At 73.9% G+C, this 56,161-nt stretch carries 49 protein-coding genes (1 of these 49 running past the window's edge); 22 read left to right on the forward strand and 27 right to left on the reverse strand.

Annotated features, from left to right (window positions below):
* Positions 1 to 240: 240 nt before the first annotated feature.
* Complete coding sequence (locus ACGFI1_RS03745; RefSeq protein WP_392782606.1) at positions 241 to 2,283, forward strand: prolyl oligopeptidase family serine peptidase; 2,043 nt, start codon at positions 241 to 243, stop codon at positions 2,281 to 2,283.
* A gap of 36 nt (positions 2,284 to 2,319) precedes the next feature.
* On the opposite strand, the gene rny is transcribed toward ACGFI1_RS03745, so the two are convergent.
* Together rny and ACGFI1_RS03755 are read right to left on the reverse strand one after the other, a co-directional pair.
* On the reverse strand, positions 2,320 to 3,879 hold the full coding sequence (gene rny / locus ACGFI1_RS03750; RefSeq protein ID WP_449201644.1) for a ribonuclease Y: 1,560 nt from the start codon (positions 3,877 to 3,879) through the stop codon (positions 2,320 to 2,322).
* Positions 3,880 to 4,194: 315 nt separating this feature from the next.
* On the reverse strand, positions 4,195 to 6,726 hold the full coding sequence (locus ACGFI1_RS03755) for an AMP-binding protein (protein WP_392782609.1): 2,532 nt from the start codon (positions 6,724 to 6,726) through the stop codon (positions 4,195 to 4,197).
* 106 nt (positions 6,727 to 6,832) lie between these two features.
* On the opposite strand from ACGFI1_RS03755, the gene ACGFI1_RS03760 reads away from it, so the two are divergent.
* Genes ACGFI1_RS03760 through ACGFI1_RS03770 form a run of 3 tightly spaced genes read left to right on the forward strand, consistent with a single transcriptional unit; the run spans position 6,833 to position 10,358 of the window.
* Entirely contained in the window at positions 6,833 to 7,807 is a 975-nt protein-coding gene (locus ACGFI1_RS03760) for an iron ABC transporter substrate-binding protein (RefSeq protein ID WP_392737415.1), read from the forward strand.
* Positions 7,808 to 7,812: 5 nt separating this feature from the next.
* Positions 7,813 to 9,324, forward strand: a complete 1,512-nt coding sequence (locus ACGFI1_RS03765; protein WP_392737413.1) for an ABC transporter permease — start codon at positions 7,813 to 7,815, stop codon at positions 9,322 to 9,324.
* Positions 9,321 to 10,358 carry an ABC transporter ATP-binding protein gene (locus ACGFI1_RS03770; protein WP_392782613.1) on the forward strand — a complete coding sequence of 346 codons (1,038 nt, stop codon included), beginning with the start codon at positions 9,321 to 9,323 and terminating at the stop codon, positions 10,356 to 10,358. The genes ACGFI1_RS03765 and ACGFI1_RS03770 overlap by 4 nt, the downstream gene beginning before the upstream one ends.
* A 9-nt stretch (positions 10,359 to 10,367) precedes the next feature.
* On the opposite strand, the gene recX is transcribed toward ACGFI1_RS03770, so the two are convergent.
* Together recX and recA are read right to left on the reverse strand one after the other, a co-directional pair.
* On the reverse strand, positions 10,368 to 10,907 hold the full coding sequence (recX, locus tag ACGFI1_RS03775; protein WP_392782616.1) for a recombination regulator RecX: 540 nt from the start codon (positions 10,905 to 10,907) through the stop codon (positions 10,368 to 10,370).
* A 154-nt stretch (positions 10,908 to 11,061) separates the two neighbouring features.
* Positions 11,062 to 12,174, reverse strand: a complete 1,113-nt coding sequence (gene recA / locus ACGFI1_RS03780) for a recombinase RecA (RefSeq protein ID WP_386867078.1) — start codon at positions 12,172 to 12,174, stop codon at positions 11,062 to 11,064.
* A 243-nt stretch (positions 12,175 to 12,417) separates the two neighbouring features.
* On the opposite strand from recA, the gene ACGFI1_RS03785 reads away from it, so the two are divergent.
* Positions 12,418 to 13,287: an ATP-grasp domain-containing protein gene (locus ACGFI1_RS03785; protein WP_392782620.1), complete on the forward strand. Its 870-nt coding sequence runs from the start codon at positions 12,418 to 12,420 to the stop codon at positions 13,285 to 13,287.
* 7 nt (positions 13,288 to 13,294) lie between these two features.
* Here ACGFI1_RS03785 and ACGFI1_RS03790 read toward each other — a convergent pair whose 3' ends face one another.
* Both ACGFI1_RS03790 and ACGFI1_RS03795 read right to left on the reverse strand, forming a co-directional pair.
* Positions 13,295 to 13,489, reverse strand: coding sequence for a DUF3046 domain-containing protein (locus tag ACGFI1_RS03790; protein ID WP_138638433.1), 195 nt, complete (start codon positions 13,487 to 13,489; stop codon positions 13,295 to 13,297).
* A 10-nt stretch (positions 13,490 to 13,499) separates the two neighbouring features.
* A complete protein-coding gene (locus ACGFI1_RS03795; protein WP_392782623.1) occupies positions 13,500 to 14,777 on the reverse strand; it encodes an alpha/beta hydrolase fold domain-containing protein in 1,278 nt (425 codons plus the stop codon).
* Positions 14,778 to 14,896: 119 nt separating this feature from the next.
* Here ACGFI1_RS03795 and ACGFI1_RS03800 point away from each other — a divergent pair, with 119 nt between their 5' ends.
* Complete coding sequence (locus ACGFI1_RS03800) at positions 14,897 to 19,564, forward strand: Lhr family helicase (RefSeq protein WP_392782626.1); 4,668 nt, start codon at positions 14,897 to 14,899, stop codon at positions 19,562 to 19,564.
* A 48-nt stretch (positions 19,565 to 19,612) separates the two neighbouring features.
* Here the strand turns inward: ACGFI1_RS03800 and secA2 are convergent, their stop codons facing one another.
* On the reverse strand, positions 19,613 to 21,934 hold the full coding sequence (gene secA2 / locus ACGFI1_RS03805; protein WP_392783226.1) for an accessory Sec system translocase SecA2: 2,322 nt from the start codon (positions 21,932 to 21,934) through the stop codon (positions 19,613 to 19,615).
* Between the two features lie 240 nt (positions 21,935 to 22,174).
* Between secA2 and ACGFI1_RS03810 the strand changes: the two genes are divergently transcribed.
* On the forward strand, positions 22,175 to 22,309 hold the full coding sequence (locus ACGFI1_RS03810; protein ID WP_268843210.1) for a hypothetical protein: 135 nt from the start codon (positions 22,175 to 22,177) through the stop codon (positions 22,307 to 22,309).
* An 84-nt stretch (positions 22,310 to 22,393) separates the two neighbouring features.
* On the opposite strand, the gene ACGFI1_RS03815 is transcribed toward ACGFI1_RS03810, so the two are convergent.
* Positions 22,394 to 23,620 carry an ROK family transcriptional regulator gene (locus tag ACGFI1_RS03815; RefSeq protein WP_138633365.1) on the reverse strand — a complete coding sequence of 409 codons (1,227 nt, stop codon included), beginning with the start codon at positions 23,618 to 23,620 and terminating at the stop codon, positions 22,394 to 22,396.
* Positions 23,621 to 23,873: 253 nt separating this feature from the next.
* Here ACGFI1_RS03815 and ACGFI1_RS03820 point away from each other — a divergent pair, with 253 nt between their 5' ends.
* The 7 genes from ACGFI1_RS03820 to ACGFI1_RS03850 all read left to right on the forward strand — a co-directional run bounded on the left by ACGFI1_RS03820 (position 23,874) and on the right by ACGFI1_RS03850 (position 30,872).
* Entirely contained in the window at positions 23,874 to 25,145 is a 1,272-nt protein-coding gene (locus tag ACGFI1_RS03820) for an extracellular solute-binding protein (RefSeq protein ID WP_392737396.1), read from the forward strand.
* 21 nt (positions 25,146 to 25,166) lie between these two features.
* Positions 25,167 to 26,138 carry a carbohydrate ABC transporter permease gene (locus ACGFI1_RS03825; protein WP_138633370.1) on the forward strand — a complete coding sequence of 324 codons (972 nt, stop codon included), beginning with the start codon at positions 25,167 to 25,169 and terminating at the stop codon, positions 26,136 to 26,138.
* On the forward strand, positions 26,135 to 26,977 hold the full coding sequence (locus ACGFI1_RS03830) for a carbohydrate ABC transporter permease (RefSeq protein ID WP_171068821.1): 843 nt from the start codon (positions 26,135 to 26,137) through the stop codon (positions 26,975 to 26,977). Before ACGFI1_RS03825 ends, ACGFI1_RS03830 begins: the two co-directional genes overlap by 4 nt.
* A complete protein-coding gene (locus ACGFI1_RS03835) occupies positions 26,974 to 28,440 on the forward strand; it encodes a glycoside hydrolase family 3 protein (protein WP_386867089.1) in 1,467 nt (488 codons plus the stop codon). The genes ACGFI1_RS03830 and ACGFI1_RS03835 overlap by 4 nt, the downstream gene beginning before the upstream one ends.
* Positions 28,441 to 28,560: 120 nt before the next feature.
* On the forward strand, positions 28,561 to 29,025 hold the full coding sequence (locus ACGFI1_RS03840) for an RrF2 family transcriptional regulator (RefSeq protein ID WP_138633373.1): 465 nt from the start codon (positions 28,561 to 28,563) through the stop codon (positions 29,023 to 29,025).
* Positions 29,026 to 29,028: 3 nt separating this feature from the next.
* A complete protein-coding gene (locus ACGFI1_RS03845) occupies positions 29,029 to 29,811 on the forward strand; it encodes a DNA-formamidopyrimidine glycosylase family protein (RefSeq protein ID WP_138633376.1) in 783 nt (260 codons plus the stop codon).
* A 170-nt stretch (positions 29,812 to 29,981) separates the two neighbouring features.
* Positions 29,982 to 30,872 carry a LysR family transcriptional regulator gene (locus ACGFI1_RS03850; RefSeq protein WP_392782631.1) on the forward strand — a complete coding sequence of 297 codons (891 nt, stop codon included), beginning with the start codon at positions 29,982 to 29,984 and terminating at the stop codon, positions 30,870 to 30,872.
* A gap of 120 nt (positions 30,873 to 30,992) precedes the next feature.
* Here ACGFI1_RS03850 and ACGFI1_RS03855 read toward each other — a convergent pair whose 3' ends face one another.
* The 4 genes from ACGFI1_RS03855 to ACGFI1_RS03870 form a co-directional block, all read right to left on the reverse strand.
* Positions 30,993 to 31,460 (reverse strand): Dps family protein, encoded by a 468-nt coding sequence (locus ACGFI1_RS03855; protein ID WP_138633382.1) that lies wholly within the window; start codon positions 31,458 to 31,460, stop codon positions 30,993 to 30,995.
* Between the two features lie 130 nt (positions 31,461 to 31,590).
* On the reverse strand, positions 31,591 to 31,944 hold the full coding sequence (locus tag ACGFI1_RS03860; protein WP_138633385.1) for a helix-turn-helix domain-containing protein: 354 nt from the start codon (positions 31,942 to 31,944) through the stop codon (positions 31,591 to 31,593).
* Between the two features lie 111 nt (positions 31,945 to 32,055).
* Positions 32,056 to 33,351, reverse strand: a complete 1,296-nt coding sequence (locus ACGFI1_RS03865) for a CinA family nicotinamide mononucleotide deamidase-related protein (protein WP_392782635.1) — start codon at positions 33,349 to 33,351, stop codon at positions 32,056 to 32,058.
* A gap of 487 nt (positions 33,352 to 33,838) precedes the next feature.
* On the reverse strand, positions 33,839 to 34,351 hold the full coding sequence (locus ACGFI1_RS03870; RefSeq protein WP_138633391.1) for a DUF1990 family protein: 513 nt from the start codon (positions 34,349 to 34,351) through the stop codon (positions 33,839 to 33,841).
* 88 nt (positions 34,352 to 34,439) lie between these two features.
* On the opposite strand from ACGFI1_RS03870, the gene ACGFI1_RS03875 reads away from it, so the two are divergent.
* Positions 34,440 to 35,225, forward strand: a complete 786-nt coding sequence (locus ACGFI1_RS03875) for an MOSC domain-containing protein (protein WP_392782637.1) — start codon at positions 34,440 to 34,442, stop codon at positions 35,223 to 35,225.
* A 3-nt stretch (positions 35,226 to 35,228) separates the two neighbouring features.
* Here the strand turns inward: ACGFI1_RS03875 and ACGFI1_RS03880 are convergent, their stop codons facing one another.
* The 8 genes from ACGFI1_RS03880 to ACGFI1_RS03915 all read right to left on the reverse strand — a co-directional run bounded on the left by ACGFI1_RS03880 (position 35,229) and on the right by ACGFI1_RS03915 (position 45,180).
* Positions 35,229 to 35,819 (reverse strand): CDP-alcohol phosphatidyltransferase family protein, encoded by a 591-nt coding sequence (locus tag ACGFI1_RS03880; RefSeq protein ID WP_138633397.1) that lies wholly within the window; start codon positions 35,817 to 35,819, stop codon positions 35,229 to 35,231.
* Positions 35,816 to 37,228 (reverse strand): 30S ribosomal protein S12 methylthiotransferase RimO, encoded by a 1,413-nt coding sequence (rimO, locus tag ACGFI1_RS03885; RefSeq protein ID WP_138633399.1) that lies wholly within the window; start codon positions 37,226 to 37,228, stop codon positions 35,816 to 35,818. Before rimO ends, ACGFI1_RS03880 begins: the two co-directional genes overlap by 4 nt.
* A gap of 78 nt (positions 37,229 to 37,306) precedes the next feature.
* Positions 37,307 to 38,059, reverse strand: coding sequence for a helix-turn-helix domain-containing protein (locus ACGFI1_RS03890; RefSeq protein WP_392737385.1), 753 nt, complete (start codon positions 38,057 to 38,059; stop codon positions 37,307 to 37,309).
* 139 nt (positions 38,060 to 38,198) lie between these two features.
* The gene (locus ACGFI1_RS03895) at positions 38,199 to 40,865 is read right to left on the reverse strand and encodes a DNA translocase FtsK (RefSeq protein WP_392782642.1); all 2,667 of its coding nucleotides are present in this window, start codon (positions 40,863 to 40,865) and stop codon (positions 38,199 to 38,201) included.
* 122 nt (positions 40,866 to 40,987) lie between these two features.
* Positions 40,988 to 42,673 carry a ribonuclease J gene (locus tag ACGFI1_RS03900; RefSeq protein ID WP_138633408.1) on the reverse strand — a complete coding sequence of 562 codons (1,686 nt, stop codon included), beginning with the start codon at positions 42,671 to 42,673 and terminating at the stop codon, positions 40,988 to 40,990.
* On the reverse strand, positions 42,670 to 43,608 hold the full coding sequence (gene dapA / locus ACGFI1_RS03905) for a 4-hydroxy-tetrahydrodipicolinate synthase (protein ID WP_138633410.1): 939 nt from the start codon (positions 43,606 to 43,608) through the stop codon (positions 42,670 to 42,672). Before dapA ends, ACGFI1_RS03900 begins: the two co-directional genes overlap by 4 nt.
* Before the next feature lie 155 nt (positions 43,609 to 43,763).
* On the reverse strand, positions 43,764 to 43,985 hold the full coding sequence (locus ACGFI1_RS03910; RefSeq protein WP_138633413.1) for a hypothetical protein: 222 nt from the start codon (positions 43,983 to 43,985) through the stop codon (positions 43,764 to 43,766).
* Positions 43,986 to 44,124: 139 nt separating this feature from the next.
* Positions 44,125 to 45,180 carry a hypothetical protein gene (locus ACGFI1_RS03915; RefSeq protein WP_392782647.1) on the reverse strand — a complete coding sequence of 352 codons (1,056 nt, stop codon included), beginning with the start codon at positions 45,178 to 45,180 and terminating at the stop codon, positions 44,125 to 44,127.
* Between the two features lie 217 nt (positions 45,181 to 45,397).
* On the opposite strand from ACGFI1_RS03915, the gene ACGFI1_RS03920 reads away from it, so the two are divergent.
* Positions 45,398 to 45,604 (forward strand): hypothetical protein, encoded by a 207-nt coding sequence (locus ACGFI1_RS03920; RefSeq protein ID WP_138633416.1) that lies wholly within the window; start codon positions 45,398 to 45,400, stop codon positions 45,602 to 45,604.
* Here ACGFI1_RS03920 and ACGFI1_RS03925 read toward each other — a convergent pair.
* Positions 45,594 to 46,514 carry a DMT family transporter gene (locus ACGFI1_RS03925; protein WP_386867113.1) on the reverse strand — a complete coding sequence of 307 codons (921 nt, stop codon included), beginning with the start codon at positions 46,512 to 46,514 and terminating at the stop codon, positions 45,594 to 45,596. The genes ACGFI1_RS03920 and ACGFI1_RS03925 overlap by 11 nt on opposite strands.
* On the opposite strand from ACGFI1_RS03925, the gene ACGFI1_RS03930 reads away from it, so the two are divergent.
* Entirely contained in the window at positions 46,513 to 47,904 is a 1,392-nt protein-coding gene (locus ACGFI1_RS03930; protein WP_392782650.1) for an aminotransferase-like domain-containing protein, read from the forward strand. The genes ACGFI1_RS03925 and ACGFI1_RS03930 overlap by 2 nt on opposite strands.
* A 48-nt stretch (positions 47,905 to 47,952) precedes the next feature.
* Here ACGFI1_RS03930 and ACGFI1_RS03935 read toward each other — a convergent pair whose 3' ends face one another.
* The gene (locus ACGFI1_RS03935) at positions 47,953 to 48,312 is read right to left on the reverse strand and encodes a VOC family protein (RefSeq protein WP_171068822.1); all 360 of its coding nucleotides are present in this window, start codon (positions 48,310 to 48,312) and stop codon (positions 47,953 to 47,955) included.
* Entirely contained in the window at positions 48,309 to 48,587 is a 279-nt protein-coding gene (locus ACGFI1_RS03940; protein WP_392782654.1) for a hypothetical protein, read from the reverse strand. The genes ACGFI1_RS03935 and ACGFI1_RS03940 overlap by 4 nt, the downstream gene beginning before the upstream one ends.
* Before the next feature lie 124 nt (positions 48,588 to 48,711).
* On the opposite strand from ACGFI1_RS03940, the gene ACGFI1_RS03945 reads away from it, so the two are divergent.
* The 4 genes from ACGFI1_RS03945 to ACGFI1_RS03960 all read left to right on the forward strand — a co-directional run bounded on the left by ACGFI1_RS03945 (position 48,712) and on the right by ACGFI1_RS03960 (position 52,482).
* Entirely contained in the window at positions 48,712 to 49,269 is a 558-nt protein-coding gene (locus ACGFI1_RS03945; protein ID WP_392737373.1) for a CGNR zinc finger domain-containing protein, read from the forward strand.
* A gap of 39 nt (positions 49,270 to 49,308) precedes the next feature.
* A complete protein-coding gene (locus tag ACGFI1_RS03950; RefSeq protein ID WP_364553806.1) occupies positions 49,309 to 49,848 on the forward strand; it encodes a GNAT family N-acetyltransferase in 540 nt (179 codons plus the stop codon).
* 80 nt (positions 49,849 to 49,928) lie between these two features.
* Positions 49,929 to 51,581: an MFS transporter gene (locus ACGFI1_RS03955; protein WP_392782659.1), complete on the forward strand. Its 1,653-nt coding sequence runs from the start codon at positions 49,929 to 49,931 to the stop codon at positions 51,579 to 51,581.
* Between the two features lie 34 nt (positions 51,582 to 51,615).
* A complete protein-coding gene (locus ACGFI1_RS03960; protein ID WP_392782662.1) occupies positions 51,616 to 52,482 on the forward strand; it encodes a 1,4-dihydroxy-2-naphthoate polyprenyltransferase in 867 nt (288 codons plus the stop codon).
* Here the strand turns inward: ACGFI1_RS03960 and ACGFI1_RS03965 are convergent.
* Both ACGFI1_RS03965 and ACGFI1_RS03970 read right to left on the reverse strand, forming a co-directional pair.
* On the reverse strand, positions 52,446 to 53,456 hold the full coding sequence (locus tag ACGFI1_RS03965) for a hypothetical protein (RefSeq protein WP_387067646.1): 1,011 nt from the start codon (positions 53,454 to 53,456) through the stop codon (positions 52,446 to 52,448). The genes ACGFI1_RS03960 and ACGFI1_RS03965 overlap by 37 nt on opposite strands.
* Positions 53,457 to 53,531: 75 nt before the next feature.
* On the reverse strand, positions 53,532 to 54,206 hold the full coding sequence (locus ACGFI1_RS03970) for a uracil-DNA glycosylase (RefSeq protein ID WP_138633439.1): 675 nt from the start codon (positions 54,204 to 54,206) through the stop codon (positions 53,532 to 53,534).
* 113 nt (positions 54,207 to 54,319) lie between these two features.
* Here ACGFI1_RS03970 and modA point away from each other — a divergent pair, with 113 nt between their 5' ends.
* On the forward strand, positions 54,320 to 55,099 hold the full coding sequence (gene modA / locus ACGFI1_RS03975) for a molybdate ABC transporter substrate-binding protein (RefSeq protein WP_392782669.1): 780 nt from the start codon (positions 54,320 to 54,322) through the stop codon (positions 55,097 to 55,099).
* A 16-nt stretch (positions 55,100 to 55,115) separates the two neighbouring features.
* Here modA and ACGFI1_RS03980 read toward each other — a convergent pair whose 3' ends face one another.
* Both ACGFI1_RS03980 and ACGFI1_RS03985 read right to left on the reverse strand, forming a co-directional pair.
* Entirely contained in the window at positions 55,116 to 55,955 is an 840-nt protein-coding gene (locus ACGFI1_RS03980; RefSeq protein WP_392782672.1) for an SCO6745 family protein, read from the reverse strand.
* A gap of 105 nt (positions 55,956 to 56,060) precedes the next feature.
* Positions 56,061 to 56,161 carry the final stretch of a transglutaminase-like domain-containing protein gene (locus ACGFI1_RS03985; protein WP_392782675.1) on the reverse strand. It continues 436 nt past the right edge of the window, so only the last 101 of its 537 coding nucleotides appear in the window; its start codon lies beyond the right edge, outside the window — the gene reads right to left on this strand; its stop codon occupies positions 56,061 to 56,063.

Raw genomic sequence — 56,161 nt, forward strand, 5'->3', positions numbered from 1 at the left:
GCCCCGGGCCGGGGCGGGGGCGGGGGGGGGGGCGCGGGCCGCCCCCCCCCGCCCCCCCCCCCCCCGCCGGCGCCCCCCCCCCCGCCGCCCCCCCCCCCCCCCCCCCCCCCCCCCCCCCCCCCCCGCGGTCGTTCCGGCGCACGTTACCGGTGAGTCCGCTGGTGGCGCGCTTGTATCTTTCCGAAGTCAAACAGGGCGTCATGGCCCCAACCGATCCCCGTATGCGGGACGATTCCTGTTATGACCGCTCGTGCGACCCTCCCCTACGGCTCCTGGCCCTCCCCCATCTCCGCGGCCGATGTCGCCCGCGCCCGGCTGCGCCTCAGTTTCCCCACCGTCGCGGGCGATGACGTCTGGTGGCAGGAGACCCGCCCCGAGGAGGACGGACGGACCACGGTCATCCATCTCAAGGGCGGCCACCGCACGGAGCTGCTGCAGGCCCCGTGGAACGCCCGTACCCGCGTCCACGAGTACGGGGGCCGGTCGTACCTGCCCGTCCGCACCGGGGAGGGCTGGTCGATCGTCTTCGCCAACTACGACGACCAGCGGCTCCACCGGCTCGACGAGGGCGACCCCAAGCCCTACCCGCTGACGCCCGAGCCGGCCGTCCCGGCGGGGCTGCGCTACGCCGACTTCGTGCTGTCCCCGGACCGGACGGAGATCTGGTGCGTGTGCGAGGGCCACATCGCCGCGCCGGCGGAGGCGGCGCCCGAGCCCGCCGCCGAGGGTGCCGAGGCCGCGGCACCGCCGGCGGAGGAGCCCGGCACCACGGGGATCAGGCGGGCCATCGTCGCCGTGCCGCTGGACGGCCGCGCCGCCGGCGACGCCGGCGCCATCCGCGAGCTGGTCACCGGGGCGCAGTTCTACGCCAACCCCGTCCCGTCCCCGGGCGGCGGGCACCTCGCCTGGGTGCAGTGGAACCACCCCCGCATGCCCTGGGACGGCACTGAGGTGCGCGTGGCGGCGCTGGAGGACGGCCGTACGGTCGCGCCCCGCACCGTCAAGGGCGGGCTCAAGGAGTCGGCCCTCGCGCCGCTGTGGCGAGACGACGAGTCCCTGTACGTCATCTCCGACTGGCCCGGCTGGTGGAACATCTACCAGGTCGGGCTGCACGGCGAGTCCCCGCAGGCCCTCTACCCGGCCGAGGAGGAGTTCGCCGCCCCGCTGTGGCAGCTCGGCGGCATGCCGTACGCGCTGCTCGGCGACGGGCGCCTCGCCGTCCTGCACGGCGAGGGCGACATGCGCCTCGGCGTCTACGACCCCGAGACGCTCGACCTCGTCGACCTGGAGGTCCCCTACGAGCACTGGTCGACGGAGCTGTCCGCGGACGGGACGACGATCGTCGGCATCGCCGGCGGCCCCGACCTGCCGCCCTCCGTCGTCCGCGTCGACACCACGACCGGGCGCGTCGAGGGGCTGCGCCGCGAGCTGGCCGAGCTGCCGGACGTCGCGTACCTGTCCAGGCCGCGCGCCGAGCGCCTCGAAGGGCCGTTCGGGCGTCCCGTCCACGCCTACGTGTTCCCGCCGACCAACCCGGAGGCCGCCGCGCCCGAGGGCGAGCTGCCGCCGTACGTCGTGTTCGTGCACGGCGGCCCCACCGGCCGGGTCTCCAAGGTGCTCGACCTGGAGCGGGCCTACTTCACCAGCCGCGGCATCGGCGTCGTCGACGTCAACTACGGCGGCTCCAGCGGCTACGGCCGCGCCTACCGCGAGCGGCTGCGCCGCCAGTGGGGCGTGGTCGACGTAGAGGACGCCATAGCCGCCGCCCAGGCGCTCGTAGACGGCGGAATAGCCGACCCTGCACGTCTCGCCATCCGGGGCGGCTCCGCGGGCGGCTGGACGACGCTGGCCGCGATCACGCAGACCGACGTGTTCAAGGCCGCGACGTCCTACTACGGCATCAGCGACCTGCAGAGCTTCGCCGAGGCCACCCACGACTTCGAGTCGCACTACCTGTTCGGCCTCATCGGCCCCCTGCCCGGCTTCGAGCGCGCCTACGAGGAGCGCTCACCGCTCGGGCACGCCGACAAGACCGCCTGCCCCGTCCTGCTCCTGCAGGGCCTCAGCGACCCGGTGGTGCCGCCGGACCAGTCCGAGCGGTTCGCGCTGGCGCTGCGCGACAAGAAGACGCCGCACGCCTACCTCACGTTCGAGGGCGAGTCCCACGGCTTCCGGAAGGCCGCCACGGTCATCCGCAGCCTGGAGGCGGAGCTGGCCTTCTACGGGCAGACCCTCGGCTTCGAGCCCCGCGGCGTGGAGCCCATCAACCTCACCGTGGGCTGACCGTCAGGGCACGATTCAGCCTGGACGTCGAGCAGGTCAGCGGGCGAATTCGATGGCGCGGGACTCGCGGACCACGGTGACGCGGATCTGGCCCGGGTAGGTCAGCTCGTCCTCGACCTGCTTGGCGATGTCGCGGGCGATGACCTGCGCCTGGATGTCGTCGACGGTGTCCGGCTTGACCATCACGCGGATCTCGCGGCCGGCCTGCATCGCGAAGACCTTCTCCACGCCCTCGTGCTTCTCGCGGGCGATCTGCTCCAGCCGCTCCAGGCGCTTGACGTAGGCCTCCAGCGACTCGCGGCGCGCCCCCGGGCGGCTGCCGCTCACCGCGTCCGCGGCCTGGGTCAGCACGGCCTCCACCGTCCGGACCTCGACCTCGTTGTGGTGGGCCTCGATCGCGTGGACGACGTCCTCGTGCTCGCCGTAGCGGCGCGCGATCTCGGCGCCGATCAGCGCGTGGCTGCCCTCCACCTCGTGGGTGAGCGCCTTGCCGATGTCGTGCAGCAGCGTGCACCGCTTCGCGATCTCCACCGGGAGGCGCAGCTCGCTCGCCATGACCCCGGCGATGTGCGCGGACTCGATCAGGTGCTTCAGCACGTTCTGCCCGTAGGACGTGCGGTACCGCAGCTGGCCGAGCAGCGCGATCAGCTCCGGGTGCATGTCGGCGATGCCGACCTCCACCAGGGCGTCCTCGCCGGCCCGGACGCACAGCTGCTCCACGTCGCTCCGGCTGCGCTCGTAGATCTCCTCGATGCGCTGCGGGTGGATGCGCCCGTCCAGCACGAGCTTCTCCAGCGTCAGCCGCCCGACCTCGCGGCGCACGGGGTCGAAGCAGCTCAGCAGCACCGCCTCGGGCGTGTCGTCGATGATGAGGTTCACCCCGGTCGTCGTCTCGAACGCCCGGATGTTGCGGCCCTCCCGGCCGATGATGCGGCCCTTCATCTCGTCGCTCGGCAGGTGCAGCACCGACACGACCGACTCCGCCGTCTGCTCGCTCGCGACCCGCTGGATCGCCAGCGTCACGATCTTGCGGGCGCGCTTCTCGCCCTCGGTCCGCGCCGTGTTCTCGATCTCGCGGACGATCGGGATGGACTCCCGCTTGGCCTGGTTCTCGATCGCCGCGACGAGCTCGGCCTTGGCCTGCCCGGCGGTGAGACCGGCGGCCTGCTCCAGCACCTTGCGGCGCTCCTCGGCGACGCCGGCCAGCTCCTCCTTGCGGGCGTCGAGCGCCTGCCGGGCCTCGGCGAGCCGCGCCTGCCACTCCTCCAGGCGGCGCATCTCGGCGTCCAGCCGCTGCTCGCGCTCGGCGAGCCGGGCCTCCCGGCGCTCCAGATCCTCCCGGACGGCTCGCAGGTCGTCCTTGATCGCGCGGCCCTCCTGCTCGGCCTCCGCGCGGGCGTCGGCGGTGAGCCGCTGCGTGTCGCGCTCGGCCTGCTCCAGGGCGTCGCGCGCGTCCCGCTCGGCCTTCGACCGGATCTCGTCGGCCTCGCTCTGCGCGCGGGCGATCTCCGCCGCGGCTCTGCCGGACATGCCGGGCCGCCACAGGATCGCGATCACGAGAGCGACCAGGGTCACCAGCAGCGCTGCACCCAGCAGGACGCTCTCCATGAGGCAGATCCTTCCTCGCCGCGGGCCCGTCCGGACTTCGGGACCCTGCCTAGCGAGGATTTACTCGCGCGCGCGGACGCACGACGTCACCGGGCCGCACGCGGCGCGCCCTCGATGACTCGGCCGCATCCGGTCGACGAACGTGTCCTGTATGCCTCTCAGCTGCTGGAACGTGCTCGGTCGTATGGCAATCCGCGAGACGCGGAGTAACTCCTCACTGCCGTAACGGTAAGCGGCATGGAGGTAATGAGCAAGCAAACGAGGGGCATTCCGGACTAACCGAACGTCAGCGTGACTCCTCCCTTACCACCCCTCCTGACTCCCCGCGCCCGTCCGGACCTGGCCAATCCCCGCCGCCGGGACCGGCCGGGCCGCGGCGGCCCACCCGCCCGCGCGGCGGACCACCCTGGTGGCGACGGCGGCGTAGGCGACGCCGCCCGCGAGGGAGGCGAGCAGGGCCAGCACCTCCGAGCGGTCCTCCAGCAGCGGGTAGATCTGCCAGTGGACCAGGTAGATGTAGAGCGATCCGGCGGCCAGCAGGCCGGTGAGCCGGTTGAGCCAGGCCGCGCTCGGCAGCTTCGGGATCCAGATCAGCAGGAGGACGCCGGCGATGACGACGACCGTCCGCGGGGACGCGCCCGAGCCGAAGTAGCCGGGGACGGTGGCCAGCGCCACCGCGGACACCAGCAGCCGCTGCGCCGGCCCGGACGCCCTCGCGGCGGCCCAGCCGAGCGGGAACAGCCAGCAGGCGGTGATCGCGTCCGGCAGGTCCGTGCGGCCGCCGAGGTCGTACCGCAGGAGCAGCGCGGCCGCCAGGAGGCCGAGCGGGAACCCGAAGGGGGCGCGCCGCTCCGCCCGGTCCAGGGCCGGGACGCTCAGCAACGCCGCCATGGCGGCCAGGATGTAGACGATCACCTCGATGAACCAGTAGTTGCCGTCGTGCCCGGTCGCGCTCTTCAGCAGCAGCGCGTCGGCCAGGTGGTAGTCGGCGGTGAGGAGCGCCGCCAGGCCGATCCAGACGACGCTCGGCACGGCGATCCGGGCCAGCGCCGCCAGCAGGTCCGCGCGGCGGCTTCCCGCCCCGGCGGCGGTGGTGAGGTGGAACCGGGCGAAGTTGAAGCCCGCCACCGCGAGCAGCACGTGCGCCCCGCCCCGGACCGTGAACACGCCGATGTGCGACCCGACGATGAGCACGATCGCGGCGGCGCGCAGCACGATGCCCGTCTCCAGCGTCCGCAGCCGGGCGCGCCGGGCCGGGCGCCGCAGGTCGCGGATGCGCCGGGTGTGCCAGTCGGCGGGCAGTGCGCCGAGGGCCTCCTCCAGCTTCAGCGACATCTCCACGTAGGACAGCGAATCGCCGCCGAGACCGACGAAGCTGTCGTCCTCGGTGACGTCTGGGCGGTCCAGGATCCGGGCGTACAGGCGGCACAGGTCCGGGCCGGCCGCCGGCTCGGCGCGGCCCAGCCCCAGCACGGCCTGAAGGTCGGGCTTGCCGGTGGCCAGCCGGGGGATCTCGGGCAGGACGTGCGCGCTGACCGCCCTGGCCGGCAGGCCGCATTCGGCCGCCACCAGCCGCCGGACGCTCCGGGCGCCGGCATCGCCGCCCGCCACGGCCACGACCAGGCCCGTGTCGTCGCCGGCACAGCATGCGGTCAGGCCGTGCCCGGCGAGCATCTCCTCGACGCGCTGCAGGTCGACGCGCAGGCCGTACGGCTTCACGAACCGGCCGCGGCGCCCCACGATCTCGTACAGCCCGCCCGGCAGCCGCCGCGCCACATCGCCGGTGCGCAGCTCATCGACGGTACGGCCGAGGGCCAGGTCGGCGGGGCCGCCGGCGTAGCCGAGCATGACGTTCGGGCCCGTGTACACCAGTTCGCCGGTGCCGGGTGCGGAACCGTCCGGCAGCGGCTCCAGCCGGAAGGACCCGCCGGGGATCGGAACACCGATCGCCTCCGGGTGGGCGGAGGCGAGTTCGGGAGGCAGGTAGGCCATGCGGGCCGTCGCCTCGGTCTGGCCGTACATGACGACCAGGTCCCAGCCGCGCCGCCTGCCGAGCGCCGCGTAGCGCGCCACCCGGTCGGCGGGCATCCGCCCGCCCGCCTGGGTGACGTACCGCAGCGACGGCAGCCGCATGTCGGCGAAACCCACCCGGTCCAGCAGCTCGAAGGTGTAGGGGACGCCCGCCAGCGCGGTGCCCCGCGCGGCGCGGAACAGTTCCCAGAAGCGGTCGTCGGCCACCGACAGGTCCGTGAGGACGAGCCCCGCGCCGCGCAGCAGATGGCTGTTGATGACCGACAGGCCGTAGCAGTAGTGCATCGGCAGGGTCGTGGCGGCGCGGTCGCCGGGGCGGATGTCCAGGTAGGCGGCGATGGACTCCGCGTTCGACCGCAGGTTCTCGTGCGACAGCCGGACGAGTTTCGGCGACCCCGTCGAGCCGGACGTGCTGAGCAGCAGCGCGAGGTCGGGGTGCAGGGTGTGCGCGGAGCCCTCGCGCCGCTCGTCGAGCGTCCCGTCCGGGAGGGCCACGACGTCCGGGTCGTAGGCGGCGGTCAGGGACCGCAGGGAGTCGGGCCGGTCGTGCGGCGCCAGCAGGACGGGATGCCCGGACGCGAGCGCCGCCAGGTAGACGGCGAGGGCGTCGACCGTGTTGGCGCCCGCGAGCAGGACGAGCCGCCGTCCGGGGCCGAGCCGGCGGGCGGCGGCCGCGACCCGGTCCGCGAGTTCGCGGTAGGTCACGGCGGCGCCGGAGGTGATGAGCGCCGTCCGCTCCGCGTGAACCGCGAGTCCGCCGGCGAACGGGACGTCCGGGGGCGGCACCGCGTGGGGGGTGATCACGCGGCGTATGTTAGGTAAGGCTAAGCTCTCTGCCAAATCGCTTACCGAACCGCATCCCGAGGAAGCCATGCGAAACCCCCTGCGCCGTCTCACGTCCACTCTGGCCATGACGGCTCTCGTATTGCCACTCGCCGCATGCGGCCTCGGGAGCGAGGCCGGTCTTGTCGTCTACTCCGGCCGCAACGAGGGCCTCGTGAAGCCGCTGCTGGAGAAGCTGGAGAAGGCCGTCGGCACCGACGTCGAGGTGCGCTACGGCTCCAGCGCCGAGCTGTCCGCCCAGCTCCTGGAGGAGGGCGACAAGACCAAGGCCGACCTGTTCCTCTCCCAGGACGCCGGCGCGCTCGGCGCCCTCGCCAAGGCCGGCCGCATGGAGAAACTGCCCCAGGCGTCCCTCGACAAGGTCGCCGCGCAGTTCCGCGGCGGCGCCGGCGACTGGGTCGGCGTCTCCGGCCGCGTCCGCGTGCTGGCCTACCACCCCGGGCAGGTCGCCAAGGCGCCCGACACCGTGCGCGACCTCGTCAAGCCGGAATGGAAGGGCAAGATCGCCTACGCGCCGACCAACGCGTCCTTCCAGGCGTTCGTCACCGGCATGCGCGTCCTGGACGGCGACGAGGCCACGCTCGCCTGGCTGAAGGGCCTGAAGGCCAACGGCGTCAAGGCCTACGACAACAACATCGCCGTGCTGGACGCGGTGAACTCCGGGCAGGCCGCCCTCGGCCTCATCAACCACTACTACTGGTACGAGAAGGTCGCCGAGAAGGGCGCGGGCGGCGTCACCGCCAAGCTGCACTACCTGCCCGGCGGCGACCCCGGCGCCCTGATCAACGTCGCGGGCGTCGGCGTCCTCAAGGGCGCCGGGCACCGGGCGGCGGCGCTCAAGGCCGTCGACTACCTGCTGTCGCCCGAGGCGCAGACCTACTTCAGCGACGAGACCAAGGAGTACCCGCTGGCCGCCGGCGTCACCAGCACCGTCCCCGGCCTGCCTCCGCTGGACTCGCTGAAGGCCCCCCGGATCGACCTCGGCGAACTCGATTCGCTGCAGCGGACCCTGGCGATGCTGCGCGAAGCGGGGATGGTCTGACCCGCATGACCGCGGCTCGCGCCCCCCGGATCCTGCTCGCTCCGGCGTGCCTGGCCGGGGCCCTCGCCCTGCTGCCCCTCGGCTACCTGGCCGTGCGGGCGCTGGAGCGGGGCCCCGGCTTCGCCTGGTCGGTGATCACTACCGAGGGCACCGGGCTGCTCCTCGTCCGCAGCCTGGCGCTGGCCGCCGTGGTGGTGACCGCCTGCCTCGTCCTCGGCATCTCGCTGGCCTGGCTCACCGTGCGCACCGCGCTGCCCGGCGCCCGCGCCTGGGCGGTGCTCGCCACCCTCCCGCTGGCCGTGCCCAGCTACGTGGCCGCCTTCGCCTGGCTGTCCGCAGTGCCGGGCATGTCGGGATTCGCCGGGTCCGCGGTGTCGCTGACCCTGGTCAGCTACCCCTACGTCCTCCTCCCGGTCGCCGCCGCGCTGCGCGGCATCGACCCCGCGCAGGAGGAGACGTCCCGGTCCCTCGGCGCGGGCCCGGTGCGGACGTTCCGCCGCGTCACCCTCCCCCAGCTCCGTCCGGCCGCGGCCGGCGGCGGGCTGCTCGTCGCGCTGTACGTCCTGTCCGACTTCGGCGCGGTGTCGCTGATGCGGTACGACACGTTCACCCGCGGGATCTACACCTCCTACCAGGCCAGCTTCGACCGCACCCCGGCCGCCGCGCTGAGCGCGGTCCTCGTCGTGCTGACCATCGGCGTCGTCGCCCTGGAGACCCGGACCCGCGGACGGCGCGGGCACGCCCGCACCGGCGGCGGAACCGCCCGGCCGTCCGCTCCGGTCCCGCTCGGCCGGGCGGCGGCGCCCGCCCTCGCCTGGTGCGGCGCCGTCGCCGCGGCCGCCGTCGCGTTCCCGCTGGGCACGCTCGCCTACTGGCTGGTGACCGGGAACCGCGCCGGCTGGGACCCCGCCGGGCTGCTGGGCACCGCGGGCGTCACCCTCGCCGTGGCGGGCGCGGGCGCCGCGCTCACCACCGCGCTCGCCCTGCCCGTCGGGGTGCTCGCCGCCCGCCACCGGGGGCGGGCCGCCGAGCTGATCGAGCAGGCCGCCTACGCCGGGCACGCGCTGCCCGGCATCACCGTCGCCCTCGCCCTGGTCTTCTTCGCCGTCCGCTACGCCACCCCGATCTACCAGGAGCTGCCGCTGCTGGTCTGCGCCTACGCGGTGCTGTTCCTGCCGGTCGCGGTCGCCGCCACCCGCGCCGCCGTGCTGCAGTCCCCGCCCGTCCTGGAGGACGTCGCCCGCTCGCTCGGCCGCGGCCCGCTGCGCGTGCTCCGGGCGGTGACCCTACCGCTGGCGGCCCCCGGCGTCGCGGCGGGCGCGGCGCTGACCTTCGTGATCTGCATGAAGGAGCTGCCCGCGACCCTGCTGCTGCGCCCCACCGGCATGGACACCCTCGCCACCCGGCTCTGGACGGAGACGGGCACCGCCTCCTACTCCGCCGCCGCCCCGTACGCGGCCGCGCTGATCCTGCTCGCGGCCGTCCCCTCCTACCTCCTCGGAAGACAGCGCCCGTGAGCGAGTTGCGAATCGAAGGCCTGACCAAGGCGTACGGCCCCGAGGGGGCCGTCCTGGACGGGCTCGACCTCACCGTCCCCGGCGGCTCCCTGGCCGCCGTCCTCGGCCCGTCCGGCTGCGGGAAGACCACCCTGCTCCGGATCGTGGCGGGCTTCCTGCGCGCCGACGCGGGCACCGTCACCGTGGGCGGACGCGCCCTCACCGCCACCGGGACGCACGTCCCGCCGGAGCGCCGCCGCATCGGCATCGTGCCCCAGGAGGGCGCGCTGTTCCCGCACCTGAGCGTGGCCCGCAATGTCGCCTTCGGCGTGACCGATCGCGCCGCGCGGCACCGCCGCACCGAGGAGATGCTCGAACTGGTGGGCCTCGCCGGGTACGGCCGCCGGATGCCGCACGAGCTGTCCGGCGGCCAGCAGCAGCGGGTCGCGCTGGCCCGGGCCCTGGCCCCGGAGCCCGCGCTGGTCCTGCTCGACGAGCCGTTCAACGCGCTGGACAGCGCGCTGCGCGCCGGGATACGCGCCGACGTGCGCGCCGCCCTGCGCACCATCGGCGCCACCGCCCTCCTCGTCACCCACGACCAGCAGGAGGCCCTGTCCACCGCCGACCTCGTCGCGGTCGTCCACGCCGGGCGCGTCGCCCAGTGCGGTACCCCGCAGGAGGTGTACGGCCGGCCCGCGAGCCCGTGGGTCGCGGGCTTCGTCGGCGACGCCGTGCTCCTGCCGGGCACCGCCTCGGACGGCACCGCCACGACCGCCCTCGGCACGGTCGCGCTGAGCAGGCCCGCCGGGGCCGCCGGCGACGGCACGGTGATCCTGCGCCCCGAGCAGCTGCGGCTCACCGAGGCCGGCGGGACCGCCCCGGGCGGGACGGTGACCGACGTCCGCTACTACGGGCACGACGCCATGGTCACCGTTTCGGTCGAGGGCCTCGCGGCCCCCGTCGACATCCGGGTCGACGGGCACCTACAGCTGCGCCCCGGCGACTCCACCGGCCTCCGCCTCACCGGCGAGGCCACCTTCCACTCCACCTCCTGACGCCGACCGTCAGTCGACGGGATCGGGCGGGGCGGGGACGCTGTCGGGGTCGGTGCCCTCGTCGGCGAGGGCCTCCCTCACCACGCGGTAGGAGAGGCCGGGCGGGTAGCCCTTGCGGGCGAGCATGCCGACGAGGCGGCGCATGCGCTTGGCGGGGTCTGCGCCGCGGGTGGCGGGCAGCTTACGGACGACCAAGGCGCGGGCGGTCTCCTCCTCCTGGGCCGGGTCGAGGGTCTCGACGGCCTCGTTGACGGTGTCGTCGGCGACGCCGCGCCGGCGGAGTTCGGCGGCCAGGGCGCGCTTGGCCAGGCCGCGGCCGCTGTGGCGGGACTGGACCCAGGCCTGCGCGAACGCCTCGTCGTCGATCAGGCCGACGTCGGTGAAGCGCGCGAGGACCCGGTCGGCGACGTCGTCGGGCACGTCCTTGCGGCGGAGGGCGTCGGCGAGCTGGGCGCGGGTGCGCGGCGACGCCGAGAGGAGGCGCAGGCACACCTCGCGCGCCCTGGCCTCCGGGTCGCCGCCCTCGGTGGCGCGCGGGGCCGGGCTCATCGGCCGCCGCGCCGGGTGACCGCCGTGGGAGCGGCGGCGCCATCGGGGAAGGTCCGGGCACCGGTCCTGCGGTGCCCGGTAAGGCGCCGCCGCCCTGCATAGGAGATCATCGCTTACTCTTCGTCAAGAGTCACCCATATCAGGGGATTCCTTGTCAGGAATCACCCGTCTTGGCGGCCTTCGCGGTCTTCTTCGCGGCGGGGGTCTTGACCGCGGGCGCGGGGGCCGGGGCGGCGTCCGGGGCCGCCGCAGGCGCGGCCTCCTTGTCGACCTTGGGGCCGATGCCCAGCTTCTCCTTGATCTTCTTCTCGATGCCGTCCGCCAGGTCGGGGTTGGCCTTGAGGAAGTTGCGGGCGTTCTCCTTGCCCTGGCCGAGCTGGTCGCCGTCGTAGGTGTACCAGGCGCCGGACTTGCGGACGAAGCCGTGCTCCACGCCGAGGTCGATCAGGCCGCCCTCGCGGCTGATGCCCTGGCCGTAGAGCAGGTCGAAGTCGGCGACGCGGAACGGCGGGGCCATCTTGTTCTTGACGACCTTGACGCGGACCCGGTTGCCGACGGCCTCGGTGCCGTCCTTCAGGGTCTCGATGCGGCGGACGTCCAGCCGGACCGAGGCGTAGAACTTCAGCGCCCGGCCGCCGGTGGTCGTCTCGGGCGAGCCGAACATGACGCCGACCTTCTCGCGGAGCTGGTTGATGAAGATGGCGGTGGTCTTGGTCTGGTTGATCGCGCCGGTGAGCTTGCGCAGCGCCTGCGACATCAGGCGGGCCTGGAGGCCGACGTGGCTGTCGCCCATCTCGCCCTCGATCTCGGCGCGGGGGACGAGCGCGGCGACGGAGTCGATGACGACGATGTCGATCGCGCCGGAGCGGATCAGCATGTCGGTGATCTCCAGGGCCTGCTCGCCGGTGTCGGGCTGGGAGACCAGCAGGGCGTCGATGTCGACGCCGAGCTTGGCGGCGTACTCGGGGTCGAGCGCGTGCTCGGCGTCGACGAACGCGGCGATGCCGCCCTTCTTCTGCACGCTCGCCACGGCGTGCAGCGCGATGGAGGTCTTGCCGGAGCCCTCGGGGCCGTACACCTCGACGACGCGGCCGCGCGGCAGGCCGCCGATGCCGAGCGCGATGTCGAGGGAGATCGCGCCGGTCGGGATCACCTCGACGGGCGCCCGGGCCTCCTCGCCCATCCGCATGACCGACCCCTTGCCGAACTGCCGCTCGATCTGGGCGAGTGCGGTCTCGAGAGCCTTCTCCCGGTCGTTCGCTGCCATTGAGATGTCCTTCTCGTCGTGACTGTCGGCTCTCGGCCGCTGCTTGCGATGTCGAGGGCGACGTTACGGCGGGCCACCGACACTTTCGAGCGCCCGGCGCGATTGTGGACGACGCCGCGTGCCGGGACCAGCCTACCGAACATCCGTTCGATCATCGTCCGGTATGGCGATTTGGACGGGAATCGCCGTGCGTTCCATGGTCCCGACCCCGTACGCTGGCGCCGTCCACGGAGGGTTCCAATCATGACGCTGACCGTCCTCTTCTGCGTCGATCCGCTCCATCCCCGGCGCGTTGACCCCCACTTCTCCCGCGAGGCCGAGGCCGTCCGGGACCACTACGGCGAGACGGCCCTGATCGACCACGACGCGCTGCGGCGCGGGGACGTGGAGGACGCGATCGGCGCCGTGCCCGCCGGCCTGGGCCCGGTCTGGTACCGAGGCTGGATGCTGTCGGCGGGCGAGTACGCCGCGATGGCCGCCGCCCTGAAGCAGCGCGGCACGGTGTTGCTCACGCACCCGGACGACTATAGGCGCGCCCATGAGCTGCCGGGCTGGCACGAGACGTTCGCCGGGCTGACCCCGAACAGCGTGTGGCGCCCTCTGGGGACCGGCCAGGATCCGGGCGATCCCAGTGAGCTGGCCGAGCTGGTCCGGCCGCTGCGGAGCGGGCCGGGCATCGTCAAGGACTACGTGAAGTCGTGCAAGCACGAGTGGGAGGAGGCGTGCTTCGTCCCGGACGTGAAGAACCTGCCCCGGCTGCACGACATCGCCTCCAAGATGGTCGCGCTGCGGGACGACCATCTGGCGGGCGGTCTCGTCGTCCGCGAGTTCGAGGAGTACGACGGCGGCGGCGAGGCGCGCGTGTGGTGGGTGGACGGCGAGCCCGCGCTGGTGGGGCCGCACCCTGACAGCCCCGGTGTGGAACTCGATCCCGATCTGACCGCCGTGGCTCCGGCCGTCCGCGCCTTGGGCTGCCGGTTCATCACCACGGATGTGGCCCGCCGGACGGACGGCGCCTGGCGCGTCGTGGAGGTCGGCGACGGCCAGGTCAGCGATCTGCCGTCGTCCGTGGACGCGATGGACCTCTACGCCCACCTGCCCGTCCCGGACTGACCTCCCCCTAGCGGAGGGTCGAGGGGACGTCGAAGGTGGCGACGACGGCCTGCCACACCCGCTTGGCAGATTCGCCGTCGGCGAGGGCCTGCTCGATGGTGCGGCCGCCCAGTTCCGCCATGACATAGTCCTTGGCCACGCTCTGGGCATAGCTTTCGCCGAACTGCTGGTTCATCCGATCCCAGAACACTGTGAGCCGCACGCCCTCCACGCTATCCGACGGAGGGCTCCCCCAAGGACCGCGCGACCTGGTCGCGGACGTCCGGTCCGGTGCCCTGCCGGTACTGGCGGTGCAGGCCGGTCAGGTAGCGCTCGACGCCCTCGATGACGCGGGCCGTCCGGTAGGAGGGGAAGACGTCGAAGGCGTGCTGGGCGCCCTGCATCTCGGCGTAGACGACGGGCGACGCGGAGACTTCTCTGAGCCGTTCGACGAATCGCCGGGCCTCCGCCACGGGGATGAGCGAGTCGCGGCTCCCGTGGATGACGAAGAAGGGCGGCGCGTCCTCGCTGATGTGCGTGACGGGGGACGCGTTGGCGTACACCTCGCGGTTCTCGGCGAAGGGCTTCTTGATGACCATCTTCTCCATGATGCGAGTGGACCCCATGGGGACGGGCCAGGGCCCCGCCTCGACGAGGTTGTAGACGCCGTAGAACGGGACGGCGCCCTGCACGCTCGTGTCGACGTCCTCGAAGCCCGGCTGGAATTCGGGCTCGTTCGCGGTCAGCGCCACCAGCGCGGTGAGGTGCCCGCCGGCCGAACCACCGGTCACGCAGAGGAAGTCGGGGTCGGCCCCGTACTCCTCGGCGTGCTCCTTGTACCAGGCGAGGAAGTGCTTCAGGTCGATCAGGTGCTCCGGCCAGGTGGCGCGCGGGCTGAGCCGGTAGTTGACGTTGAAGCCGACCCACCCCTGCAAGGCCATGTGGTTGAGCAGCGGCAGGCCCTGCTCGCGCTTGTCTCCGATGACCCATGCACCGCCGTGGATCTGCATGAGGCCCGGACGCAGCACACCATCGGCGGCATCGGCCACGGGGCGGTACACGTCCAGCTTGAGGCGGAGCCGCCCTTCCTCGCGGTACAGGACGTTGCGGTCGACGCGCACGCCCTTGCGCGGGATCAGGCACAGCGGCGGGACGAAGAGCGGCGCCAGCGGGAAGCGGGGCGCGCCTTCAGGGTCCAGGTCGAGCGGTGTACCGCACTCCCGCAGGGTGACGACCGTACGGCGGGACGTCGCGATGGTGGCCGCGACGCCCGCCATTCCGGCGAGCGCCAGGACGAGACCCGTCCAGCCGGCCCAGCCGTCCAGTCCCCCGAACGCGGCCACGAGAGAGGTGGCGATGGCCCACGTCACGAGCACATGGGGCGCCATCTCGATCGTCAGCCAGCCGAAGAAGAAGCCCGGCACGAGAAGCAGGCCGCCGCGCCGGGGAGCGTGCGCGTTGACCGCGGTCAACGCGAAGAGGATCCCGAGGGCGAGCAGGACGTAGGGCATCGCGGACTCCCTTGGGGTGTGCGTCCTACCGGTAGACCATGCCCGTACAAGCGCTTGCTTACAATGTGACGCCCACCACTCCCGCGCGTTCTGTCGGACCCGCGAGGCAGGATGGCGCCATGGGCGGTGACGTGCTCGAACGCTTCTCCCCGGCGACCCGTGCCTGGTTCTCCGGGGCGTTCGCCGCGCCCACGCCCGCGCAGGCCGGGGCGTGGGCGTCGATCGCGGGCGGCGACAACACGCTGGTCGTGGCGCCGACGGGGTCCGGCAAGACCCTGGCGGCGTTCCTGTGGTCCCTCGACCGGCTCGCCACCGAGCCCGTCCCCGACGACCCGCTGCGGCGCTGCCGCGTCCTGTACGTGTCGCCGCTGAAGGCCCTCGCGGTCGACGTCGAGCGCAACCTGCGCGCCCCGCTGACGGGCATCCGGCACGCGGCGCGGCGGCTCGACCTGCCGGAACCGGGCGTCCGGGTGGGGATGCGGTCCGGCGACACCCCGGCCGACGAGCGCCGCCGGCTCGCCGTGAAACCGCCGGACATCCTGATCACCACGCCGGAGTCGCTGTTCCTGATCCTCACCTCGCGGGCGCGCGAGTCGCTGCGCGGCGTCGAGACCGTCATCGTGGACGAGGTGCACGCCGTGGCGGGCACCAAGCGCGGCGCGCACCTGGCGCTGTCCCTCGAACGCCTCGACGCGCTGCTCGAACGGCCCGCGCAGCGGATCGGCCTGTCGGCGACCGTCCGCCCCGCCGGCGAGGTGGCGGCGTTCCTCGGCGGGCCCCGGCCGGCGGCGGTCGTGCAGCCGCCGTCGGAGAAGGTGTTCGACCTCGACATCGTCGTCCCCGTGGAGGACATGGGCGAGGTCGGCCAGTTCGTGGACGACGCCGGTGCCGCCGACCCCCGCCAGCGCAGCATCTGGCCCCATGTCGAGGACCGCCTCCTCGACCTCATCCAGGCCCACCGCTCGACGCTGGTGTTCGCGAACTCGCGGCGGCTGGCCGAACGGCTCTGCGGACGGCTGAACGAACTCGCCTACGAGCGCGCGACGGGCGAGCCCCTGCCCGAAGACCACTCCCCCGCCGCCACGATGGCGCAGGCGGGCGCCGCCAGGGGCGCGCCCATGGAGATCGCCAGGGCGCACCACGGCTCGGTGTCCAAGGAGGAGCGGGCCGGCATCGAGAACGCGCTGAAGGAGGGGCGCCTCCCGGCGGTCGTGGCGACGTCCAGCCTGGAGCTGGGCATCGACATGGGCGCCGTCGACCTGGTCGTCCAGGTGGAGTCGCCGCCGTCGGTGGCCAACGGCCTCCAGCGGGTCGGGCGCGCGGGCCACCAGGTCGGCGCCGTGTCCAAGGGCGTCATCTTCCCCAAGTACCGCGGCGACCTCGTCCAGACGACGGTGGTGGCCGAGCGCATGCGCGGCGGCGAGATCGAGGAGCTGCGCTACCCGCGCAACCCCCTCGACGTCCTCGCGCAGCAGATCGTCGCGATGGTCTCCATGGACGAGTGGGCCGTCGACGACCTCGAATCGCTGGTGAAGCGCGCCGCGCCCTACGCGACGCTCCCGCGCTCGGCGCTGGAGGCGTGCCTGGACATGCTCGCCGGCCGCTACCCCAGCGACGAGTTCGGCGAGCTGCGCCCCCGCCTCGTCTGGGACCGCGTCACCGGCCTCCTGCGCGACCGCCCCGGCGCGCAGCGCCTCGCCGTGACCAGCGGCGGGACGATCCCCGACCGCGGCCTGTTCGGGGTGTTCCTCGTCGGCGAGAAGTCCTCTCGCGTGGGCGAACTGGACGAGGAGATGGTCTACGAGTCCCGCGTCGGCGACGTGTTCGTCCTCGGCGCCAGCTCGTGGCGCATCGAGGACATCACCCCCGACCGGGTGCTCGTCTCGCCCGCGCCCGGCCAGCCCGGCAAGCTGCCGTTCTGGCACGGCGACACCCTCGGCCGCCCCGCCGAGCTGGGCCGCGCGCTCGGCGCGTTCACCCGCGAGCTGGCCGGCCTGCCCGCCGAGCGGGCGCGGGAGCGCGCGTCCGCCGCCGGGCTGGACGCGTGGGCGTCCGCCAACCTCGTCTCCTACCTGGGCGAGCAGCGCGAGGCCACCGGGCACGTCCCCGACGACCGGACCATGGTCGTCGAGCGGTTCCGCGACGAGCTCGGCGACTGGCGGATGGTCGTCCACTCCCCGCTGGGCGCGCGTGTGCACGCGCCCTGGGCGCTCGCCATGGCGGGCCGCCTGCGCGAGCGGTACGGCGTCGACGCGCAGGCCATGCACGCCGACGACGGCATCGTCATCCGCATCCCCGACATGGACGAGCCGCCCAGCCTCGACCTCGCCGTCTTCGACGCCGACGACGTCGAGCGCGTCGTCGTCGACGAGCTGGGCGGCTCGGCGCTGTTCGCGGCGCGGTTCCGCGAGTGCGCCGCCCGCTCGCTGCTGCTGCCCCGCCGCCGTCCCGACAAGCGCATGCCGCTCTGGCAGCAGCGCCAGCGCGCCGCGCAGCTGCTCGCCGTCGCGAGCAAGTACCCGTCGTTCCCGATCGTGCTGGAGACGATGCGCGAGTGCCTGCAGGACGTGTTCGACGTCCCGGGACTGGTGCAGCTCATGCGCGACCTGTCGGGACGCAAGGTCCGCATGGTCGAGGTGGAGACGCCCGAGCCGTCGCCCTACGCCCGCTCCCTGCTGTTCCACTACGTCGGCGCGTTCATGTACGAGGGCGACTCCCCGCTCGCCGAGCGCCGCGCCCAGGCCCTCGCGCTCGACTCGGCGCTGCTCGCCGAGCTCCTCGGCCAGGCCGACCTGCGCGAGCTGCTCGACCCGGACGCGGTCGCCGACACCGAGCGCGAACTGCAGCGCCTCGCGCCCGACCGCCGCGCCCGCGACCTGGAGGGCGTCGCCGACCTGCTCCGGGCCCTCGGCCCGCTCACCACGGCGGAGGTCGCCGACCGCACGCTCTCCATCGCGAGCGGCCCTCCGGACACCGGTGACGGCGCGCTCGCGGTGGACGATTCCGGCGCGCTCGTCCCCGCCGACCCGCCGGACGGTCCGGGATCGCCGCCGCCCGCCGCTTCGGAGGCGGCGGGATGGCTGGTGGAGCTGGAGGGCACGCGGCGGGCGATCCGGGTGCGGATCGCGGGCGAGGAGCACTGGGCCGCGATCGAGGACGCCGGGCGGCTGCGCGACGCGCTCGGCGCGCCGCTGCCGGTGGGCGTCCCGGAGGCGTTCCTCGAACCGGTGGACGACCCGCTCGGCGACCTGGTGTCGCGGTACGCGCGCACGCACGGGCCGTTCCGCGCGGCCGGGGCCGCCGCCCGCTTCGGGCTGGGCGTCGCCGTGGTCACCGAGACGCTGCGCCGGCTGGCGGGCGCGGGGCGGGTCGTGGAGGGCGAGTTCCTGCCGGTCGAGGCGGTGGCGGGCCCGCTGACGACCGAGTGGTGCGACGCCGGCGTCCTGCGCATGCTGCGGCGCCGCAGCCTGGCCCGGCTCCGCGCCGAGGTGGAGCCGTCCCCGCCGGAGTCGCTCGGCCGCTTCCTGCCGGCCTGGCACGGCATCGCGGGCGGGTCGCGGCTGCGCGGCATCGACGCGCTCGTCCAGGCGGTCGAGCAGCTGCAGGGCGCGGCCGTCCCGGCGTCGGCGCTGGAGTCGCTGGTCCTGCCGTCCCGCGTCGCCGGCTACACCCCGGCCATGCTGGACGAGCTGACGTCCGCGGGCGAGGTCGTGTGGGCGGGGCAGGGCGGGCTGCCGGGCGGCGACGGCTGGGTGGCGCTCTACCTGGCCGACACCGCGCCGCTGCTCATGCCGGAGCCCGCCGAGATCACCCTCACGCCCGTGCACCAGGCGGTCCTGGACGCCCTCGGCGACGGCGGCGCCCACTTCTTCCGCACGCTGTCCGACCGGGTGAACGCGGACGTCACCGCGGGCGACGCCGACCTCGTCACCGCCGTGTGGGACCTCGTGTGGTCCGGGCACCTCACCAACGACACGATGGCGCCGCTGCGGGCCGCGCTGGGGTCCGGCCGCCCGACGCACCGGTCCCGGACGACGCGGCGCGGCCGGCCCGTGCTGCCGTCCCGGACGGGCCCGCCGACGGTCGCCGGGCGCTGGTGGCCGCTGCCCGTGCGGGAGGCCACCGCGACGCTGCGCTCGCACGCCCTCGCCGAGGCGCTCCTGGAGCGGTACGGCATCGTCATCCGCGGCGCCGTCGCCGCCGAGCGCACCCCCGGCGGCTTCTCCGCCGTCTACCCGGTGCTGCGCGCGTTCGAGGAGACGGGCCGCTGCCGCCGCGGCTACTTCGTGGAGGGCCTGGGCGCCGCCCAGTTCGCCCTGCCGGGCGCCGTCGACCGCCTCCGCGCCCTCCGCCCGTCGTCCGCTCCCCCGGACGACATCTCCGCGCTCTGGGAGACGCCCCGCAGACCCGACGTCCGCGCCCTCGTGCTGGCCGCCGCCGACCCCGCCAACCCGTACGGGGCGGCGCTGCCGTGGCCGGGGCGCGACGACGAGGTCGCGAGCGGCCACAAGCCGGGCCGCAAGGCGGGCGCGCTGGTGGTGCTCGTCGAGGGCCGCCTCGTCCTCTACGTCGAGCGCGGCGGCCGCACCCTGCTCACCTGGGACGACGACCCGGACGTCCTGCAGCCTGCGGTGGACGCGCTGGCGCTGGCCGTCCGCGAGGGGGCCCTCGGCAAGCTGACCGTCGAGCGCGCCGACGGCGAGTCGATCAACGACTCCCCGCTGGCCGCCGCCCTGGAGTCGGCGGGCTTCCACCCGACCCCCAGGGGCCTGCGCCTGCGCACCTGACCCCGGCGGGCATCGCGCCCGCCTCGGCGGTCCGGATCGCCGGCTCGGTCAGCGGCGGCGCTTGAACATGGCGATCAGGCCGCGCAGGGCGCGCTCGTCCATGGAGCCGAACGGGTTGTCGTGGACGAGGTAGGTCCAGGTCGCGGAGGGGCGTTTCAGGCCGGCGGCGTCGAGGTCGATGCCGTCCTCGGTGGCGGTGAGGCCCTCGAAGGCGGCGACGGCCCGGGTGCGGGCGTCGCCGAGGAGGCGCTTGCCCGCCGGGACGGCCTCCCGGTTGAACTCCACCAGCGGGTCGAGGCCGCGGCCGAGGGAGCGCAGGTGGATGCCCTCGCGCAGGTCGGCGAGGAAGGCCAGGTGCTCGGCCCAGCAGCGGTCCAGCTGGTAGAGGACGATCTGGCGGGCGGCCGCGGCCACCGCGTCCGCGCCGGCGGTCTTGGTCAGCTCGGCGTGCTTCGCGGGCGCGGCGTCGGCCATCGCGCGGTCGGCGGCGTCGCCGTTCAGGACGGCGTCGCGTTCGGTGAGCAGCTCGCGGCGCTGCAGCCCGATGAGGTGGTTGTAGCGCCAGGTGTTGCGGTGCAGTTCGAGGTCGACGCCTTCGGCGACGCGCTGGGCGTGGCCGACGATCCAGTGGGCGCCCTTGTCGGTGATCAGCCCGTCGTCGCCCGCCGGGGCCTTAGTCGTCTCGTCGGGGGCGTAGCGGGTGACGAGGTCGTCCTGGAGGCTGGTGAAGAAGACCGAGGCGCCGGGGTCGCCCTGCCGGCCGGCGCGGCCGCGGAGCTGGCCGTCCAGGCGGCTGCTGTGGTAGCGGCCGGTGCCGATGACGAGCAGGCCGCCCGCCTCGGCGACCCGGTCGTGGTCGGCGCCGGCCGCGTCGGCGGGCGCGGTGCCGGGCGCGGCGGCCGGGCTGCCGCCGAGGCGGATGTCGGTGCCGCGGCCCGCCATCTGGGTGGAGACGGTGATCGCGCCGTACGCGCCCGCCTCGGCGATGATCGCGGCCTCCTCGGCGTCGTTCTTGGCGTTGAGCACGACCCGGTCGAGCCCGGCGCGGGCGAGGCTGCGGGCGAGCCGCTCGGACTCGGCGACGTCGCCGGTGCCGACCAGCACCGGGCGCCCGGCGGCGTGCGCGGCGGCGATCTCCTCGACGATCGCGACCTCCTTGTCGGCGGCGGTCGCGTAGAGCCGGTCGGGCCGGTCGTCGCGGACGCAGGGCCGGTTCGGCGGGACCACCGCGATCTGCAGCCCGTAGAACTCGGTGAGCTGGCCGGACACGGCCATCGCGGTGCCGGTCATGCCGCACCGGACGGGGTAGCGGCCGATCAGCTCCTGCACGGTGATCGAGTCGAGGATCTCGCCGCTCGGGGACGCTTCGAGGGCCTCCTTCGCCTCGACCGCGGCCTGCAGGCCGTCCGGCCAGCGCTGCAGCAGCGCGACCCGGCCGCGCGACTCGCTGATCAGCTTCACGGCGCCGTCCCGGACGATGTAGTCCACGTCGCGGTGCAGCAGGACCTCGGCGTGCAGGGCGACGTTGACGGCGGTGAGGGTGCGCAGGTTCTCGGGGGCGTACAGGTCGAGGCCGAGGACGCGCTCCACCTCGCGGGTCCCGGCGGCGGTGAGCTGGACGTTGCGCGCCTCGTCGTCGGTGGCGTAGTGCAGGCCGGGGCGCAGCCGCCGGGCGAGGTCGGCGTACCGGGGGTCGGCGGCGTCGAGGTCGGCGGCCCCGGCGAGGACGAGCGGCACCATGGCCTCGTCCACGAGCACCGAGTCGGCCTCGTCGATCAGCGCGACGGACGGCTCGGGCAGCACGGCGTCGCCGGCGTCGGTGACGAGCCGGTCCCGGAGGAGGTCGAACCCGACCTCGCTGACCGGCGCGTACGTCACGTCGGCCCGGTAGGCGGCGCGGCGCTCGTCCGGCGTGGACGACTGGCCGACCCAGGCGACCGTCACGCCCAGCATCGCGTAGAGCGGGCCCATCCACTCGGCGTCGCGGCGGGCCAGGTAGTCGTTGACCGACATCGCGTGGACCCGGCGGCCGCGCAGCGCGTACCCGGCGGCGGCGAGGGCCCCGGACAGGGTCTTGCCCTCGCCGGTGGCCATCTCGGCGACGTGCCCGGACAGCAGCGCGAGCGTCCCGGTCAGCTGGACGTCGTAGGGCCGCTCCCCGAGCGTCCGGCGGGCGGCCTCCCGGCCGAGGGCGCACAGCTCCGCGAGGTCCTCCTTCTCGCGGAGGGCGGCCGCGGCCGCGGTCAGCTCGGCGTCGGACAGCTCCCGGACCCGCGCCTCGCGGGCGCCCGCCTCCGCCACCACGGCGCGGAAGGGCGCCAGGTCGACGCTGCCGGGCTTCTGGACGAGCCGCCGCAGCCGGTCACGCAGCGCCACGGCGGGCCCCTGGTTCTTCGCTCACGGTTCCCCCAACGGCGGGTACGGGACGGTCGTTCCCCTCCATGATCCCAGGGGAACCCCGCCCCCGGACCAGGGTGATCTCCACTGTTGGTCTGACCTCGATTTCATTCCTCGGACGGATCCCGCGGCCCCCTCTCCTTTGAGAGCATGAGGGCATCACGGGGTTTGCGGTGGCCGAGGGGAAGCGCCACCGCGGAACGGGGTTTCGCCATGACACCTACGGCTCGGAAGGCCGCCGCGCTCCGGCGCAAGAGACAGATCATCAGCCAGACCGTCATCGACCGCGCGCTGAACGACCCGCGGCGCCACAAGGAGGCCGCCGTCGCGGCGGCGGCCGCCAAGTAGGCCCAGGCCGTAACGCGAAGTGCCCCCGCCGGACGGCGGGGGCACTTCGCGTTTCGCACTTCGCTTTTCACCGGGGCGTGCCCGCTAGGACGCGCCGTCCGCCGAGAAGACGTCGTCGCGGGCCTGCTGCAGTGCCGCGTACAGGGCGCCGCGCAGCACCGGGTTGCCCTCGACCTCGGTGACGGCTACCTCGGGGCGGGTCGGGCTGATCCGGCCGACGATCCGCTCGATGCGGGTGGCGAGGGGCCGCCCGCCGGCCCGGCCGAGGCTGCCCGACAGGACGACGAGCCCCGGGTCCAGCACGATGTTGACCGAGGTGACGCCGTAGGAGATGCGGTTGGCGAGCGCGTCCAGGAACGCGCCGCCGAGGGCCTCGTCGGCGGCGGCCGCGCTGACGCAGTCGAACGCGGTGGCCTCGGTGATCCCGTGCTCGTGGGCGAGGGCGCGGACCGCGTCCGCGCCGACCAGCGCGCCGTAGCCGCCGGCGAGCGTGGGGATGCCCCAGGTCGTCGACTCGGTGACGCCCTGCTCGTCGCGCGGGCCGCGGCGGGCGGCGCCGAGCGGCAGCGGCGCGCCGGGCACCGGCAGGTAGCCGATCTCCCCGGCGCCGCCCCACCGGCCGCGGTGCAGCCGGCCGCCGAGCATGACCGACAGGCCCATGCCGCGGTCGAACCACATCAGCGCGAAGTCGTCGGCGTCCCGCGCCGAGCCGTAGGCCCGCTCGGCGATCGCGGCGAGGTTGACGTCGTTCTCTATCGTCACCGGCCGGCGCAGGTCGGTCTTCAGCGCGGCGAGGACGCCCTCGTGCCAGGACGGCAGGTCGAAGGAGAACTGGACGTCGCCGGAGCGGGGGTCGACGACGCCGGGCGTCCCGATGACGAAGGCGCTCAGCTTCGACACCGCGACCTTGGCGGAGCGGCACGCCTTGACGACGGCGTTGTGCACGACCTTCACCGGCTCGTCGGCGCCGTTCGGGTCGACGGTCACCTGGGCGGTGAGCTGCCCGGTGATGTCGGCGACGCCGGCGGTGACGCCGTCCGGCCCCACTTCCAGCCCGGCGACGTAGGCACTGGACGGGACGACGGCGTACAGGGCGGCGTTGGGCCCGCGCCCCCCGGCCTGCTCACCGACGACCGAGACCAGCCCGCGTTCCTCCAGTCTCGACAACAGCTGGGATGCGGTTACCTTCGATAGCCCGGTGTGCTCGCCGATCTGCGCACGGGTCAGCGGGCCCTGCTCGACGAGCAGGTCCAGCGCCGCGCGGTCGTTGAGCTCACGCAGCAGCCTCGGCGTTCCCGGGCGTCTGGCCATGCCGGCCCCCTCGATGTCTCAATCCGCTAACGAGCAGTTTTGTTTAGGAAAGTTTCTTGTTAGTTTACGCCCAAGCGCCGACCGGTCCGGTACCCCGGACCGGGGGCGCGCGCAGTGCGCGGACTGGCGAGCAGGGCGCCCGCGAGCGATGCGAACGCGAGGTGGGCATGGCCAGGACCCTAAAGGGTCCGGGCCGTCTCCCTCGCACGCAGGCCATAAGGCCGCGCGAGGCGATGCCGGAAAGGAACCCCCAGTGAAGTACATCAAGGTTGCGGCCGCGGCGGCCGCGATCGCCCTGGCCGCCACGGCCTGCGGCGGCGACGGCGACAAGAAGGACGAGGCCGGCGCGGGCAAGGACCCGGCGCAGCTCAAGGTCTGGATGATGGGCGAGGGCACGCCCGAGCAGACCAAGTTCCTCGACACGGTCGAGACCGAGTTCAAGCAGAAGCACCCGAACACCGACGTCCAGATCAAGTACGTCCCCTGGCCGCAGGTCGCCACCACCTTCCAGAAGGCGGCGGCGGGCGGCGAGGGCCCGGACGTCACCGAGCTCGGCAACACCGACGTCCAGTCCCACATCGAGCAGGGCAGCCTGGCCGAGGTCACCGACGAGTTCAACGGCTGGGCCGACGGCAAGACCCTGAACAAGACGGCGCTCGAGAACGACACCTCGAACGGCAAGATCTACGCGGTGCCGTGGTACGGCGGCGTCCGCGGCGTCTGGTACCGCACCGACTGGTTCCAGGAGCTCGGCATCCAGCCGCCGAAGAGCTGGGCCGACCTGACCGCGGCGGCCAAGAAGGTGCAGGACTCCAAGAAGGTGCCCGGCATCGGCATCCCGAGCGACCAGACCAACGCGCTGCTGAGCTTCATCTGGGGCAACAACGGCGAGGTCGCGGTCAAGGAGGGGAGCGCCTGGAAGGGCCAGCTCGACCAGCCCGCGGCGGTCGAGGCGGCCAAGTTCTACGCCGGACTCGTCGCCACCGAGAAGGTCGCGCCCGAGAAGTACATCGGCAAGAACGAGCTGGAGGGCCCGCAGCGCGACTTCGCGCTCGGCAAGCTCGGCATGTACATCGACGGCAGCTGGGCGCTCAAGGAGATGAAGAAGATCTCCGAGAAGGACGCCGACAAGTGGGGCGTCTTCCCCATCCCGAGCAAGGCCGGCGGCAACGCCCCGGTCATGGCGGGCGGCTCCGACGTCGCCGTCTGGAAGGACAGCAAGGCCAAGAAGGCGGCGTTCGACTACATCACCGTCCTGAACAACGCCAAGAACGCCAAGGCGTGGGCCGACTACAGCGGCTTCTCGTCCATGCGGTCGGACGTGAAGTTCTCCGACCCCAAGCTGGAGGTCTTCACCGCGATCGCCGGCAACACCAAGTTCCCGCCGATCGGCGCCGGCTGGGCCGAGTTCGAGCAGGCCAAGAAGGTGCTGCCGAACACGGTCAAGGCGATCATGCAGGGCAAGAACGCCGACGAGGAGATGAAGAAGGCGAACGAGCAGGCCAACACGCTGCTGAACCCGTAGTCCAGGCTGATCGGAACGTCCATGCTCGACACCGCCCCCGCGGTGGGCAGGGCGCCCGGCCGGAGGTCCTCCGGCCGGGCGCGGCCCCGCCGCCGGCCCCGCCTCGGGCCCTACCTGCTGATCGCGCCGACCGTGCTCGTGATCGCCGTCCTGATGTTCTGGCCGATGATCCAGATCGGGGTCATGTCGTTCCAGAAGGTCGGCAACCGCCAACTGCGCGGCGAACCGGCCGAGCAGGTGGGGACCGAGAACTTCGACAAGATCCTCAATGACCCGTTCTTCTGGCAGACCCTCCGGCACACGGTGCTGTTCGCCGTCGTCGCGGTGAGCCTGACGCTGCTCGTCGGGACGCTCGTGGGCCTGCTGCTCAACAAGCTCGGCAAGAAGATGTCGGGCTTCGTCGCCGGCGGCGTCATGGTCGCCTGGGCGACCCCGCCGGTCACCGCCGCGATCATCTTCAGCTGGCTGTTCGGCACCACCGGCGGCCTGGTCAACTGGTGCCTGGACCTGCTGCCGGACTTCCTGGTCGGCGGCGGCTGGGCCGACCACAACTGGTTCGCCACCCCGCTGTCCACCTACACCGTGCTGACCGTCTGCGTCGTGTGGCAGGCGTGCCCGTTCGTCGCCGTGTCCGTCCTGGCCGGGCTGAAGAGCGTGCCCGGCGAGCTGTACGAGGCGGCGCGGGTGGACGGCTCCGGCCCGTGGCGGACGTTCTGGAGCATCACCTACCCGATGCTCAAGCCCATCTTCATGGTGCTGCTCGTCATGTCGATCATCTGGGACTTCAAGGTCTTCACCCAGCTGTTCATCATGTCCGGGCTGGCGAACCGCGACGCGTTCAACCTGTCGCTCTACGCCTACTCCGAGGCGTTCGGGTCGCTCAATCCGAAGCTCGGCATGGGCTCGGCGATCGCGCTCGTGCTCACGTTCATCCTGCTCATCGTCACCGCCCTGTACGTGCGGGTCATGGTCCGACAGGGAGAGACGCGATGAAGCCCTCGCTGCCGCGCAGGATCCTGCTGAACGGGACGGGGATCCTCGTCTTCCTCATCGCGGTGTTCCCGGTCTTCTGGATGGCGTCCACCGCCTTCAAGCCGAACACCGAGATCTTCAGCACGACGCCGAAGCCGCTCCCCGCCCATCCGACGCTGGACCACTTCGACCTGGTGCTGAACGGCGGCATCGCCGAGGTCTCCTTCTGGGAGTACTTCCGCAACAGCGCGGTGCTCGCTCTCATCACCGTCCTCGCGTCCGGCCTGCTCGCGCTGATGGCGGCCACCGCCGTCGCCCGGTTCCGCTTCCGGTTCCGGACGACCTTCCTGGTCATGCTGCTGGTGGTGCAGATGGTGCCGCTGGAGGCGCTGGTCATCCCGCTGTTCCTCGACCTGAAGCAGCTCGACCTGCTCAACAGCCTCGGCGGGCTCGCGCTCGTCTACATCGGCTTCGCCGTGCCGTTCGCCATCTGGATGCTGCGCGGGTTCGTCGCCGCGGTGCCGCGCGAGCTGGAGGAGGCCGCCGAGATCGACGGCGCCGGCCCGGTCCGGACCTTCTTCACGGTCCTGCTCCCGCTGGTCGCGCCCGGACTCGTGGCGACCAGCATCTTCTCGTTCATCACCGCCTGGAACGAGTTCATCTTCGCCTACACGTTCCTGGAAGACCAGGACAAGTACACCCTGCCGATCATGCTGCAGTTCTTCTTCGGCCGCAGCGGCAACGCCTGGGGGCCCATCATGGCAGCGTCCACGCTGCTCACCATTCCCGTCATCGCCTTCTTCCTGCTCGTCCAGCGCCGCATGGTGTCCGGCCTCACCGCCGGGGCGGTGAAGGGGTGACGACCGACGACATCGCGACCACGGCGGAGATCGCCCGGCTGGCGCGGGGCACGCTGCTCCCGTCCTTCCCCGGGCCGACCGCGCCGCGCTGGCTGCTGGACGAGCTGGAGGGCGGCCTCGCCGGCGTCACGCTGTTCGCCCTCACCGGCAACGTGCCGAGCCCGGAGTCGCTGGCCGCGCTCACCGCGCAGATGCGCAAGGCCGGGAACCCGTTCGTCACGATCGACGAGGAGGGCGGCGACGTCACCCGGCTGGGCGGCCACGCGACCGGCAGCCCCTACCCCGGCAACGCCGCGCTCGGCGCCGTGGACGACCCCGAGCTGACCCGCCGCGTCTACCGCTCCCTCGGCGCCGAGCTGGCCGAGGTCGGCGTGAACTTCAACTTCGCGCCGTCGGTGGACGTCAACACCGCCGACGACAACCCCGTGATCGGGACCCGCTCGTTCGGCTCCGACCCCGAGCTGGTGGCCCGGCACGCCGCCGCGGCCGTCACCGGGACGCAGGAGGCGGGCGTCGCGGCCTGCGCCAAGCACTTCCCCGGGCACGGCGCGACGGTGGACGACTCGCACCTGTCGGTGCCGCTGGTCGACGCCGACCTGGAGCTGCTGGACCGCCGCGAGCTGGTCCCGTTCCGGGCGGCGATCGCCGCCGGCACCCGGGCGGTGATGACCGGCCACCTCAACCTGCCCGCGATCACCGCGGGCACGCCCGCCACGCTGTCGCACGCCGCGATCACGGGGCTGCTCCGCGACCACCTCGGCTACGAGGGCGTGATCGTCACGGACGCGCTCGACATGGAGGGCGCGAGCGGCGCGATCGGCATCCCGGAGGCGTCCGTGCGGGCCCTCATCGCGGGCGCCGACCTGCTCTGCCTCGGCCCCAAGGAGGGCGCCGAGACCGTCGAGGCGACCCTCGCCGCGATCGACGAGGCGGTGCGGACGGGGCGGCTGCCGGTGGCGCGGCTGGCGGCGGCGGCCGAGCGCACCGCGCTGCTGCGGGACTGGCTGGCCGAGCCCGTCCCCGCCGCGGTGGACCGCGCGGCCGGCCTCGCGGCGGCGCGCCGCGCCGTGCGGGTAACGGGAGCGCTCCCAGGATGGGACGGCCCGCCGCTGGTCGTGGAGACGGAGTCGTCCGGCAACATCGCCGTCGGCCCGACTCCGTGGGGCCTGCACCCGTGGGCGCCGGACGCCGTCCGGACCGACGGCGCGGACGGGGCCGCGGACCGCGTCCTGGACCGTGCCAAGGGGCGCGGCCTGGTCGTCGTCCTGCGCGACGCGCACCGGCACGCCCGGCAGCGCGCGCTCGCCACGGCGCTGCTGACCGCCCGTCCCGACACGGTCGTGGTCGAGATGGGGCTGCCCGTCTGGCGCCCCGGATCGGCCGTCTACCTCGCCACCTACGGCGCCGCCGCGGCCAACGCCCAGGCCGCCGCGGAACTCCTCGGCCTCGCCCCGGCCGGCTGAGCCCGCGGCGCGCCCGCCGGACAAGGAGCCCGGTTCCGGCGGGCGCGCCGCGTTCCACCCGCGGGCCCGCACCACCCCCGCGGGGCCCGAGTGGTTCGTCCGACAAGGGATAATGCGTACATGCGATTGTCCGCCCGGGTCGACTACGCGCTGCGTGCCGCCGCCGAGCTGGCGGTCGCCGGGAGCCACCCGGTGACCGCGGTACAGCTCGCCGAGGCCCAGCAGATCCCGCCCAAATTCCTCGAGAACATCCTCGGCCAGCTGCGCCGGTCCGGCCTCGTCCGGAGCCAGCGCGGCCCCGAGGGCGGCTACTGGCTGGCGCGGCCCGCCGAGCGGATCTCCCTCGCCGACATCATCCGCGCCATCGACGGGCCGCTGCTCGGCGTCCGGGGCGAGCGCCCCGAGCACGTCGGGTACGAGGGGCCGGCGCGCTCCCTGCAGGAGGTGTGGATCGCGCTGCGCGCCAGCGAGCGCGCCATCCTGGAGCAGGTCACGCTCGCGCACATCGCGGCCGGGGAGCTGCCCGCCGCCGTCCAGAAGCTCACCGAGGACCCGTCCGCCTGGGAGAGCCCCTCGCTGATCTGAGCCATGCCGGAGGGCGACGTCGTCTGGTGGACGGCCCGGCGGTTGCGCGAGGCGCTCGCCGGGCGGGTGCTGACGCGCTCGGACTTCCGCGTCCCCCGGCTCGCCACGGCCGACCTGCGCGGCCGGACGGTGCTGGAGTCGGTCTCGCGGGGCAAGCACCTGCTCACCCGCGTCGAGGGCGGGCTCACCGTGCACACGCACCTGCTGATGGAGGGGCGCTGGCAGATCCGCCGCGCCGGGCCGCCGCCCCGCGACCACCGGGTCCGGCTGGTGCTGGCGAACGCGCAGTGGCAGGCGGTCGGCTACTCGCTCGGCCTGGTCGAGCTGCTGCGCACCGCCGAGGAGGACACGGCGGTCGGCCACCTCGGGCCCGACCTGCTCGACCCGTCGTGGGGCCCGGAGCCGGCCGCGGAGGCCGCGGCGCGGCTCGGCGAGCAGCCCGGCCGGGCCGTCGGCGAGGCGCTGCTCGACCAGACGCGGCTCGCCGGGATCGGCAACGTCTACAAGGCCGAGGTCCTGTTCCTGCGAGGCGTCAACCCGTGGACCCCTATACGGGACGTTCCCGACCTCCCGGCGCTCGTGGAGCTGTCTCACCGGCTCCTGGACGCCAACAAGGAGCGGCACGGCCACATCACCACCGGCGACCGGGGCCGCGGGCGGGAGCACTGGGTGTACGGGCGCGCCGGGCGCCCCTGCCGGCGCTGCGGGACGCGGATCGAGCGCGCGGAGCAGGCCGGGGAGCGGGTCACGTTCTGGTGCCCGCGCTGCCAGCCCGCCGCGGGATAGCGGGCCGGGGCGGTCCGGGCGGTCGACGCCCGCCCGGAGCCCGGGCTCCGGGCGGGTCGCCGCTTGACCGGGTCGCCGGATCCTGCGCCCGTAGGAAGATCTTCGATCGGCGACCGTTCCAAGTCAATTCTCGGGTTTCCTTATCGATCTCCCAGCTCTAGCTTTGGCACATGACCTTGGACGACCTCCGCGTGTTCACCGCCGTCTGCGCGGCCGGCAACCTCAGCGCGGTGGCGCGCGACCTGTCGTGCAGCCAGTCGGCCGTCAGCCAGCACGTGAAGCGGCTGGAGCGGGAGACCGGGCTCGTCCTGCTGGAGCGGCGTCCGCGCGGCGTGGTGCCGACCCGGGCCGGGCGCATCCTGCACCGGGCGGCGACGGACGGCCTGGCCGGGCTGGACGCCGCGCTGCGCCACCTGGACGACCTGCGCCGCGGCGTCGGCGGCACCGTCCGGGTCGCGACCGGCGCCACGACCGTCCGGCACTTCATGGCGGCGGGGGTGGCGGCGTTCCGCGCGCGGCACCCCGAGGCGGCCCTGCAGTTCGAGACGGCGGGGTCCAGCCGGCGCTGCCTGGAGGCCGTCCGCTCGCACACGGCGGACCTGGCCTGGGTGACGATCGGCCCGGCGCTGGAGGGCGTGGAGCAGCGCGCCTCCTACGAGCTGCCGTGGATGCTCGCCGTCCGCACGGGCGACCCGCTGGCGGAGCGGACGTCGATCGCGCTGGACGACCTGGCCGGGATCCGGCACATCGAACTGCCCGCGCACTCCACGTCGCGGGTCCACCTGGAGATGCACCTCGAACGGCACGGCGTCCGGCTGGCGTCCACCACGAGCGTCGCCGACTGGGACACCGCGCTGCTGCTCGCCGAACTCGGGCTGGGGCACGCGATCCTGCCCGCGCTGCCGGGCTGGGGGCGGGGCACCGGGGACGTCCGGCTGGTCCCGGTCCCGGACCTGCCGCCGCTCGCCGCCGGCTGGGCCGCGCGCAGCTGGAACGCCCTCAGCCCGCTCGCCGTCGAGTTCGCCGACACCGTCCTGGCCCATCTGCACGACGGCACGTGACGTCCGGGCGCGGAAAGGCCCCGGCACCCGCCGGGAGGGCGGGCGCCGGGGCCACAACGCGGCCGGGTCCGCTTCGCGCCGGGATCGCGGCGGCGCGACGCCGAACCGGTCGCCGCTCGGTCAGGTCTGGGCCTGGAACATCCAGTGCTGCTTCTCGAGCTCGGCGGTGATGCCGATGAGCAGGTCCTGGGTCACCTGGTCGGGCTCGTCGGTCGCGGCGATGCGCTCCCGGAACCGCCCGATGATCTGCGCAAGCGTGTCGGTCACCGCGGCGACGACCTTGTCGTCGTCCAGGTACCCGGCCTCCAGCTGCGGAAGCTGCGTGCGGTCGGCGACCGTGCGGGCGCGGCCGTCGGGGTTCACGCCGATCGCCACGGCGCGCTCGGCCACGTCGTCCTGGCCGGTGCGCGCGAGGGCGACCACCTCGTCCAGGTGCTCGTGCACGACCTTGAAGTTGCGCCCGGTCAGGTTCCAGTGCGCCTGCTTGGCCACCAGGGACAGGTCGATGAGGTCGATGAGCGAGCCCTGCAGGGCCTCCCCCACGACCTTGGCGGCCTCGTCCGAAAGCGGGCTCTTGACCCTCGCCATTATCGGGCTCCTTCCGCGTCGTTACGGTTATCCGCTACAACACGGGAAGATCCCCGGGAATGCCGCGTTCATGCGTGAGGCCGCGCACACCCGCGGCCCCGGGTCGGGCATGAACGCCGCGCGGGCCGGGTCAGGCCGCGACCATGTCGGCGCGGAACTCCCCGGTGATCTCCTCCGGCGTCTCCGGAATGCTCTCGGCCGGAATGCGCTCGTGCTCGGGCGCGCCCGCCATGACGGGCTCGTGCTGCAGCTCGGCGAGGGCGAGCTGATCCGCGACCTCCCGCAGCACGTGCGACAGCGGGACGCCCAGTGCTTTGCAGATCGAGGAGAGCAGCTCCGAGGAGGCTTCCTTCTGACCCCGCTCGACCTCGGAGAGATAGCCGAGTGACACCCGCGCCGCCGCGGACACCTCACGGAGGGTGCGTCCCTGGCGCAGCCGCAGCTGCCGCAGTACGTCACCGAGCAGCTGGCGAAGCAGGACCATCGTCTCGCTCCCTCCCTCAGTTCGGACCATCTGCCGGTTCCACCGTACCCGCCTTGACGGCGGCCATGGCAGACCGTTGATTTCGTGTTCGCTCGGAACGTAACGCTGTAATCAGTCCCGGTCTTCCCGATCTGCCTGAGCCTCCTCGCTCTCCTCCGCGGCGTCAAGCCCCAGCAGCACGCGTCTCAGCAGCTCAAGGGCGTGCACGACGGTCATCCGCCGGAGCACCGCGCGGGTCTCCGGGCCGGGGCCGGGCACGGGGAGTTTCGGACTGACCACAGTTCGCGAATCGCCGGGTCCGGCCACGCCGATATAGACCGTTCCCACCGGATGGCCGTCCTGCGGCTCGGGGCCCGCGACACCGGTCACCGCGACCCCGTAGGTCGCGCCGAGCGCGTCGCGGACGCCCGCGGCCATCGCGGCGGCGACGTCCGGGTGGACGGCCCCGTGCTCGGCGAGCAGCTCCGCCGGGACGCCGAGCAGCCGGTGCTTGGTCTCCGTCGCGTACGTCACCATGCCGCCCGCGAAGGTGGCGGACGAGCCCGGCATCGCGGTCAGCTCCGCGCCGATGAGCCCGCCGGTCAGCGACTCCGCGGCGGCGACGGTGGCGCCGCGCTCGGCGAGCAGCCGGTGGACGACCCGGTCCAGCGTCTCGTCCTCGGCGCCGTAGACCGCCGTGCCGAGGAGCGCGCGGACGCGGGCCTCCACGTCCGCGAGCCGGCGGGCGGCGTCCGAGCCGGCCACGGTGATCCGGATCTTCACCTCGGCCGGGTCCGGCAGGTACGCCAGGCGCACCCCGTCCATCGCCTCGACCTCGGCGAGCCGCGTCGCGACGACCGACTCCCACAGCCGGGCCGTGCGCAGCGTGCGGCGCGCGACGGCGGGCAGGCCCGCGATCCGGGCGAGCTCCGGCAGCACGGTCTCGTCCATGATCGTGTGCATCTCGAACGGGACGCCGGGCAGCGCGTAGACGACCCCGCCGGGCAGCTCGACGCGCAGGCCGGGCGCCGAGCCCGCCGAGTTGGCGAGCACCCCCGCCCCCTTCGGGACGTCGGCCATCCGCAGCGCCATCGGGCGCAGCTCGCGGCCGGCGCGGGCGCTCCGCTCGCGCAGCCGCGCCTCCAGGTCGGGGTCGCGGACGAGCGGCACCCCGGCCGCCGCGGCGAGCGCGTCCCGGGTGAGGTCGTCGTAGGTGGGGCCGAGACCGCCGGTGGTGATCACCGCGTCGGCCCGGCCGAGCGCCGCCTCGACCGCCGCGACGATCACCTCGAGCTCGTCGCCGACGACGACGCTGCGGGTCACCTCGACGCCGTGGTCGGCCAGCCGCCGGCCCAGCCACGCCGCGTTGCCGTTGACCGTGTCGCCGAGGAGCAGCTCGTCCCCGACGGTGAGCAGTTCGACTCGCATTGGCGCTCCCGTCCTCGCCGCCGGCCGCCCGATCGCGGCCGCGGGCGAGTCGAATCTACCGGCGCGGGCCCGGCGGGGTCGCGGCCCGGGGCGGGTCCGCGACGACCCCGGTGCGCCACCGGTTCACCGTGAAAAACGGCCGAATGAGGACGCAAGCGACATAGCCCCGTTCAACCGCCGCAACCCGCTTATCCCTTTTCCGTCGCGCCGCGAAAGGAACCGCCGCGCTTTGGCCGCCCGGACGCGACCCCCGCGTCACTGCGCGCGGCCGGGACGGGCACCCGGGCGCGCATCGTCGCCGCACGTCAAGGCCCCGGCCGGCCCGACAAAACCGGGACGCGCAGGTCACATTGTGAGTCAAAACTCATTTGATCGATTCGTCCCGCCGGGCGCGGGCAGGGATAATCGCATTGCGTGGCGCCCGCGCGACCGGGGCCGCGGGACCACGACCGGGGTGGGCGTGGCCTCGCGGCCCCACGCGCGGGCGTCACGGCCGCGACAGGCGGCGCAGCACGGCACCGCAGCGGCGGACGTACATCCGCTGGAACACCCGCACGAGCGGGCCCGCCAGCCGCGCCGGGGCCGTCGCGGCGCGGCTGAACAGGGTGACCGTCAGCCACACGTCGTCCTCCTCGTCCCGGTGCACGACGAACGACTCCTCCCCCGACAGCGGATGGCCCGGCAGCGTCCCGTACGCCCAGCCCGCGTAGCGCTCCTCCTCCCGCGTCCACACGATCCGGCACGGCGCGGCCACCCGCAGCGGGCCGACGCCGAGCCGGACGACGACGCTCACCCCGGGCGCCGCGCGCCCGGCGGAGGCGTCCACCCGGGCGGGGAGCGCCCGGTGCATCCAGAACTCCATGACCGCGTCCGCCGCGTTCTGGAACGCCGCCGCGCCGTGCCCGACCGGCACGCGCTCGCGCAGGTGCCGGTACCCCGCCGGCCGTTCCGCGTCCCGCGTCGCGCCCACCTCGGCGTACGTGAAGTCCCCTGCGGTCACGGCCCCTCGCTCCCAAGCTGACGAATCGCCGTCAAGTATCGCCGTTCCCCCTGTCCGCCGCGGGCGCGGGGCACGTACCGTCCCGAACATGATCGCCATCGTGGCCGCACTGAACGTCTTCCCCGTCAAGAGCGCCGGCGGCGTCGCGCTCGCCGAGGCCGAGCTGACGCCGAACGGGCTGCGGCACGACCGCGAGTTCATGCTCGTCCGCCCGGACGGGCGGCACCTCTCGCAGCGCGAGATCCCCGGACTCGCCCTGCTCCGGCCCGACTTCGACGGCGTCAAGCTCACCGTCTCCACCCCGCTCGCGGACATGCCGCTGGTGTGCGAAGCGGTGAACGGCCCGGCGCTCGACGTCACCGTCCACAAGCGCCCCTGCCAGGGCGTCGACCAAGGCGACGACGCGGCCCGCTGGTTCTCGGCCGCGCTCGGCACCCCGTGCCGCCTCGTCCGGTTCACCGGCACGCGGCCCACCCTGACCGGCGACGGCACGCTCACCTTCGCCGACGGCTACCCGGTCTCCGTCCTGTCCGCCGAGTCGCTGGACGACCTCAACCGGCGGGTCGAGGACCCGCTGCCGATGGCCCGGTTCCGGCCCAACATCGTCCTGCGCGGCCTCGGCCCGTACGGAGAGGACGCCGCCACCCGGCTGCGCGGCGGCACGGCCGAGATCGAGCTGGTCCGGCCGACGGGCCGCTGCGTGATCGTCAACACCGACCAGGAGACGGCCCGCCGCGCGCCCGGACCGCTCCGCGCGCTCGCCCGCTACCGCACCGCCCGGTTCGACGGCGCCCGCGAGATCATGTTCGGCCGCCTCGGCGTCCCCCGCGCCACGGGCGTCCTGCGCGTCGGCGACGAACTGACGGTCTCCTAGCGGTCAGGACGCCGCGGGCGCGCGGCGCAGCCGCCACGCCCGGACGAGGTAGTCGACACCGGTCACCACCGTGACCGCGAGGGCGGCGCCCATCGTCAGCCACCGCACGTAGTCGAGCGGGCCGGGCAGGATGTAGAAGCCGATGGCGATGACCTGCAGCATCGTCTTCAGCTTCCCGCCCTTGCTGGCCGGGATCACACCGTGCCGGATCACGACGAAGCGCAGCACCGTGATGCCGATCTCGCGGACCATGATGACGGCCGTCACCCACCACCACAGCTCCCCCATCGCCGACAGGCTGACCAGCGCGGCGCCGGTGAGCGCCTTGTCGGCGATCGGGTCGGCGATCTTGCCGAAGTCGGTGACCAGGCCGCGGGCCCGCGCGATGTCGCCGTCGATCTTGTCGGTGATCGAGGCGGCGGCGAACACCGCGAACGCGGCGAGCCGCCAGCCGGTGCCGTCCAGGAACAGCAGCCACACGAACAGCGGGACGAGCGCGATCCGGACCATCGTCAGCGCGTTGGCGATGTTCCAGACGCCCGCCTGCGGCGGGTCGGGCGCGCCCGCGACCGGTTCCGTGGCGCCGGCGGTCATGCGATGTCCGCGATCAGGTCCACGCCGTCGCTGCCGATGACGCGCGCCTCCACGATCTCGCCCAGCGCGAGGCCGTCGCCGCGCACGAGGACCGTCCCGTCCACCTCCGGCGCCTGGTGCTCGGCGCGGCCCTCGAACCCGCCGCCGTCGGCCTTCTCCTCCAGCAGGACGCGGACCGTGGAGCCGATCCGGTCCTCGGCGCGCTGGGACGTCAGCTCCTCGGCCAGCTCCGACAGCTCCTCGACGCGGCGGGCGACCTCGTCCGGGTCGAGCTTGCCGTCGAGGTCCGCGGCCTCCGTGCCGTCCTCGTCGGAGTAGCCGAACACGCCGACCGCGTCCAGCCGCGCGGCGGACAGGAACTCCGCCAGCTCCTCGAAGTCGTCCTCGGTCTCGCCGGGGAAGCCGACGATGAAGTTGGACCGCACGCCCGCCTCCGGGGCCAGCTCGCGGATCTGGCCGAGCAGCCCGAGGAACCGCTCCCGGTCGCCGAACCGCCGCATGGACCGCAGCACCGGGCCGCTCGCGTGCTGGAACGACATGTCGAAGTAGGGCGCGACGCCCGGCGTGCCGCAGATCGCCTCGATGAGCCCCGGGCGGGTCTCGGCGGGCTGCAGGTAGCTGACCCGGACCCGCTCGATCCCGTCCACGGCGGCGAGGCCGGGCAGCAGCTTCTCCAGCGCGCGCAGGTCGCCGAGGTCCTTGCCGTAGGACGTCGAGTTCTCGCTGACGAGGACCAGCTCGCGGACGCCGTGCCCGGCGAGCCAGCGCGCCTCCTCCAGCACCTCCGCCGGCGGCCGCGACACGTACGCGCCGCGGAACGCGGGGATCGCGCAGAACGTGCAGCGCCGGTCGCAGCCGGACGCCAGCTTCAGCGGCGCCACCGGGCCGCCGCCGAGCCGCCGCCGCAGCACCCGCGGGCCGGACGCGGGCGCCACCCCGGCCGGCAGGTCCGCCGGCGCGCCGTGCCCCGGGACCGCCACCGCGGACGCCGACCGCTCCACCGGGCTGATCGGCAGCAGCGTGCGGCGGTCGCGCGGGGTGTGCGCGTCGCGCCGGCGGCCCGCCATGACGTCGTCGAGCCGCTCCCCGATGCCGGCGTAGTCGTCGAACCCGAGGACGGCGTCGGCCTCCGGCAGGGCCTCCGCCAGCTCCCTGCCGTACCGCTCGGCCATGCACCCGGCCGCGACGACCTTGGCGCCGGAGTCGTGCGCGGCCAGCAGCGTGTCGATGGAGTCCTTCTTGGCGGCCTCGATGAACCCGCAGGTGTTGACGACGACCACGTCCGCGCCGTCGGCGCCCTCGGTCAGGTCCCAGCCCGCGTCCTCGATGCGCGCGGCGAGCTCCTCGGAATCGACCTCGTTGCGGGCGCAGCCGAGCGTGATGAGCGAGACCTTGCGGCGAGTGGACATGCCCCTAAAGGTAATGGGCCGGGGCGACTTCGCGCGCCAGCGGGGTCGGGGCGCGCCGCCGCGTCCGCGCACCCGCGCTCAGGCGTGCTCGGGGTCGTTGCGGTCGAAGCTGAGCCGCTGCACGCCCTTGCCCTTACCCGGCGAGCCGATGTCCTTGCCGTTGACGGTCAGGTTGACGCTGCCGCCGACGCCGACCACCAGCTTGACCTTCTTCTTGGCGGTGAAGTCCTTCTCGTCGCCCTTGTGCAGGGTGCCGATGAAGAGCGTCTCGCCCTTGTCGCCGATGACGTTCAGCCAGGTCGTGCGCTTGGCCTGGACGCGCACGTCGACCTTGGTGCGCGGCGCCTCCGCGACCGGCGCGCCGCTCTTCGGCGGTGCGGACGACGGGGCGTGCGCGGACGGCGCCGGCGTCCCGGCGACCTGCCGGGCGGTGCGCTCCTCGCCGCCGCCGCGGTGCCCGACCACCTGCACGACGCCGTAGATGACGACGAGGGCGAGCGCGAGCGCCATCGCGGCGCTCCAGTTCGGCGCCTTGCGCTCGCGGAACGCCACGGGCTGCTCCGGCTCGAACGCCGAGATCGCCGACACCGGCTGCGGGGCGCCGCCGTGCGCGGCGTCGAACTCGGCGACGAGCGGCTCGGGGTCGATGCCGATGACCCGCGAGATGCTGCGGATGTGGCCGCGGGCGTAGAAGTTGCCGCCGCACAGCGAGAAGTCGTCGGCCTCCATGCCGCGGATCACGGTCTCCCGGATCCGGGTCTGGAGACTGACCTGTGTCACCGAGAGACCGGCCCGCTGACGCTCCTCCGCCAAGGTCTCACCGATGCTCACCTCGGGCCTCCTTCGGGGGCGCTCGCGGCCGATCTTCCGGGACACCAGTCTAGGAACGGCCATGCCCGATCGGCGACAGCCGACACGTTCGAAACAGGGCAAGATTTCGCATCATTCCGCAATGCCCCGTCCTCTCCGGTCAGCCGCCGCCGCGCAGTTCCGCGAGCACGCCGGGGAGATCGTCCGGCTTGGCCAGCACGTCCCGCGCCTTGGATCCCTCACTCGGCCCCACGATGTCGCGGCTCTCCATCAGGTCCATCAGCCGGCCGGCCTTGGCGAAGCCGACGCGGAGCTTGCGCTGGAGCATCGACGTCGACCCGAACTGGGTCGACACGACCAGCTCGATCGCCTGGACGAGCAGGTCCATGTCGTCGCCGATCTCCTCGTCGATCTCCTTCTTCGGCTTGTTCGCCTCAGCGACGTCCTCCCGGTAGTTCGCCTCCATCTGCCCCTTGCAGTGGTCGACGATCCCGTGGATCTCCTTCTCCGCGACGTAGGCGTTCTGCAGGCGCATGGGCTTGCTCGCGCCCATCGGCAGGAACAGCGCGTCGCCCTGCCCGACGAGCTTCTCCGCGCCCGGCTGGTCGAGGATGACGCGGCTGTCGGACAGCGAGGACGTCGCGAACGCCAGCCGGGACGGCACGTTGGCCTTGATGAGCCCGGTGACGACGTCCACCGACGGCCGCTGGGTCGCGAGCACCAGGTGGATGCCGGCGGCGCGCGCGAGCTGGGTGATGCGGACGACCGAGTCCTCGACGTCGCGGGGCGCGACCATCATCAGGTCGGCCAGCTCGTCCACGATCACGAGCATGTACGGGTACGGGGTGTAGACGCGCTCGCTGCCGGGCGGCGGCTTGAGCTTGCCCGCCTTGACCGCCTTGTTGAAGTCGTCGATGTGCCGGTACCCGGACGCGGCCAGGTCGTCGTAGCGGCGGTCCATCTCGCCGACGACCCATTCGAGGGCCTCGGCGGCCTTCTTCGGGTTGGTGATGATCGGCGTGATCAGGTGCGGGATGCCCTGGTACATCGTCAGCTCGACCCGCTTGGGGTCGACGAGGATCATCCGCACCTCGTCGGGCGTGGCGCGCATCAGGATCGAGGTGATGAGCCCGTTGATGCACGTCGACTTGCCCGCGCCGGTGGCGCCCGCGATGAGGATGTGCGGCATCTTCGCCAGGTTCGCCACGACCGTGCGGCCCTCGACGTCCTTGCCGAGCCCGACGATCATCGGGTGGTGCTCGTTGGTCGCGGCGGGCGAGCGCAGCACGTCGCCGAGGCTGACGATGTCCTTGTCGGTGTTGGGGATCTCCACCCCGATCGCCGACTTGCCGGGGATCGGGGAGATGATCCGCACGTCGGCGCTCTTCACCGCGTAGGCGATGTTCTTGGTCAGCGCGGTGACCTTCTCGACCTTCACCGCCGGGCCCAGCTCGATCTCGTACCGGGTGATCGTCGGGCCCCGGGTGAACCCGGTGACCTGCGCGTCGATGTCGAACTGCTCCAGCACGCCGGTCAGCGCGTTCACGACCGTGTCGTTGGCCTTCGTCCGCGGCTTGGACACGCTGCCGGGCCGCAGCGCCGACGGGTCGGGCAGCACGTAGATCTCGCCGGACGACGAGAGCGGCAGCTGCTCGGACCGGCGCGGCGCGGGCGTCGGGTCGGGCACCTCGTGGGGCGCGTCCGCGGTCGCGGCGGGGTCGGCGGCATGCTCGTCGGCGGTCTCGTCCGCCGCCCCGTCCATCGCCCCGTCCATGACCTCGTCGTCGAGGGGCGGCGCGGGCGGCGGGACGTCGGCGCCGAACGGGTCGGGCTCGAACAGCTCGTCGGCGAGGTCGCGGCGCGGCCGGGCGGCCTTCTTCGGCTCGTCCTCCAGCAGCGGCGTGTCGTAGGGCCGGGAGTGCTCGCCGACCTCCAGCTCGCCGTCGCCGTCCTCGGTCTCGGGCTTCTTCTTGCGGCGCCGCTTCTTCGGCGCCTCCGCGTCCTCGCCCGCGGTCTCGGACGGGTGCTCCGGGCGGCCCTGCAGCGTCGCCATCGCCCACAGGTCGGCGACCCGCTCGGGGACCTTCGCGATCGGCGTCGCGGTGACGACCAGCAGCCCGAACCCGGACAGGAGCAGCAGCAGCGGCACGGCCACCCAGCCGCTGAGCGCCGCGTCCAGCGGCGCCGACACCAGCCAGCCGACGACGCCGCCGGACTCGCGGACGCCGGCCATGTCGTCCGCCGGGGACGGGACCCCGGCGGCGATGTGCAGGATGCCGAGCACGCCGACGCCGAGCGCGGTGATGCCGATGACGACGCGGCCGGTGTCCTCGTGCTGCTCGGGGTGGCGCAGCGTCCGCCACGCCAGCAGCGCCAGCAGGACGGGCAGCGCCATCGCCAGGATGCCGATCCCGCCGCGCACGACCTTCTCCAGCGCGATCGTGACGACGCCGTCCGGCCGGAACCAGGTCACCGAGGCCAGCACGATCGAGGAGCCGAGCAGCGCCAGCCCGAGGCCGTCGCGCCGGTGCTCGGGGTCGAGGTTGCGGGCCCCGTGCCCGTAGGCGCGGAAGACCGAGCCGACCGCGACGGCGGCGAGCAGGTACAGCTTGAACAGCAGCTTGAAGAACCCGAGGACGGCCTGGGAGATCGGATCGGGCTTCTGCGGGGGGCGCCCCCGCGCCGAGCCGCGGCCGCTCTTGGCGGTGCCGCCCTTGGCGGCGCCGCTCGTTCGCTTCCGGGGGGTCGAACCTGCGGGCTTGCGAGCCGCACTGCCCCCCGTGCGCGAGGAGGAGGTCTTCGCGCCCCCGGACGCACGTGTGGCCATGGTTATGAGAGTAACCAAGGACCCTCGGGGTTCCCGGGATGGCGCGGGGGCGTGTTGGGAATCGGACGGCCGCGGGGCTCCCCGCCCGGAGGCGGTGCCCCGCGGCCGTCCGCCGCGGTCCGCTAGACCTCCACGACCACCGGGACGATCATCGGGCGGCGGCGGTAGTTGTCGCTCACCCACTTGCCGACGGTGCGCCGGATGAGCTGGCTCATCTGGTGCAGGTCGTTGACCCCGTCGCCGGCGGCGTCCCGCAGCACGCCCTCGATCCGCTCGATGATCTCGTCGAAGTCCTCGTTGACGATGCCGGCGCCGCGGGCGTGCACCTCCGGCCCGGCGACGATCTTGCCGGACGTCGAGTCGATGCCGACGACGATGGAGACGAACCCCTCCTCGCCGAGGATGCGCCGGTCCTTCAGCGAGGTCTCGGTGATCTCGCCGACCGACAGGCCGTCCACGTACACGTACCCGGCGGGGACGGCGCCGACGATCTTGGCGCGCCCGTCCACCAGGTCGACGACGACGCCGTCCTCGGCGATGACGACGCCCTCCTCCGGGACGCCGGTGAGCGCGGCCAGCTTGGCGTGCGCGCGCAGGTGCCGCCACTCGCCGTGGATCGGGACGAAGTTGGCGGGCTTCGTCACGTTCAGCACGTACAGCAGCTCCCCGGCGGAGGCGTGCCCGGACACGTGCACGAGCGCGTTGCCCTTGTGCACGACGCGGGCGCCCCAGCGGGTGAGGCCGTTGATGACGCGGTTGACCGCGTTCTCGTTGCCGGGGATCAGCGAGGACGCCAGCATGACGGTGTCGCCCTCGGTGATGCGGATCGAGTGGTCGCGGTTCGCCATCCGCGACAGCGCCGACATCGGCTCGCCCTGCGACCCGGTGCACACCAGCACCAGCCGGTCGGCGGGGATGTCGTCCAGGTCCCGCTGCTCGACCATGATGCCGTCGGGCACGTTGAGGTAGCCGAGCTCGCGCGCGACGCCCATGTTGCGGACCATGGACCGGCCGATGAAGCAGACCTTGCGGCCGTTGGCGACGGCGGCGTCCAGGACCTGCTGCACGCGGTGGATGTGGGAGGCGAAGCAGGCGACGATGAGCCGCTCCTTCGCGGTGCGGAACACCTCGTCCACGACCGGGCCGATGTTGCGCTCGCTGGTGACGAACCCGGGCACCTCGGCGTTGGTCGAGTCGGCCATCAGCAGGTCGACGCCCTCGGCGCCGAGCCGGGCGAAGCCGGGCAGGTCGGTGAGCCGGCCGTCCAGCGGGAGCTGGTCCATCTTGAAGTCGCCGGTGTGCAGGACGAGCCCGGCGGGGGTGCGGACGGCCACGGCGAGCGCGTCCGGGATGGAGTGGTTGACGGCGAGGAACTCGCAGTCGAACGGCCCGAAGACGCGGCGCTCGCCCTCCACGACCACGTCGGTGACCGGTTTGATGCGGTGCTCGGTGAGCTTGGCCTCCAGCAGCGCGAGCGTGAGCTTGGAGCCGACGAGGGGGATGTCGCGGCGTTCGCGCAGCAGGTAGGGGACGGCGCCGATGTGGTCTTCGTGGCCGTGCGTGAGGACGACCGCCTCGACGTCGTCGAGGCGGTCCCTGATGTATTCGAAGTCGGGCAGGATCAGGTCGACGCCGGGCTGCTCGGTCTCGGGGAACAGCACGCCGCAGTCGACGATGAGCAGGCGTCCGCCGTACTCGAACACCGTCATGTTGCGGCCGATCTCCCCCAGCCCGCCGAGCGCGACGATGCGCAGCCCGCCCTCGGGCGGCGCGGGCGGGTCCGACAGCTCCGGGTGAGGATGACTCACCGGGCGACCTCCGGCATGGCGACCTCAGGCACTTTGACTCCCCCTATCGTGAGGTCTTCTCGCAGGCGCGCCGCGAACTCCGGCGTAGCCTCCACCAGCGGCGCGCGGAGCGCGCCGCCTCCGGGAAGGCCGAGCAGGTTCAGCGCTGCCTTGACGGCGATGGCGCCCTGCGTTCGGGTCATGATGGCGGTGACCACGGGCAGCAGCCGCCGGTGGATCTCCAGCGCCCGCCCGTGCTCACCGGCGCGGTATGCGTCGATCATCTCATGGAGTTCGACGCCGACGACATGTCCGACCACGCTGACGAACCCCGCCGCGCCGACCGAGAGCCAGGGCAGGTTGAGGTTGTCGTCGCCGGAGTACCAGACCAGGTCGGTCGCGGCCATCACCCGCGACGCGCCGAACAGGTCGCCCTTGGCGTCCTTGACGGCGATGATCCGCGGGTGGTCGGCGAGCTGGACGAGCGTGTCGTTCTCGATCGGCACCCCGGCGCGCCCCGGGATGTCGTACAGCATGCAGGGCAGGCCCGTCGCGTCGGCCACGGCGGTGAAGTGGCGGACGAGGCCCTCCTGCGGGGGCTTGTTGTAGTAGGGCGTGACCACGAGCAGCCCGTGCGCGCCGGCGGCCTCGGCCTGCCGGGCGAGTTTCAGGGTGTGCTCGGTGTGGTTCGTCCCGGCACCGGCGACGATCACGGCGCGGTCGCCGACCGCCTCGATGACCGCGCGCAGAAGCTTGCTCTTCTCGTCGTCGCTCGTCGTGGGCGACTCGCCCGTCGTCCCGTTGACGACGAGGCCGTCGTGGCGCCGCTCGTCGACCAGGTGGGTCGCGAGGCGCGCGGCGCCGTCGTAGTCGACGCCGCCGTCGGGCAGGAACGGGGTGACCATGGCGGTCAGCATCCGTCCAAACGGAGCGTCAGTCGTTGTGCTGGGTGCCATGCAACGAACGGTACCGTTCCGGCCGTTCCTCTTGGACCCGCAGGTCGTACATAACGTCGCCCGAAAAAGGGAGAAGCCGCCGCCACACGCTCGGGGGTACGCGTGGCGGCGGCTCCCACCTCCACATCGTGGCACGCAAAAGCGGCGTTACGGGGTCAGTCCGGCCACTTCCCGGACTCGATCGCATAACGTGACCCCGTGGTCATCTCGTGCAACCGGACACGCAGCTCCTCGACGTCGGGAGTGCGCACGAGATCGTTGCCGCGGACGGCCCACCAGAGGCCGGACCCGCCCCGCCCGATCCGCCAGCCGGCGAACTCGGCCGACAGCTCGCCGATCCGGTCGGCGTCGCGCCGCGCGGTCCACTGAGCTCCCATGGCCTCGCCCTCACTTCCTTTGCCGTCCGCTGGTCTCTGCTTGACTTCCGCACCGGGCAATACCCCCGGGAGATGAAGGGCTACCCAACCCTTTCTACCTGCACGTTCAAGCGAACGGAAACGTCGCGGGCCGGGTTTCTCAACCGCTAACACTTCCTGTCCCCCGAGGCAGCCAGGTGGAACGGAAGTGGGCCCACTCGCCGGGCTCGGTCGTCCAGCCCGCGTACACGCCGACGCCGTACGGGCGCTTGGGCGCGCGCTCCAGCTGGTCGAGGCCGCGCCGGACGCCGCGCAGCGCGACCGGCAGGTCCTCCGCCCAGTCCATCAGGGGGCGGTAGGTGGGGACGCCGATGAACACGGACGTGCGGTCGCCGATGAGCTCCAGCGTCGCCCGGGTGTGCCGGGCGTAGTGCCATCCGGCGAGGGCCTCGGTCGGCAGCGACACGTCGTAGGTCATGATCGCGACCTGGTCGGCGCGGTCGGCGACCGCGCGCAGGAACTCCTTGGTCGGGCGCGGTGGGTAGTGCACCGCGCCCGTGCGCGGGATCAGCGCCTTGTAGACGGGCTGCAGGCCGTCGAAGAGCGTCGGCTGCTCCAGCGCCACCGACAGCAGCCTGCCGCGCGAGCGGGTCAGCTCGCGGGTGCGGTCCATGAGCGCCATGAACGCGTCGTCGTCGGGGTAGATCGGCTCGAAGTCGTAGTGGATGCCGTCGAAGCCGAGGTCCAGGAAGGCCGCGTCGGTCTCCAGGACCCTCTCCCGGACGGCCGCGTCGTCGAGGTCGATGACGCCCTTGCCCTCCACCACGCGGATCTGCCCCAGGTACGCCTGCGCGCGGACGCCGGGCGCGTACTTCCGCATCGCCTGGATGAGCTGCCGCGCGTAGCGGTACTTCGCGGCGGGCACCGTCCCGTCCGCCTCGAACGGGCCCGTGTGGAAGAACACGTCGCTGATGTGGTTGCGCTTCAGCAGGTCGCCGAGCGCGCGGTACTCGGCGTCGGTGTGCGGCTCCCCCACCCACTGGTGCCGGGCCCACAGCCCGTTCCGCTCGGTGCCCCGCGCCTCCGGCTCGGGCTGCCACCAGACCCAGGCGCCGGCGAAGACGAGCGCCGCGATGCCGAGCACGTAGGCCGCCGCCCACCCGGTCCAGCGCACCAGACCGCCCAGAGCACCCGTAACCCGCCCTTTACGCTTCATCACGTAATGATCTCGGATTCGCGGGGTGCTTCGGACGCCCCGTACCAGCGATCCCCCATGAAACGATCACGGTTGGGACGTGATCGCGCGCCGCGCGCTCCAGCCGTTGACATCCGGGGAATCCTGTGGTGACGAGGCGACTCAGCGGTGTCGCCCGTCGTCCCGACGGGGAGCCGCCCCGATCCTCACCGTCCGTCCGGATGGAGGTCGAACCGGCATGCGAGTACCACCGGAGCATGTGCCGCCGGAGCAGGTGTCCCCCGAGCACGGGCAGCCGCGGCCCCTGATCAGCACGCGGGCCCTAGTGATCATCATCGTGGCGATCGGCGCGGCGGTCCTCACCGCCGCCGCCCCGCGGTTCGCGATCCCGATCGGCGTCGGCGTCGGCGTCGTGACGCTGCTGGCCCAGATCGTCAAGGACTGATCCGCACGCGGGCGCGCTGGGTGAGCGCCACGCAGACCAGCACGGCGACGGCGGCCAGCGCGGTCGCGGCGTCGACCGCCTCGCCGAGCAGGAGCCCGGACCAGAGCAGGGTCAGCATCGGCTGCGCGAGCTGCACCTGGCCGCCGCGCGCGATCCCGGCCCGCGCGAGGCCCTCGTACCAGGCGAAGAAGCCCAGGTAGGCGGAGACGGCGGCGACGTAGCCGAAGCCGAGCACGGCGCGTCCCGTCCACACGGGATCGGTCGCGGCGAGCAGCCATCCGGTGACCGGGACGGTGATCGGCGCGGCCAGCAGCAGCGCCCAGGAGATCACGCGCCAGCCGGGCATGTCCCGGGCCAGCCGCCCGCCCTCGGTGTACCCGGCGGCGGCGGCCACGAGGGCGCCGAACAGCAGCAGGTCGGCGGGGGTGAAGTGGCCGCCGCCGCGGACCGCGGTGAAGCCGGTGACGCAGGCGGTGCCCGCCGCGCCCGCGAGCCAGAACGCCCCGGAGGGCCGCTCCCCCGCGCGCAGCACGCCGCACACGGCGGTGGCGGCGGGCAGCAGCCCGACCACGACGGCCGCGTGCGCGGAGGAGGCGCCCTGGTCGAGCGCGAGCGTGGACAGCACCGGGAACCCGAACACCACCCCGGCGGCGGCGACCGCGAGCCCGGCCCACTGGTCGCGCCGCGGCGGGCGGGCGCGCACCGCCAGCAGCGCGACGGCGGCGAGGACGGCCGCGGCGGCGGAGCGGCCGACGCCGACCAGGTACGGGTCGAGCCCGTCCAGCGCGAAGACCGTGCCCGGGAGGGTGAACGAGAAGGCCAGGACGCCGAGCGCGGCGAGCCGGAGACCCGCTCCGCGAGGGGCGTCCGCTATCGGCGCGGTGACAGTAGCGCTATCCTTAGTCTTCATGAAAGACGATAGCAGTGTGGCGGCGCTCGCCGACACGCTGCGCGCCGACGTCCGCCGCATGAACCCCGGCGAGCGGCTGCCGTCGAGCCGTGCGCTGGTGGAGCGGCACCGGGTCAGTCCGGTCACGGTGTCGCGGGCCCTCGGGCAGCTGTCCGCCGAGGGGCTGGTGGTGACGCGTCCGGGTAGCGGTGCGTTCACCGCCGAGCGGCGCCGGCCCGCAGCCGAGCCCGCCGACTTCGGCTGGCAGGCGGTGACGCTCGGCGACCGCGCCGTCGACCCGTCCGGCGTGTCGTGGCTGCTCACCCCGCCGCCCGACGGCGTGGTGCCGCTCAGCGGCGGCTACCCGCACCCCGCGCTGCAGCCGGTCCGGGCGCTCGCCACGGCGGCGGCGCGGGCCGCCCGGCGCCCGGACGCCTGGGCGATGCCGCCGCTCGGCGGGCTGCCGGAGCTGCGCGCCTGGTTCGCCCGGACGATCGGCGGCGCCGTCACCCCCGCCGACGTGCTGATCACCAGCGGCGGCCAGCAGTCGCTGACGACGGTGCTGCGGGCGCTGCTGCCGCCCGGCGCGCCCCTGCTGGTGGAGTCGCCGACCTACCTCGGCGTGCTGTCGGTCGCGCGGGCGAGCGGGCTGCACCCGGTGCCGGTCCCGATGGACGCGGACGGGATCCGCCCCGACCTGCTCGCCGAGGCGTTCGCGCTGAGCGGCGCGCGCGTCCTGTACTGCCAGCCGGCCTTCCACAACCCGACCGGGGCGGTGCTGAGCGCCGAGCGGCGCGCGCGGGTGCTGGACGTGGCGCGGGCGGCGGGCGCCTTCGTGGTGGAGGACGACTTCGCCCGGCACCTCGGCATCGTCCCGCCCCCGCCGCCGCTGATCGCCGACGACGCCGACGGCCGCGTCGTGCACATCGCGTCGCTGACGAAGGCGACCGCGCCCAGCCTGCGGATCGCGGCGGTGGCCGCCCGGGGGCCGGTGGCCGCGCGGATCCGCGCGACGCAGCTCGTCGAGGAGTTCTTCCCGGCCCGGCCGCTCCAGGAGACGCTGCTCGAACTCGTCAGCTCGCCGGGCTGGCCGCGCCATCTGCGAGCCGTCCGTGCGGCGCTGCCGGCGCGCCGGGACGCGCTGCTCGGCGCGCTCGCCCGCGACCTGCCGGAGCTGCGGGTGAACCGCCCGGCGGGCGGCCTGCACGTGTGGGCCCGGCTGCCGGACGGCGCCGACGACGCGGCCGTGGCCGAGGCCGCGCTGCGCGCCGGGGTCCTGGTCAGCGCGGGCCGGCCGTTCTTCCCCGCCGAGGCCCCCGCCCCGTACCTGCGGCTCAGCTACGGGACGGCGGCCGGGGAGCCGGAGCTGGCCGAGGGCGTGCGCCGCCTCGCGACCGTCCTCGGGTCGTGAGCCGGCGCCGGCCGGCCGGGCGCGGGCGGCCCGGCCGGCGGCGCTCGATCAGGCCGTGCAGAGGCAGAACTCGTTGCCCTCGGGGTCGTGCCAGACCTGGAAGGGCCGCTCCGGGTTGCCCATCGGCTCCCCGTCCGGGACGGCGCCGAGCCGCCGCGCCCGCTCCCCCGCCGCGCGGATGTCGGGCACGTCCAGGTCGAGGTGCAGCCGGTTCTTGACCGCCTTGCCCTCGGGGACGAGCTGGAACGCCAGCACCGGCCCCTCCCCGGCGAGCGGCTCCAGGTCGAGCCAGTCGTCCTCGCGCGAGGTCGTCTTCATGCCGAGCAGCCCGCCCCAGAAGGCGGCCATGGCGTCGAGGTCGGCGCAGTCGAAGACGAGCGTGGTCACCTTCGGGGTCACATCGGTCATCGGAATCCTCCGGCGGTTCGCGGGACGTGGGCTGAGCGGGCGGCCGCGCGGCGGCAGCCGGGCGCCGGCCGGGACGGCGGGACGGGGCGGCGCCGGGTGGTGAACCGCTCCGGCACGCCGCCGAGCAGCCAGCGGCGGATCCGGGCGGCGCGCTCGGCGTCGCGGGCGCGGGCCTTCAGCCGCGCCTCCACGAGGTCGGCGTGCAGCCGTGCGAACTCGCGCTCCGCCCAGGCGTGCCGCATGGCGAGGCCGGCCAGGTACGGCAGCTGGTTCATCTCGTCCTCCTGACGTTGACACCATCTAAACCGTAACGCCGGTGTCGCCACCATGCAACCGGTCAAACAGGAATGACGGTGTCGAAACTCGGATAGAGTTCTCCTTGGACGAGCAGGAGAAGTCATGACCGACGCGCACCCCGCACCAGACCCCGCGCTGCTGCTGGCGGACTTCGTCAACACGCTCGACATCGACTCCGCGGCCGACGGGATCGCCACGCCCGCCGGCCTCGCCGCGTGGCTGGCCGAACGGGACCTCGTCCCCGCGGGCACGGCGGCCGGCGACGCCGACGTGCACGCCGCGACCGTGCTCCGCGAGGGGCTCCGCGAGGCCATGGCCGCGCACCACGGGCCGCTGCAGGCCGACTTCCCCGCCGGCCTGGACGGCGCCCTCGCCGCCCTCCCGCTGCGGATCTCGCTCGCCGGGCCGCGCCCCGCGCTCGTCCCGCTCGACCCGCCCGGCACGGCCGCCGCCGGCCTCGCCCGCGTCGCCGCCGCGATCATGGACGCGGTCGCCGCCGGGACGTGGCCGCGGCTGAAGGTCTGCCAGGAGGACACCTGCCGCTGGGCGTTCCTCGACACGTCCAAGAACCGGTCCCGCGCCTGGTGCTCGATGCGCGTCTGCGGCAACCGCACCAAGACCCGCGCCTACCGGGCTCGCCGCCGCCCCGCGGCTCGCTAGGGTGGGCGGCGGATTTCCGACCGAGGACGGGGGGACGGCATGGCCGATGTGGGGGTGCGGCCCGCGCGCCGGGCGGACGCGGCCGCCGTCGCCGCCATCCAGGTGCGGGCGTGGCGGCACGGGTACCGCGAACTGCTGCCCGCCGGCGTCCTCGACCGGGTGACCGCGCCCGACGCCGTCGAGGCGTGGCGGGACCGGTGGGCGGAGGCGGCCGCCGCGCCGCCGAGCCCCCGGCACCGGCTGCTGGTCGCGGTCGCGTCCGACCTGGTCGTGGGGTTCGCCGCGCACGGCCCCGCCGAGGACGCCGACCTCGACGCCGCCGCCACCGCGGAGCTGATCACGTTGCTGGTCGACCCGCCGCACGCCCGCGCCGGGCACGGCAGCCGGCTGCTCGCCGCGACCGCCGACCTGCTCCGCGAGGACGGCTTCACCACCCTCGTCAGCTGGGTCTTCGAGGACGACGAGGTCACCCGGACGTTCCTCGGCTCGGCCGGCTGGGGCCCCGACGGCACGGCCCGCACGCTCGACATGGGCGAGCCCGTCCGGCAGATCCGGCTGCACACCGACATCAGCGCCTGACGGGCGCGCGCCGCGCCCGTCCCCGCCGCTAACCAGGGGTCGGTGAGGTGCACCCGCGGCCCCGCAATATCTTTGAGGTCGTGCCCGAGTCCCTCTCCCTGACACCGCCGCGCCCCGCCGCGGCTGTGCCCGCCGTCCGGCACCGCCGACTCGTGATGGCCGTCATCAGCCTCGGCGTCTCGCTGATCATCGTGGACGCCACGATCGTCGGCGTGCTGCTCCCCCGGATCGTCGCGGACCTGGGCCTCACCACCACCGACGCCGAATGGGTCACCTCCGTCTACGCGCTGGTGTTCGCGGCGCTGCTGATCCCGTTCGGGCGGGCCGGCGACCTGTTCGGACGGCGCCGCATGTTCGCGCTCGGCACCGCGGTGTTCGCGGCGGCGAGCGTCGCCGCCGCGCTCGCCGGGGACGGGTCGGGCCTGATCGGCGCGCGGGCGCTGCAGGGCGTCGGCGCCTCGATGGTCATGCCGGCCGCGCTGTCCACGCTGAACACGGTCTTCACCGGGCGGGACCGGGCCGTCGCGTTCGGCGTCTGGGGCTCGATGATCAGCGGCATGGCCGCGCTCGGCCCGCTGCTCGGCGGCGCCGTCGCGGCCGGCGGCGGCTGGCGCTGGGCGTTCGGCATCAACCTGCCGCTCGGCGCCGTGCTCATCGCCGCGGCGCTGCGGCTGATGCCGGAGACCCGGCGGCCGGGCGGCGGGAGCGCCCGCCGCGAGATCGACTGGCCGGGCGGGCTGCTGTCCGCGCTCGGGCTCGGCGCCCTCGTCTGCGGGATCATCGAGGGGCAGACGTACGGCTGGTGGGCCGCGACGCGCCCGTTCTCGCTGGCCGGGTTCCACTGGCCGGAGACGGGCCTGTCGCCCGTCCCGGTGGTCCTCGCGCTCGGCGCGGTGCTCCTGGCCGCACTGGTCGTCGTGGAGCGGTCCAGGGCGGCGGCCGGGCGGCCGGTGATGCTCGACATGTCCCTGTTCCGCATCCCGAACTTCCGGCGCGGCAACCTGGCGTCCGCGCTCATCAACGTCGGCGAGCTGGGGCTGCTGTTCGTCCTCCCGCTGTTCCTGCTGGGCGTGCACGGCACCGGGCCGCTGCAGATCAGCATCGCGATCCTGCCGCTCGCGGTCGGCGCGTTCCTGTCCGGCGGGTACGCGGGCCGGCTCGCGAACAGGCGCGGCGCGCACCGGGTCGTCCAGGCCGGCATGGTCCTGGAGGTCGCCGCGGTGCTCGGGCTGGCCCTCACCGTGTCGGCGACGACCGGCGGGCTCGGGCTCGCGCCCTGGATGCTGCTGTACGGGATCGGCCTCGGCCTCACGTCGGCGCAGCTGACGAACGTGTCCCTCGCGGACGTCCCGCCGGAGCAGTCCGGGCAGGCGTCCGGCACCCAGTCGACGGCCCGGCAGGTCGGCGCGGCCCTCGGCATCGCCGCGATCGGGACGGTGTTCGCCACCGGCCTCGGGCACGCGATGACCGACCGGCTGGCCGCGGAGTCCGCGCTGCCGCCCGCGCGGCAGGCCGCGATGGCGCACGACCTGCGGGAGAGCGCCGGCACCTACGGCCGCGACCTGCACGCCGCCCCCGGACTGGCGGCGGAGGCCCGCGCGGCCGACGCCAGCCTCGCCGCCGCCACCCGGCACGCGGCGCTCACCACCGCGGCGATCCTCGCGCTCGGGCTCGCCGCGTCGCTGCGGCTGCGCCCGAGCGGTGATCCCCGTCGGGGAGAATCGAAGCGGTAGTCCCCCTGTCGTCCAACGAGAACAAGCGGTAACTGTGGCCACGCTCTCCCAATGGGTCGCCGGATCCCGGCCCCGCACCCTGCCCGCGTCCCTCGTTCCCGTCGTCGTCGGCACCGGCGTCGCGGTCGGCGAGGGCCAGCCCGTCTGGTGGCGCGCCGCCCTCGCCGGGTTCGTCGCCCTCGTCCTGCAGATCGGGGTGAACTACTCCAACGACTACAGCGACGGCATCCGCGGCACCGACGAGGACCGCGTCGGGCCGCTCCGCCTCGTCGGGTCGAAGGCCGCCCCGCCGAAGCAGGTCCTCGCCGCCGCGCTCGGCTGCTTCCTCGCCGCCGCGGTCGCCGGGCTCGTGCTCGCCGCCGTGACGACCTGGTGGCTGCTGCTGGTCGGCGCGGTCGCGATCCTCGCCGCCTGGTTCTACACCGGCGGCAAGACGCCGTACGGCTACCGCGCCCTGGGCGAGGTGTCGGTGTTCGTGTTCTTCGGCCTCGTCGCCGTCGTCGGGACGGTGTACGTCCAGGTCGAGGCGCTGCCGTGGGAGGCGTGGGCGGCGGCGGTCCCGATCGGGCTGCTGGCCTGCGCGCTGCTCGTCGCCAACAACCTGCGCGACATCCCGACCGACCGGGAGTCGGGCAAGCGGACCCTCGCCGTGCTGCTCGGCGGCCCCTGGACCCGCATCCTGTACGCGGCGTGCGCCGCGCTGCCGTTCATGTTCGCGCTGGTGCTGGCGGCGCCGCACCCGTGGGCGCTGCTCGCGCTGCTCGCCGCGCCGCTGTCGCTGCCGCCGACGCAGAAGGTGCTCAGCGGCGCGGCCGGCCCCGCCCTGATCCCCGTGCTGGGCGAGACCGGCCGGCTCCAGATCGCCTACGGCGCGCTGCTCGCGATCGGCCTCGCGCTCTGACGCTCGGTGAGCAGGGCCGCGCCCGCGACCCCCATGAGGAGCCCGGCGAACAGCCCGGCGAGCGCGGTGAGGTTCGCCCCCACGGTCGTGTCGGACGCCAGCATGCCGGGCTGGCCGAGAATCACCATGAGCATGTAGAGCGACCACGCGAACGTGGTGGCCGCGCCGACCCAGGCGAAGGCCAGCGGGACGACGAACCGCGCCGGGCGGCCGCGGCGCTGGACGAGCGCGAGCAGGGCGGCGGCGCCGGCGAGCGCCAGCACGCCCCACACGCCGTCGCTCAGGTGCTGGGTCAGGTTCCGGTCGGACAGCTCGGCCTTGCGGAGCCCCGCCGTCCCGCCGAACGCCCAGAAGAGGTGGACGGCCGCGAAGACCGCCGCGAACACGCTCGCCGTGCCCGTCAGGAGCACCTGTAGCTGGTGGGTCGCGCCCTTGGGGACGTCCTGCGTGCGGATGGTGAAGACGTCGGTCCACCGATCCCGCGCGTACAGGACGAATGCCGCGAGCAGGCCGAGCCCCTGCCCGGTGAAGCCCGCGTAGACGACGCCGTAGACCCAGCCCTGGAGCGCGTTGTCACCGACCGACAGCGAATCGGGCGCGAAGACGGCCTGCAGCAGCGTGCCCAGCGGAACGGAGAGGACGATCGGCGCGAGCAGCCCGACCGCGATCCAGATGGGCGCCAGCACCAGCCACGCCGGGATGCGCCGGCCCCACCGGAACGTGAACGCCAGCGCGACCAGCACCGCCATCGCGTCCATGACCATGGTGACCGCGTTGCCGACGTAGAGCGCGGAGTCCCGCGCCGCCTCGGTGTCGTTCCAGCCGGCCGTGCTGCCGGCCAGCCACGCGATCTTGATGGTGAGGTAGGGGACGCACGCGGCGATCGTCGCGGCGCAGACGGCCAGGCGCAGACGGCCCGGCCCGCCGCGCGCGGCCCGCGTCCGCCCGGTGAGCACATGAGCTGTAACGGTCATGCCCACGACGATGCCGCGGGGCGGCCGCCGCGCACCTCCCGCCGCCGGGGGAACCGGCTCCCCCGCCGGATGGAGCTACCCCCAGCTGATCTCGGCCAGGCCCGCGTCGACGAGGGCCTTGTTGACCGCGCTGAACGGGCGCGTCCCGAAGAACTTCTTCGCGCTGAGCGGGCTCGGGTGCGCCGACTCGATCACGGTGTGCTGCGGCCCGGTGATCAGGCGGGCCTTCTTGCGGGCGTAGGCGCCCCAGAGCACGAACACGACCCGCTCGCTCTTGTCGTTCAGCGCGCGGATCGCGGCGTCGGTGAAGTCCTCCCAGCCCTTGCCGGCGTGCGAGCCCGCCTCGCCCGCGCGGACGGTCAGCACCGCGTTCAGCAGCAGCACGCCCTGGTCGGCCCAGCGGGTGAGGTCGCCGGACGCCGCCACCGGCACGTCGAGGTCGGCGGCCAGCTCCTTGTAGATGTTGCGCAGCGACGGCGGCAGCCGCACCCCGTCCCGGACGCTGAAGCTGAGCCCGTGCGCCTGGCCGGGGCCGTGGTAGGGGTCCTGCCCGAGGATCAGCACCCGGGTGCCGTCGAACGAGCAGTGCCCGAACGCGTTGAACAGGTCGTCGCGCGGCGGGTAGACGGTCTGCGCGGCGTACTCCCCCGCGACGAACGCGCCCAGCGCGGCGGTGGCGATCGGGTCGAGCAGCGGGTCGAGCCGCTCCCGCCAGTCGCCGGGCAGCAGTTCCATCAGGTCGAGGGACATCGTCGGGCCTCCGAGAACGTGATCACCAGTTGCCGCAAACATTAGTGCGCGCCACTGACACGCCAGGGCCGAATCACGGGCGCGCAAAGGACCCGACCTTAGGATGAGGCCATATGCCCCATTCCCCCCGTAGGCGGCGCCTCCACGCGTCCGTGCTGCTCGCCGCGCTCGCCGTGCCCGCCCTCGGCGCGGGCTGCGGCGGCCCGTCCGGGCCGGTGACGCTGACCGTCCTCGCCACCTCCGCCCTGACCGAGGTCTTCGGCGAGATGGGCGCGGCCTACCACCAGGAGCACCCCGGCGTGAAGCTGCGGTTCGTGTTCGGCGGCTCCCCGGAGATCGTCGACCGCCTGTCGGACCACGCCCCCGCCGACGCGCTGGTGACCGCCGACCGGGCCGCTCTGGAGGAGGCCGCCGACCACCTGGCGGGACGCCCCCGGATCGTCACGCACGACACGCTCACCATCGCGGTCGGCCCCGGCAACCCCAAGCGCATCCGGGGGCTGAGCGACCTGCGGCGCCCGGGGCTGCGCGTGGTGGTCGGCGCGGGCTCGGTCCCGGTGGGCCGCTACACCCGCCAGGTCCTCGCGAAGTCGGCGCTGACCGTGCACTGGAACTCCGAGGAGATCGGGTCCCGGGCCGTCCTGGACCAGGTCCGCTCCGGGGAGGCCGACGCGGGGCTCGTCTACATCACCGACCTGCGCTCGGCGGGGGTGGCGGCGAGCAGCGTCGCCATCCCGGCGGAGCAGAACGTCATCGCCGCCTTCCCCGCCGCGCCCCTCCTGGACTCCGAGCACCCCGAGGAGGCGGCGGCGTTCGTCACGTGGCTGCTCAAGCCCACCGCGCAGAAGCTCTTCCACAAGTACGGCTTCCCCGACCCCGTCTCGCCCCGCTGAGCCCCCGCGGCGGGCGCTAGCCGACGCGGGGCAGGCCGATCGGGTTGGGGAAGGGCATCTCGCCCGCCGCCGCCTTCGCCGCCGGGACGAGCGACGCGCGGAGCGCCTCCGGGTCGGCCAGGACGCCGTACGGGCGCGCGGCCAGTTCGTCGGTGCGCCGCTCGATCCGGTCCTTGAGCGCCCGGCCCTCGTCCGTGGCCTCCCCGCCGGCCACGAGGCCGCGCCGGGCCAGCGCGCCGGCCGCCGCGTCCCACTCCTCGGGCGACCATCCCCGGCTCTGCTGCAGCCGCTCCGCCGGGACGACGCCGACGGCGGACGCCAGCACGTTCGCCTCCAGGCCGCTCAACCCCTCGCCGGCGAGCAGGGCGACGTGCCCGTCGCCGCGGTGCTCGCGCAGCGCCGTGGCCGCCTGCCAGAGCGCCTCCACGGGGTCCTCGGGGACGTCCAGGTCCCGGTTGGCCGCGAACAGGGCGCGTCCTCCCGGGTCCGCGGCGAGGACGGCCTCGTGCAGGAGCGGCGCGGCCCTCATCGCGACGTCCTCGATCGCCGGATAGACCCGGCGCAGCGTGCGCGCCGCCGCCGCGCCCCGCACGCGCAGGATGCTCTCCGGCGACGCGAAGCTCCACGCGTCGGGCACGGCCCGCCGCACCCGCGCCGGATGGAAGCCGAAGAACACCGCCTCGACCGCCCCCGCCGGCACCGCCCCGAGCGGTGCGGCCCGGCTGCCGAAGTAGCCCATCCAGAAGCCCTTGAGCCCGACGTCCTTGTTGGCGGCCAGGCACTCCTCGGCGAAGTACGTCACCGCGTGCAGCGGCTCGATGACCTTCCACATGTCCCGCGCGAGCGTCGCATCCATCCGGCGAACGCTAAGCCGCCGCGGCGGCCCGCACAACCCCGCCGGTGCTCAGGACCGGGTCGGTCGCGGTGCCGTCGTGCGCGGGGGGTCGTCCGGGGCGCGGGTTCAGTGGAGCGGGCCGGTGAGGACCTCGGGCGCGCGCATGGCCTTGAGGCCCTCCAGGACCGACTCCGGCGGTTCCGCGTAGACCGTGGGTAGCACCGGGT

It is taken from the genome of Actinomadura geliboluensis (assembly GCF_043197915.1).
GTDB lineage: Bacteria > Actinomycetota > Actinomycetes > Streptosporangiales > Streptosporangiaceae > Spirillospora > Spirillospora geliboluensis.

Bases quoted from the DNA above. Each gene is read 5' to 3' on its own strand.
- ACGFI1_RS03940 (WP_392782654.1), bottom strand. From the start codon at position 48,587: ATGAACCAGCTGCCGTACCTGGCCGGCCTCGCCATGCGGCACGCCTGG.
- ACGFI1_RS03785 (WP_392782620.1), top strand. From the start codon at position 12,418: ATGACGCTGACCGTCCTCTTCTGCGTCGATCCGCTCCATCCCCGGCGC.
- ACGFI1_RS03865 (WP_392782635.1), bottom strand. From the start codon at position 33,351: ATGCGAGTCGAACTGCTCACCGTCGGGGACGAGCTGCTCCTCGGCGAC.
- ACGFI1_RS03925 (WP_386867113.1), bottom strand. From the start codon at position 46,514: ATGAAGACTAAGGATAGCGCTACTGTCACCGCGCCGATAGCGGACGCC.
- ACGFI1_RS03855 (WP_138633382.1), bottom strand. From the start codon at position 31,460: ATGGCGAGGGTCAAGAGCCCGCTTTCGGACGAGGCCGCCAAGGTCGTG.
- ACGFI1_RS03825 (WP_138633370.1), top strand. From the start codon at position 25,167: ATGCTCGACACCGCCCCCGCGGTGGGCAGGGCGCCCGGCCGGAGGTCC.
- ACGFI1_RS03760 (WP_392737415.1), top strand. From the start codon at position 6,833: ATGACGGCTCTCGTATTGCCACTCGCCGCATGCGGCCTCGGGAGCGAG.
- ACGFI1_RS03795 (WP_392782623.1), bottom strand. From the start codon at position 14,777: ATGCCCTACGTCCTGCTCGCCCTCGGGATCCTCTTCGCGTTGACCGCG.
- ACGFI1_RS03980 (WP_392782672.1), bottom strand. From the start codon at position 55,955: ATGGATGCGACGCTCGCGCGGGACATGTGGAAGGTCATCGAGCCGCTG.
- ACGFI1_RS03815 (WP_138633365.1), bottom strand. From the start codon at position 23,620: ATGGCCAGACGCCCGGGAACGCCGAGGCTGCTGCGTGAGCTCAACGAC.
- ACGFI1_RS03840 (WP_138633373.1), top strand. From the start codon at position 28,561: ATGCGATTGTCCGCCCGGGTCGACTACGCGCTGCGTGCCGCCGCCGAG.
- ACGFI1_RS03915 (WP_392782647.1), bottom strand. From the start codon at position 45,180: ATGAAGCGTAAAGGGCGGGTTACGGGTGCTCTGGGCGGTCTGGTGCGC.
- rimO (WP_138633399.1), bottom strand. From the start codon at position 37,228: ATGTCCACTCGCCGCAAGGTCTCGCTCATCACGCTCGGCTGCGCCCGC.
- ACGFI1_RS03935 (WP_171068822.1), bottom strand. From the start codon at position 48,312: ATGACCGATGTGACCCCGAAGGTGACCACGCTCGTCTTCGACTGCGCC.
- ACGFI1_RS03910 (WP_138633413.1), bottom strand. From the start codon at position 43,985: ATGGGAGCTCAGTGGACCGCGCGGCGCGACGCCGACCGGATCGGCGAG.
- ACGFI1_RS03860 (WP_138633385.1), bottom strand. From the start codon at position 31,944: ATGGTCCTGCTTCGCCAGCTGCTCGGTGACGTACTGCGGCAGCTGCGG.
- ACGFI1_RS03765 (WP_392737413.1), top strand. From the start codon at position 7,813: ATGACCGCGGCTCGCGCCCCCCGGATCCTGCTCGCTCCGGCGTGCCTG.
- ACGFI1_RS03830 (WP_171068821.1), top strand. From the start codon at position 26,135: ATGAAGCCCTCGCTGCCGCGCAGGATCCTGCTGAACGGGACGGGGATC.
- ACGFI1_RS03920 (WP_138633416.1), top strand. From the start codon at position 45,398: ATGCGAGTACCACCGGAGCATGTGCCGCCGGAGCAGGTGTCCCCCGAG.
- ACGFI1_RS03800 (WP_392782626.1), top strand. From the start codon at position 14,897: ATGGGCGGTGACGTGCTCGAACGCTTCTCCCCGGCGACCCGTGCCTGG.
- ACGFI1_RS03810 (WP_268843210.1), top strand. From the start codon at position 22,175: ATGACACCTACGGCTCGGAAGGCCGCCGCGCTCCGGCGCAAGAGACAG.
- ACGFI1_RS03970 (WP_138633439.1), bottom strand. From the start codon at position 54,206: ATGTCCCTCGACCTGATGGAACTGCTGCCCGGCGACTGGCGGGAGCGG.
- dapA (WP_138633410.1), bottom strand. From the start codon at position 43,608: ATGGCACCCAGCACAACGACTGACGCTCCGTTTGGACGGATGCTGACC.
- ACGFI1_RS03845 (WP_138633376.1), top strand. From the start codon at position 29,029: ATGCCGGAGGGCGACGTCGTCTGGTGGACGGCCCGGCGGTTGCGCGAG.
- ACGFI1_RS03930 (WP_392782650.1), top strand. From the start codon at position 46,513: ATGAAAGACGATAGCAGTGTGGCGGCGCTCGCCGACACGCTGCGCGCC.
- ACGFI1_RS03895 (WP_392782642.1), bottom strand. From the start codon at position 40,865: ATGGCCACACGTGCGTCCGGGGGCGCGAAGACCTCCTCCTCGCGCACG.
- recX (WP_392782616.1), bottom strand. From the start codon at position 10,907: ATGAGCCCGGCCCCGCGCGCCACCGAGGGCGGCGACCCGGAGGCCAGG.
- ACGFI1_RS03875 (WP_392782637.1), top strand. From the start codon at position 34,440: ATGATCGCCATCGTGGCCGCACTGAACGTCTTCCCCGTCAAGAGCGCC.
- ACGFI1_RS03745 (WP_392782606.1), top strand. From the start codon at position 241: ATGACCGCTCGTGCGACCCTCCCCTACGGCTCCTGGCCCTCCCCCATC.
- ACGFI1_RS03880 (WP_138633397.1), bottom strand. From the start codon at position 35,819: ATGACCGCCGGCGCCACGGAACCGGTCGCGGGCGCGCCCGACCCGCCG.
- ACGFI1_RS03850 (WP_392782631.1), top strand. From the start codon at position 29,982: ATGACCTTGGACGACCTCCGCGTGTTCACCGCCGTCTGCGCGGCCGGC.
- recA (WP_386867078.1), bottom strand. From the start codon at position 12,174: ATGGCAGCGAACGACCGGGAGAAGGCTCTCGAGACCGCACTCGCCCAG.
- ACGFI1_RS03965 (WP_387067646.1), bottom strand. From the start codon at position 53,456: ATGACCGTTACAGCTCATGTGCTCACCGGGCGGACGCGGGCCGCGCGC.
- modA (WP_392782669.1), top strand. From the start codon at position 54,320: ATGCCCCATTCCCCCCGTAGGCGGCGCCTCCACGCGTCCGTGCTGCTC.
- ACGFI1_RS03945 (WP_392737373.1), top strand. From the start codon at position 48,712: ATGACCGACGCGCACCCCGCACCAGACCCCGCGCTGCTGCTGGCGGAC.
- ACGFI1_RS03950 (WP_364553806.1), top strand. From the start codon at position 49,309: ATGGCCGATGTGGGGGTGCGGCCCGCGCGCCGGGCGGACGCGGCCGCC.